At 66.6% G+C, this 56758-nt stretch carries 51 protein-coding genes, 1 tRNA gene and 2 pseudogenes (2 of these 54 running past the window's edge); 21 read left to right on the top strand and 33 right to left on the bottom strand.

Annotated elements, in window-relative coordinates; genetic code table 11:
- The 4 genes in view from AC1D2L_RS05195 to AC1D2L_RS05210 are tightly spaced (each overlapping or abutting the next) and all read right to left on the bottom strand, a layout consistent with a single transcriptional unit that may run on beyond the window.
- Window positions 1-556, bottom strand: the 5' portion of a protein-coding gene (locus tag AC1D2L_RS05195) for an MnhB domain-containing protein (protein WP_476844777.1). The gene continues 377 nt to the left of window position 1, outside the view; the window shows 556 of its 933 coding nt (coding positions 1-556); it begins with the start codon at window positions 554-556; its stop codon lies beyond the left edge, outside the window.
- Window positions 553-846, bottom strand: a complete 294-nt coding sequence (locus AC1D2L_RS05200; protein ID WP_476844778.1) for a cation:proton antiporter — start codon at window positions 844-846, stop codon at window positions 553-555. The genes AC1D2L_RS05195 and AC1D2L_RS05200 overlap by 4 nt, the downstream gene beginning before the upstream one ends.
- Window positions 843-1133, bottom strand: coding sequence for a monovalent cation/H+ antiporter complex subunit F (locus AC1D2L_RS05205; RefSeq protein WP_476844779.1), 291 nt, complete (start codon window positions 1131-1133; stop codon window positions 843-845). The genes AC1D2L_RS05200 and AC1D2L_RS05205 overlap by 4 nt, the downstream gene beginning before the upstream one ends.
- Entirely contained in the window at window positions 1126-1842 is a 717-nt protein-coding gene (locus AC1D2L_RS05210; protein ID WP_476844780.1) for a Na+/H+ antiporter subunit E, read from the bottom strand. The genes AC1D2L_RS05205 and AC1D2L_RS05210 overlap by 8 nt, the downstream gene beginning before the upstream one ends.
- 155 nt (window positions 1843-1997) lie before the next feature.
- Between AC1D2L_RS05210 and AC1D2L_RS05215 the strand changes: the two genes are divergently transcribed.
- Window positions 1998-3749, top strand: a complete 1752-nt coding sequence (locus tag AC1D2L_RS05215) for a metallophosphoesterase family protein (RefSeq protein ID WP_476844781.1) — start codon at window positions 1998-2000, stop codon at window positions 3747-3749.
- Here the strand turns inward: AC1D2L_RS05215 and AC1D2L_RS05220 are convergent.
- The 10 genes from AC1D2L_RS05220 to AC1D2L_RS05265 form a co-directional block, all read right to left on the bottom strand.
- Window positions 3739-4794 (bottom strand): AI-2E family transporter, encoded by a 1056-nt coding sequence (locus AC1D2L_RS05220; protein WP_476844782.1) that lies wholly within the window; start codon window positions 4792-4794, stop codon window positions 3739-3741. The two genes, AC1D2L_RS05215 and AC1D2L_RS05220, sit on opposite strands and share 11 nt — an antisense overlap.
- A gap of 85 nt (window positions 4795-4879) precedes the next feature.
- Window positions 4880-6619 carry a hypothetical protein gene (locus AC1D2L_RS05225; protein ID WP_476844783.1) on the bottom strand — a complete coding sequence of 580 codons (1740 nt, stop codon included), beginning with the start codon at window positions 6617-6619 and terminating at the stop codon, window positions 4880-4882.
- On the bottom strand, window positions 6616-7134 hold the full coding sequence (locus tag AC1D2L_RS05230; protein ID WP_476844784.1) for a DUF1269 domain-containing protein: 519 nt from the start codon (window positions 7132-7134) through the stop codon (window positions 6616-6618). The genes AC1D2L_RS05225 and AC1D2L_RS05230 overlap by 4 nt, the downstream gene beginning before the upstream one ends.
- A gap of 50 nt (window positions 7135-7184) precedes the next feature.
- A complete protein-coding gene (locus tag AC1D2L_RS05235) occupies window positions 7185-8696 on the bottom strand; it encodes a leucyl aminopeptidase (protein ID WP_476844785.1) in 1512 nt (503 codons plus the stop codon).
- Window positions 8697-8781: 85 nt separating this feature from the next.
- A complete protein-coding gene (locus AC1D2L_RS05240) occupies window positions 8782-9888 on the bottom strand; it encodes an efflux RND transporter periplasmic adaptor subunit (RefSeq protein ID WP_476844786.1) in 1107 nt (368 codons plus the stop codon).
- On the bottom strand, window positions 9885-13013 hold the full coding sequence (locus tag AC1D2L_RS05245) for an efflux RND transporter permease subunit (RefSeq protein ID WP_476844787.1): 3129 nt from the start codon (window positions 13011-13013) through the stop codon (window positions 9885-9887). The genes AC1D2L_RS05240 and AC1D2L_RS05245 overlap by 4 nt, the downstream gene beginning before the upstream one ends.
- Window positions 13010-14218: an efflux RND transporter periplasmic adaptor subunit gene (locus AC1D2L_RS05250; RefSeq protein ID WP_476844788.1), complete on the bottom strand. Its 1209-nt coding sequence runs from the start codon at window positions 14216-14218 to the stop codon at window positions 13010-13012. The genes AC1D2L_RS05245 and AC1D2L_RS05250 overlap by 4 nt, the downstream gene beginning before the upstream one ends.
- 165 nt (window positions 14219-14383) lie before the next feature.
- Window positions 14384-15568, bottom strand: a complete 1185-nt coding sequence (locus AC1D2L_RS05255) for an MFS transporter (RefSeq protein WP_476844789.1) — start codon at window positions 15566-15568, stop codon at window positions 14384-14386.
- A 24-nt stretch (window positions 15569-15592) separates the two neighbouring features.
- On the bottom strand, window positions 15593-16687 hold the full coding sequence (locus AC1D2L_RS05260; RefSeq protein ID WP_476844790.1) for an AraC family transcriptional regulator: 1095 nt from the start codon (window positions 16685-16687) through the stop codon (window positions 15593-15595).
- 161 nt (window positions 16688-16848) lie between these two features.
- On the bottom strand, window positions 16849-18003 hold the full coding sequence (locus tag AC1D2L_RS05265) for an alpha/beta hydrolase (protein WP_476844791.1): 1155 nt from the start codon (window positions 18001-18003) through the stop codon (window positions 16849-16851).
- 407 nt (window positions 18004-18410) lie between these two features.
- On the opposite strand from AC1D2L_RS05265, the gene AC1D2L_RS05270 reads away from it, so the two are divergent.
- The 4 genes from AC1D2L_RS05270 to AC1D2L_RS05285 are packed head-to-tail and all read left to right on the top strand — an operon-like array spanning window position 18411 to window position 23409.
- On the top strand, window positions 18411-19961 hold the full coding sequence (locus tag AC1D2L_RS05270) for an AbgT family transporter (protein ID WP_476844792.1): 1551 nt from the start codon (window positions 18411-18413) through the stop codon (window positions 19959-19961).
- A 59-nt stretch (window positions 19962-20020) separates the two neighbouring features.
- The gene (locus tag AC1D2L_RS05275) at window positions 20021-21232 is read left to right on the top strand and encodes a M20/M25/M40 family metallo-hydrolase (RefSeq protein WP_476844793.1); all 1212 of its coding nucleotides are present in this window, start codon (window positions 20021-20023) and stop codon (window positions 21230-21232) included.
- Between the two features lie 54 nt (window positions 21233-21286).
- Window positions 21287-23125 (top strand): SLC13 family permease, encoded by a 1839-nt coding sequence (locus AC1D2L_RS05280; RefSeq protein ID WP_476844794.1) that lies wholly within the window; start codon window positions 21287-21289, stop codon window positions 23123-23125.
- A gap of 29 nt (window positions 23126-23154) precedes the next feature.
- Window positions 23155-23409, top strand: a complete 255-nt coding sequence (locus tag AC1D2L_RS05285) for a hypothetical protein (protein WP_476845233.1) — start codon at window positions 23155-23157, stop codon at window positions 23407-23409.
- A gap of 3 nt (window positions 23410-23412) precedes the next feature.
- Here the strand turns inward: AC1D2L_RS05285 and AC1D2L_RS05290 are convergent.
- Window positions 23413-23573 (bottom strand): annotated as a pseudogene (locus tag AC1D2L_RS05290) (IS481 family transposase); the annotation flags it as partial.
- Between AC1D2L_RS05290 and AC1D2L_RS05295 the strand changes: the two are divergent.
- Window positions 23553-23859: pseudogene (locus tag AC1D2L_RS05295) on the top strand (helix-turn-helix domain-containing protein); the annotation flags it as partial. The pseudogenes AC1D2L_RS05290 and AC1D2L_RS05295 overlap by 21 nt on opposite strands.
- A 701-nt stretch (window positions 23860-24560) precedes the next feature.
- On the opposite strand, the gene AC1D2L_RS05300 reads toward AC1D2L_RS05295, so the two are convergent.
- From AC1D2L_RS05300 to mnmA, 3 genes are all read right to left on the bottom strand, one after another.
- Window positions 24561-24637 (bottom strand) — tRNA-Met (locus AC1D2L_RS05300).
- A 692-nt stretch (window positions 24638-25329) separates the two neighbouring features.
- Window positions 25330-25962 (bottom strand): class I SAM-dependent methyltransferase, encoded by a 633-nt coding sequence (locus AC1D2L_RS05305; protein ID WP_476844795.1) that lies wholly within the window; start codon window positions 25960-25962, stop codon window positions 25330-25332.
- 66 nt (window positions 25963-26028) lie between these two features.
- Complete coding sequence (gene mnmA / locus AC1D2L_RS05310; protein ID WP_476845213.1) at window positions 26029-27201, bottom strand: tRNA 2-thiouridine(34) synthase MnmA; 1173 nt, start codon at window positions 27199-27201, stop codon at window positions 26029-26031.
- Between the two features lie 256 nt (window positions 27202-27457).
- Between mnmA and AC1D2L_RS05315 the strand changes: the two genes are divergently transcribed.
- From AC1D2L_RS05315 to flbD, 8 genes are all read left to right on the top strand, one after another.
- Entirely contained in the window at window positions 27458-28948 is a 1491-nt protein-coding gene (locus AC1D2L_RS05315) for a flagellar hook-length control protein FliK (RefSeq protein WP_476844796.1), read from the top strand.
- 12 nt (window positions 28949-28960) lie between these two features.
- On the top strand, window positions 28961-29623 hold the full coding sequence (locus tag AC1D2L_RS05320; RefSeq protein WP_476844797.1) for a flagellar hook assembly protein FlgD: 663 nt from the start codon (window positions 28961-28963) through the stop codon (window positions 29621-29623).
- Between the two features lie 107 nt (window positions 29624-29730).
- Window positions 29731-30006, top strand: a complete 276-nt coding sequence (sciP, locus tag AC1D2L_RS05325; protein ID WP_038359348.1) for a CtrA inhibitor SciP — start codon at window positions 29731-29733, stop codon at window positions 30004-30006.
- A gap of 185 nt (window positions 30007-30191) precedes the next feature.
- A complete protein-coding gene (gene fliF / locus AC1D2L_RS05330; RefSeq protein ID WP_476844798.1) occupies window positions 30192-31874 on the top strand; it encodes a flagellar basal-body MS-ring/collar protein FliF in 1683 nt (560 codons plus the stop codon).
- A gap of 14 nt (window positions 31875-31888) precedes the next feature.
- On the top strand, window positions 31889-32965 hold the full coding sequence (gene fliG / locus AC1D2L_RS05335) for a flagellar motor switch protein FliG (protein ID WP_476844799.1): 1077 nt from the start codon (window positions 31889-31891) through the stop codon (window positions 32963-32965).
- Between the two features lie 2 nt (window positions 32966-32967).
- Window positions 32968-33567 carry a FliH/SctL family protein gene (locus AC1D2L_RS05340; protein ID WP_476844800.1) on the top strand — a complete coding sequence of 200 codons (600 nt, stop codon included), beginning with the start codon at window positions 32968-32970 and terminating at the stop codon, window positions 33565-33567.
- A complete protein-coding gene (gene fliN, locus AC1D2L_RS05345; RefSeq protein ID WP_476844801.1) occupies window positions 33564-33911 on the top strand; it encodes a flagellar motor switch protein FliN in 348 nt (115 codons plus the stop codon). Before AC1D2L_RS05340 ends, fliN begins: the two co-directional genes overlap by 4 nt.
- A gap of 44 nt (window positions 33912-33955) precedes the next feature.
- Entirely contained in the window at window positions 33956-35320 is a 1365-nt protein-coding gene (gene flbD, locus AC1D2L_RS05350) for a sigma-54-dependent transcriptional regulator FlbD (protein ID WP_476844802.1), read from the top strand.
- Window positions 35321-35349: 29 nt separating this feature from the next.
- Here flbD and AC1D2L_RS05355 read toward each other — a convergent pair whose 3' ends face one another.
- The 3 genes from AC1D2L_RS05355 to AC1D2L_RS05365 all read right to left on the bottom strand — a co-directional run bounded on the left by AC1D2L_RS05355 (window position 35350) and on the right by AC1D2L_RS05365 (window position 37672).
- Window positions 35350-35664, bottom strand: coding sequence for a hypothetical protein (locus tag AC1D2L_RS05355; RefSeq protein WP_476844803.1), 315 nt, complete (start codon window positions 35662-35664; stop codon window positions 35350-35352).
- Window positions 35665-35808: 144 nt separating this feature from the next.
- On the bottom strand, window positions 35809-37248 hold the full coding sequence (locus AC1D2L_RS05360) for an MFS transporter (protein ID WP_476844804.1): 1440 nt from the start codon (window positions 37246-37248) through the stop codon (window positions 35809-35811).
- Window positions 37249-37357: 109 nt separating this feature from the next.
- A complete protein-coding gene (locus AC1D2L_RS05365) occupies window positions 37358-37672 on the bottom strand; it encodes a hypothetical protein (RefSeq protein WP_476844805.1) in 315 nt (104 codons plus the stop codon).
- Between the two features lie 247 nt (window positions 37673-37919).
- Between AC1D2L_RS05365 and flhA the strand changes: the two genes are divergently transcribed.
- A complete protein-coding gene (gene flhA, locus AC1D2L_RS05370) occupies window positions 37920-40043 on the top strand; it encodes a flagellar biosynthesis protein FlhA (RefSeq protein WP_476844806.1) in 2124 nt (707 codons plus the stop codon).
- A 110-nt stretch (window positions 40044-40153) separates the two neighbouring features.
- Window positions 40154-41041, top strand: coding sequence for a DMT family transporter (locus AC1D2L_RS05375; protein WP_476844807.1), 888 nt, complete (start codon window positions 40154-40156; stop codon window positions 41039-41041).
- Here the strand turns inward: AC1D2L_RS05375 and AC1D2L_RS05380 are convergent.
- From AC1D2L_RS05380 to AC1D2L_RS05390, 3 genes are all read right to left on the bottom strand, one after another.
- Entirely contained in the window at window positions 41031-42116 is a 1086-nt protein-coding gene (locus AC1D2L_RS05380; protein WP_476844808.1) for a lysylphosphatidylglycerol synthase transmembrane domain-containing protein, read from the bottom strand. The two genes, AC1D2L_RS05375 and AC1D2L_RS05380, sit on opposite strands and share 11 nt — an antisense overlap.
- 168 nt (window positions 42117-42284) lie before the next feature.
- Window positions 42285-42662, bottom strand: a complete 378-nt coding sequence (gene copM / locus AC1D2L_RS05385) for a CopM family metallochaperone (RefSeq protein WP_476845214.1) — start codon at window positions 42660-42662, stop codon at window positions 42285-42287.
- An 80-nt stretch (window positions 42663-42742) separates the two neighbouring features.
- A complete protein-coding gene (locus AC1D2L_RS05390) occupies window positions 42743-43003 on the bottom strand; it encodes a hypothetical protein (protein ID WP_476844809.1) in 261 nt (86 codons plus the stop codon).
- Between the two features lie 237 nt (window positions 43004-43240).
- On the opposite strand from AC1D2L_RS05390, the gene AC1D2L_RS05395 reads away from it, so the two are divergent.
- Complete coding sequence (locus AC1D2L_RS05395; RefSeq protein WP_476844810.1) at window positions 43241-43855, top strand: GNAT family N-acetyltransferase; 615 nt, start codon at window positions 43241-43243, stop codon at window positions 43853-43855.
- Window positions 43856-43934: 79 nt separating this feature from the next.
- Here the strand turns inward: AC1D2L_RS05395 and fliJ are convergent, their stop codons facing one another.
- A complete protein-coding gene (gene fliJ / locus AC1D2L_RS05400; protein ID WP_476844811.1) occupies window positions 43935-44345 on the bottom strand; it encodes a flagellar export protein FliJ in 411 nt (136 codons plus the stop codon).
- Window positions 44346-44584: 239 nt separating this feature from the next.
- Between fliJ and AC1D2L_RS05405 the strand changes: the two genes are divergently transcribed.
- A complete protein-coding gene (locus tag AC1D2L_RS05405; RefSeq protein ID WP_476844812.1) occupies window positions 44585-45820 on the top strand; it encodes an MFS transporter in 1236 nt (411 codons plus the stop codon).
- A gap of 80 nt (window positions 45821-45900) precedes the next feature.
- Here AC1D2L_RS05405 and fliI read toward each other — a convergent pair whose 3' ends face one another.
- A complete protein-coding gene (gene fliI, locus AC1D2L_RS05410; RefSeq protein ID WP_476844813.1) occupies window positions 45901-47241 on the bottom strand; it encodes a flagellar protein export ATPase FliI in 1341 nt (446 codons plus the stop codon).
- 342 nt (window positions 47242-47583) lie between these two features.
- On the opposite strand from fliI, the gene ctrA reads away from it, so the two are divergent.
- Window positions 47584-48285 carry a response regulator transcription factor CtrA gene (ctrA, locus tag AC1D2L_RS05415; RefSeq protein ID WP_056805941.1) on the top strand — a complete coding sequence of 234 codons (702 nt, stop codon included), beginning with the start codon at window positions 47584-47586 and terminating at the stop codon, window positions 48283-48285.
- Between the two features lie 213 nt (window positions 48286-48498).
- Here the strand turns inward: ctrA and AC1D2L_RS05420 are convergent, their stop codons facing one another.
- From AC1D2L_RS05420 to chpT, 6 genes are all read right to left on the bottom strand, one after another.
- Entirely contained in the window at window positions 48499-49416 is a 918-nt protein-coding gene (locus tag AC1D2L_RS05420) for a CheR family methyltransferase (protein WP_476844814.1), read from the bottom strand.
- Complete coding sequence (locus AC1D2L_RS05425; RefSeq protein WP_476844815.1) at window positions 49413-50525, bottom strand: chemotaxis protein CheB; 1113 nt, start codon at window positions 50523-50525, stop codon at window positions 49413-49415. Before AC1D2L_RS05425 ends, AC1D2L_RS05420 begins: the two co-directional genes overlap by 4 nt.
- A 79-nt stretch (window positions 50526-50604) precedes the next feature.
- Window positions 50605-50970 (bottom strand): response regulator, encoded by a 366-nt coding sequence (locus AC1D2L_RS05430; protein WP_043237911.1) that lies wholly within the window; start codon window positions 50968-50970, stop codon window positions 50605-50607.
- Between the two features lie 31 nt (window positions 50971-51001).
- Window positions 51002-51517 (bottom strand): chemotaxis protein CheW, encoded by a 516-nt coding sequence (locus AC1D2L_RS05435; RefSeq protein WP_476844816.1) that lies wholly within the window; start codon window positions 51515-51517, stop codon window positions 51002-51004.
- Complete coding sequence (locus AC1D2L_RS05440) at window positions 51514-54138, bottom strand: hybrid sensor histidine kinase/response regulator (RefSeq protein WP_476844817.1); 2625 nt, start codon at window positions 54136-54138, stop codon at window positions 51514-51516. The genes AC1D2L_RS05435 and AC1D2L_RS05440 overlap by 4 nt, the downstream gene beginning before the upstream one ends.
- A 122-nt stretch (window positions 54139-54260) precedes the next feature.
- Window positions 54261-54902 carry a histidine phosphotransferase ChpT gene (gene chpT / locus AC1D2L_RS05445; protein ID WP_476844818.1) on the bottom strand — a complete coding sequence of 214 codons (642 nt, stop codon included), beginning with the start codon at window positions 54900-54902 and terminating at the stop codon, window positions 54261-54263.
- Window positions 54903-55016: 114 nt separating this feature from the next.
- Here chpT and AC1D2L_RS05450 point away from each other — a divergent pair, with 114 nt between their 5' ends.
- Window positions 55017-55877 (top strand): 3'(2'),5'-bisphosphate nucleotidase CysQ family protein, encoded by an 861-nt coding sequence (locus AC1D2L_RS05450; RefSeq protein WP_476844819.1) that lies wholly within the window; start codon window positions 55017-55019, stop codon window positions 55875-55877.
- 52 nt (window positions 55878-55929) lie between these two features.
- Here the strand turns inward: AC1D2L_RS05450 and AC1D2L_RS05455 are convergent, their stop codons facing one another.
- The gene (locus AC1D2L_RS05455; RefSeq protein WP_476844820.1) at window positions 55930-56466 is read right to left on the bottom strand and encodes a YHS domain-containing (seleno)protein; all 537 of its coding nucleotides are present in this window, start codon (window positions 56464-56466) and stop codon (window positions 55930-55932) included.
- 273 nt (window positions 56467-56739) lie between these two features.
- Between AC1D2L_RS05455 and AC1D2L_RS05460 the strand changes: the two genes are divergently transcribed.
- Window positions 56740-56758, top strand: partial view of a DUF1134 domain-containing protein gene (locus tag AC1D2L_RS05460; protein ID WP_476844821.1) — the start only. It continues 572 nt past the right edge of the window; the window shows 19 of its 591 coding nt (coding positions 1-19); its start codon is at window positions 56740-56742; the stop codon falls past the right edge of the window.

The following is a 56758-nucleotide window of genomic DNA, read 5'->3' on the forward strand; positions in this document are numbered from 1 at the left end:
GCAGCGGCTCAGGCACGCTGGCCGGACGCAGGTCCGGCGCTCCACCCCAGAGCCCGTCGGGCGCCAGCGACCAGACGCCGATCAGCGCCAGCAGCAGCACCACCTTTTCGAGCAGCGTATCCAGGGCGCGATAGGCCAGCAGCACCGCGGTCACCGGGTTACCGAGGCCGGTGTTGTCGAGCGCGGCCATCGCCGCCGGAGCCAGCGTCGGGGCCGGAACCGGCAGGAGCAGGACGACGAGCCCAAGCCCTGCCGCAACCGCGGCTCCCGCGAGCGCCGCCAGCGTCGTCGCGGCAAAGCGCGGTGCCGGTCCGGCCTGCCTGCTCAGGCGGATATGCGCCTCCATGCGCAGCAGGAGCATGCCGGTGACGCCGCCGCCGATCGCGGCTTCCGTCAGCGCGACGTCGATGGCGCCGAGCCGAACCCAGCCCAACCCGAGAAGCAGGCCGAATGCGAGAAAGGCGACGACGGCGTTACGGCCGTCGCGTGCGACTGCGACATGCAGGGCAAGCGCCAGCACGCCGGCGACGAGGCCGAGATCGAGCAGCAGGGTCATGGGGGAGACCGGCGCCGCTGCACGGCCCCCGCGATCAGCTGGCTCGCGACGGCGGCCGATAATTGCGCCAGCAGCCAGACGCAGACCAGCTTGAGCGCGCCGGCGACGCTGCCGGCCTGCGGCATCAGCCCGATCACGATCAGCCCCAGCCCGAGATTGTCGGCCTTGCTCAGGGCATGGAGCCTGCTCAGCGTATCCGGGAAACGCAGCAGACCGAGCGTGCCCGCAAGAAAAAGCACCGCTCCCGCCACGACGAACACGAGGGTGAAGAGATCGAGCGCCGCGCTCATCCCGACTTCTCCCCTTTGTCACGTGCTTCCGGCGGGGACTGCGCCCAATCGAGGCTGAAGGCGGCGCATGAGAAGGCGGCGAGCAGCATCAGCAGGAGCGCGACATCCGTCAGCGCCGGCTTGCGATTGGCCGCCCCGAGCAGCAGCAGCGCCGCGGCGCCACCCGTGCCGAGCAACTGCACCACCATCATCAATTCGACGGCGAGCGTGCTCCGCAGCACCCGCAGCAGACCGATGCCGGTTACGGCCAGGATGAAGACGGCCACGCCGGTCAGCAGCTCAGCCATGACGGTGCCCCAGGCGCATCATGGCGAGAAAGGCGCGCTCATCGGCCGCGATTTCTTCGGCAACGGGCTCGTCGCGGTCGAGGCAATGGATCAGAAGCGTGTCGTCCTGCCCCTCCGCGACAGGCAACTTGCCGGGCTGAAGGCTCATCACGGCGCAAAAACCGCGCCTGGCCATGCCGACAGGAACGCGCGTCCGGTATGAGGCAAACCCCGGCCGCAGCCCGCCCCCGGGGAAGAAGGCGAGGCGCGCCACGCTCACCCCCGCAGCCACGGATTGCGGCAGGAAACGAAGTACGAAGCGCAGGATGCCGAGCGGCGATACTCCGCTGCCGGACGGCCACAGCCGCAGGCTGGCCCAGCTTGCGGCGAGCGACGCCAGGAGCCCCATGGGCAAATCCTTGAGCCCCGGCCCCATGATCACGAGCCACAGGATCATGAAGCCGGCGCCCCTGCGGATCATCGATGGCTGGCCGTTACCCGTCAGGTCCCGCTTGGCGCTCATCGGCCTGACCGCATTGCGGGAGCCGCGATGGCTGGGCACGACCGCGCGACAGACAAATGTCGCACATTCGCAATTGCATATATTCCGGATGTATTGGTCGAATACATGTCGTGTTCGAGCTTTCATGCCCGACGAAAGAACAATATCTCGATGCGCGGCGGCCCGAAAAACGTACCATCTGCCGCTGTCGCGGGTCTTGGGCCGCATGTCTCAGTTCTAGGCCTCGCGTCCCAATCTGAAGTTCCTTCGCGCTGCGCGCTGTTGGCGCGAAGCGAAGGCTGGCAGGATGCCCGGCGACAAGGGGGAGGCGGCATGGATCAACGTCACGGGGCTGCGGCATGGTGCGACCGGACCGGTGCGCCATGACCCCGCTGATTGAACCCCGCGCGGGAGACGCCGAAGACGACGCCAGCAGCACGAAGAAGCGATCACTGTTTGCGATCGCCGGCACGCTGCTCGGCGAGATCAACCTGCCCAAGCTCGCGCTCGCCTGGACCCTGCTCGCCTTACTGCCGGGCGTGCTGCTCGGCGCCGCGCCGCTGCTGCTGACGGCCTGGCTCGAGAGCGTCTCGGGGCGCCTCGGTGCACTGGCGGGGATCGGGCCGCTGTTGGTGCTCGCCTTTGTCGGGGCGCTCGGATTTTATGGTGTGCGTCCGCTCTTCCGCTCCGCCGAACGCAGCTTCTGGTCGCTGAACTCGCTCGTCGTCCAGCCGGGCTACGCGCTCTGCCGCGAGGGACTGCGCCATCTGGCGGAAAGTTTCCTTACCGGGGCCGCCAGCGAGGACCGGCGCGCCAGGCTGAGGGCGGCGAGCGCGCTCGGCGCGGGGCTCGGCGCCTTCGTACTCGCCGGTTCCGTCGCGGCGCTCGCCTGGCCCGCAACGCGCTGGACCGGCGCAATGGCTGATCTGGCCCAGCCGCTGCGGCTTGTCGTACCCGCGCTGGCCAACACCGTGACCGTGATGAGCGCCTACCTCGCGCTGGCCTCGCTGGCCTGGGGGCTTGCCGATGCCACCATGGACCAGCCGCGCGATCTCGCCGTGTTCGACGAGGCCCCGACTGCGGCGCGGCGCTGGCGGGTCGCGCATCTCTCCGACATCCATGTCGTGGGCGAGCGCTATGGCTTCCGCATCGAGAGCGGCCGGGCCGGCCCGCGCGGCAATGAGCGCCTGTGCAGCGTGCTGGCGCGGCTGGCGGAAATCCATGCAAGCGAGCCGCTCGACATGCTGCTGATCACCGGCGACATGACCGATGCCGGCCGCTCGGCCGAATGGGCCGAATGTCTCGATGCGCTCGGACGCCATCCGGAACTCGCCGCGCTGGCCTTCATTCTGCCCGGCAACCACGACGTCAACATCGTCGACCGCGCCAATCCTGCCCGACTGGAACTGCCGACGAGCCCCGGCAAGCGGCTGCGGCAGATGCGGACGCTTTCGGCCATGGCCGCGATCCAGGGCGAGCGCATCCAGGTCCCGGATCGCGAGCGCAAGCGACCCGGCGAGACACTGGCCGCTGCGCTGGAACCTCATCGCGATGCGATCGGGCGCTTCGCCGATGCGGGCAGCCTGCGTCTCTCACGCGGTCTCGCTGCGATCTGGACCGACGTCTTCCCCATGATCCGGCCTCCGGCAGAGCCCGACGGACTCGGCCTGATCCTGCTCAACTCGAACGCCGAGACGCATTTCTCCTTCACCAACGCGCTCGGCCTTGTCGCCGAGGAGGACCTGCAGGCGACGCTCGCCATGCTGAAGGCCTACCCGCAGGCGCGCTGGGTCATCGCGCTGCATCATCATCCGGTGGAATATCCGATGGCGGCGAGCGCCCTCTCCGAACGCATCGGCACGGCGCTGATCAATGGCAGCCGGTTCGTGCGCAAGCTCGGGCCGATGGCGCATCGGCTCGTCGCGATGCACGGGCACCGCCACATCGACTGGATCGGCCGCTGCGGCCGGCTGACGATCGTATCCGCCCCTTCGCCGGTGATGGAAGCGACGGATGACCAGCCGACAGGCTTCTACATCCACACGCTCGCAGCCGCCGCCGATGGTGGTCTGGCCCTGCTGCAGCCGCAACGGATCGAGATCGAGCCCGCCGTGGCCCAGAAGCTCACGGCATGACCGGTTCGGGCGGCGGCTGCGTCCTGGCGACCGGCGCACCGAAGATTTCGGCGAGCCACAGGCTCGACGGATGCTGGGCGCAGAAGGATAGCAGGGCGATGGTGATCGGCACGCCGATGAAGGCGCCGAATACGCCCCAGAGATAGCTCCAGAAGAACACCGAGAACAGGACGGTGACGGGCGACATCGCCAACGCGCTTCCGGCGACGCGCGGCTCGACATAGCTGCCGACGATGAACTGGATGAGGTTCAGGCAGGCGAACACCGCGATGACCGCCTGCCAGGAGCCGAACTGCGTGATTGCGAACACGGTCGGGAACACCGTCGCGACGAGCGGGCCGAGGAAGGGGATGTAGTTCAGCGAAAACGCGATGAACCCCCATTCTTCCGCCAGAGGCAGGCCGACCAGGCGTGCAAAGGCCCAGACCAGGCAGCCGGTGATAACGCTCATAAGTGTCCGAACCAGCATGTACCGGCGGATCTTGGCTGCCGTGTCAGCGCTTCCCGCCGAGAGCAGGCGCCCGACATCGCGGTTGCGCATCGCGGCGAGCCTGCCGCCGAAATCATCGACCTCGAGCAGGCCGAGGATCACATAGACCAGCACCACCAGCCAGAAGCTCATCGTGGTGTTGAGGCGGCCGGTCACCGTCTGCGCCGTGCGCAGCACCCAACTCATGTTGAAGTTCTCGGACCAGACTCCGGCGACCGCGATGCCGTGGCCTTCGAGCCAGAGCGTAATCTGGTCATAGAACTGCTGGAAGCGGCCCGCATCCGCCACGATCCAGCGGCCGACGCGACCGAAGGCCCAGACGATCAGCGAGCCGAAGGCACAGAAGGCTATGACCATCACCACGACGCTGATCGCAAGCGCCAGCAGTCGCGGCAGCACCGCCTGCAGGGAGCGTTGCAGCGGCGCGACGAGAGCGATGATGAAGAGCGCGAACGCCACCGGCGCGAAGACCGAGCTCGCGACGGAAAGGGCCGCGATCGTCGAGATCACGGCGATCAGCACAAGCGCGCCGCTTTGGGTGTTGCCAGAAGTCATCGAGATTCCTGTGAGATGCCACGGGCCTGGGGGGCGCGGACCCGCCCTGCCAACGCCCAAAATCTTGTTTGCGGGCCGGGAGGCGTCAAGGCGACTTCACCAGCCCGGAGAAACCAGCCACCGCCAGGAGGCTGAGCGCCCATCCGACGACCGACTGGAAATAGAAATAGTTCAGCGCCAGGGCGCCGCCGCGCTCCGCGGACTCCGGGCGCCAGAAGGATTTCTGTCCCATGTCCAGCACGGGCAGCAGCGCATCGAGCGAATACATCCACGGATTGAACGCCGGATAGCTCGACGCTTCCCATTGCTGACGGAAGCAGGCGAGCTGGCTTTGGCCGGGCTTTGCCTGCCCATCGGCGAGCTGGCGCGTCGAGACCAGCAGGCGCTGCTCGTTCTGGCTGAGCCCGCACAGGGTCCATTCCGGCGCGCGCAGCACCACGGGGCTGTTCGGCTTGAAGGCGCCCCGCGCTTCGGCATTCGCAAAGATGCCGACGCCGACGGCCCAGAACAGCACCAGCCAGGCCAGTGCCAGCAACGGATGGCGCCCATATGCGACCGTGATCGCGAGCACGCCGTCGACCACGGTCAGGGTCGCCCGCCACAGCGGGTTCGCCGCGCGCTGGCGCCGCGCCCTGCGCTGCAGGTGCTCCTTGACGATGAGCACCCGGCGCGCATCCTCGCCATGCCCCATCTCGCGGAAGACGGCGGCGAGATGCTCATAGGGCTGCGGCCAGAAATCCTCGCCCCAGCGCTCTGGCGTCTGGCGGGAGAGCCAGTCGAGCCGGCTCTTGGCGTCGACCGGTCCGTCGATGAAGGCGCCGTAGCGGCACCGGTTGAGCAGCAGGTCGCCGTTGCCGGGCCAACTCGACGGCTCGTCATGAATCGTGCCGATCGAGGCGCCGGTCATTCCGAGCGTGCCGTTGATCGCAGCGCCGCCACGCAGAAACAGGGCGCCCTGCACGACGGTCCGGCTGATGTCGATCGCGACCTGCCCGGCGTGGCTGAAGCTGCCGCCCGAGCAGTCCATGTCGCCGCTGATCTGGGAAGCGACGAACCGGACCTCGCCTTCGATGCGGGTGTTGCGCAGCACGACGGCGCCTCGCACCTCGCTGGCGCCGGCTTCGATCGCCGCGGCATCGTCTCGCGCCACGACCGCCCCTGCGCAGTCGAAATCGGCGTCCAGCTGCGCACCGGCGAGATTGATACCGCCGCGCAGATGTACGCCGCGCAGCATGACGTTGCGCGCTTCGAGGCTATTGGCATTCAGGGCGAAACCGCGCGTCGTGCGGATCGTCGCGCCGTCGCATTCGAGGTTTCCGCCAAAACGCGACTGCGCGATGTTGACCGCTTCGGTTACCTCGGCGCCGCGCAGATAGACGCCGCCGCGGGCCTCGAGCCGCTCGGCCTGGAGGCCCGGCAGGAAGGAACCGTCGAGGAAGAGGCGATTGATGATCGCGGCCCGCAGCACGGGCGCCGCCTCGAAGCGGCAATCGCTGAGCCCGATGTCGTAGGGCACGCGGCAGGCTTCGAGATCGAGTATGCCCGTGATCCATGCGCCGCTGACCCGCACGCCCTTCTCGTGCGGCCGGCAGCCATCCTCGCCGCCAAGCATCAGAAACCGCAGGAAAGTCGCGCGGACCTCTCGCGTCGGGTCCGCGCCTTCCGGGCGCGAGCCGTCCCCGAGCCGATCGAAATTGCCGGAGAGGAGGCGCGCGATGACCTCCTCCTCCGCCGGCAGGAGAGGGCGGAAATCGTCCAGGCGCACCGAGGCGACTGGCCGGTAGGCCCAGCCGCCTTCCGCTCCGGTGGCCCAGGCGCCGGTCACGACGTCGCCGGCGCCGTGGCTGCCTGCGTCTGGGCCGCTGCGAGCGCCTCGCGCAGCGCCGCCTCCTTTGTCTCGTCGAAGGACGTCTGCATCAGCACGCCGCCGATGCCCTTGAGGTCTGCCAGGACCTTGTCGGTCGTCATCTTGCGGATGAGCAGGAATAGGCCGGCCGTGTCGGGCTGCAGCGCTCCGGCCGCATCCTTCATGAATTGGTCATTGATGCCGATGTCGGTCATCTTGCCACCGAGCGCCCCCGACGCCGCGCCAAGCGCCGTGCCCAGCAGCGGCACCAGGAAGATGAAGCCGATCAGCGTGCCCCAGAGCGCGCCCGAGGCCGCCCCCGTCGCCGTGAGGTTGACCATCTGGTTGAGCTTGACGTGTCCCTCCTTGTTCTTGACGACGACAACGGCATCGCCGAGTTCGATGAGGTATTCGCGCTGCAGCGAGAGCACCTTCTGGCGCACCTCCTCCGCTTTCTGCTCGGTGGGGAACGCGATGAAAACCAGGTCGCTCATGATGATCTCCTTGGGTTGTGAACGTCGATTTCGTCGGGCTTGCCGCCCGCTCAGGCCGCCACGGCGGCCCGGCCGATGAGGAATTCGGCCAGCAGGGGCACCGGCCGTCCGGTGGAGGCCTTGGCCTCGCCGGAGACCGACGCCGTGCCGGCGATGTCGAGATGGGCCCAGGGATAGGCCTTGGCGAAGCCCGAGAGGAAGCAGGCGGCGGTGATGGCGCCTGCTGCGTGCCCGCCGAAATTGGTGGTGTCGGCGACATTGCTGTCGAGCAGACCGAGATAGTCGTCCCACATCGGCAGCTGCCAGGCGCGATCTCCGGACATGCCGCCGCAGCGCAGCAACTCGGCCGCAAGCGCGTCGTCATTGGCGAAGAGACCGCTGGCGTGCGAGCCTAGCGCGACCACGCAGGCCTCCGTCAGCGTGGCGATGTCGATGACGCAGGCCGGTTTGAAGCGCTCGGCATAGGTCAGCACGTCACAGAGAAGCAGGCGGCCCTCGGTATCGCGCGAGCGGATTTCGATCGTCTGACCCGACATCGAGGTGACGATGTCGCCTGGCCGGCTCGGGGGGCTGCCCGGCATGTTCTCCGCAGCGGCGACGAGCCCGACGACATTCACAGCCAGCCCGAGCCGCGCGACCGTCTGCATAACGCCCAGCACGCTGCCCGCGCCGCTCATGCTGAACTTCATCTCGTCGGGATCGGCGTCGGGCCTCAGCGGCATGCCGCCGATATCGAAGGTGATACCCTTGCCGACGAGTACGATCGGCTTGCTCCGCGAACGGCGGGCATTGCAGCGCATCACGATCAGCTTGCACGGATTGGCAGAGCCACGCCCGACCATCAGGAAGGCGCCCATGCCGAGCTTCTCGATGTCGTCGCGCTCCAGCACCTCGACCTCGAAGCCGAAATCGGCGCCCATCTGTTTGGCCGTGCCGGCGAGGAAAGCCGGCGTGCAGATGTTGCCCGGCAGGTTGCCGAGATCCTTCGCCAGCGCGATGCCCTCGGCGACCGCGATCCCCTGTCGCAACGCCACCACGACCTCGGAGGTCAAGGCCTGCGGGATCAGCAGCATTATGCTGCGCAGATGACGCGCCTTGACCTTGCCCCGGCCGTGCGCGGCCCCGGGAAGAACGAAGCTGTAACCGCCATCCGCCAAAATCCGCCCGGCCTGTTGCACCCGCCAGCCCAGGCTACGCAGCGGCACCTCGAGCTCGGCGAGCGTCACGACCGCTTCCGCCACGACGCTCTCGGTCAGCACGCGCGCGGTCGCTGTCAGCGCCTGCAGATAGACCCTGTCCGAGAAAGCCTCCACCGGGCCGAGGCTGACAAGCAGGACGCGCGAAGCGGCGCCGCCCGGCACATGGTGGATCATCAGCGTCGAGCCGGGCGCGGCGCCGAGTTCGCCGCGCGACACGATGCGCGAGAGCTTGCCGTCGAGCAGCCGGTTGACCGCGCGGGCCGAGCCCGTCAGTGGCCCGTCGCTGAACGCCCCAACCACGAGAAGCTCCGTCTCGAGCTTGTCGGCGCCTCCGGCCGCCGGCACGATCTCCACAGAGTTCATCCACGAGGACATCATCGGGTCACTTGCCTGGAGGAAATGGGGCTCGCCTTCTCGACTGGAATCAGGATGGCTGGCGGGCTGTCCGTCAGCCGGGCGTTGCCGCTGGCAGCTGGACGATCCGCTGGCCGGGATGAAGCACCTGGATGCCCCCGGAGACGACGATCTCGCCCGGCTCCAGCCCCTGAGACAGGATGACCGTGCCGGGGTCGAAGCGCAGGATGTCCACCTTGCGCAGCGAGACGGTGGATTTCGCGGGATCGACGATCCAGACAGCCGGCGCCGTGCCCGATTGCGTCAGCGCGCTGGCCGGAATCGAGATGATCCTCGCCGATGCCGTCTCCATCCGTCCGACGATGGTCGAACCCAGCCGCATCGCCTCGGGCGGATCCTGCAGGCCCACCCTGACCTGGAAGGTCCGCGTCACCGGATCGGCCTGCGGCGCGATCTCGCGCACGCGCCCATAGGCCGTCACGCCTGGCGCATCGGCCAGCGACACGCGGATGAGCCTGTCCGCCGCCTTGGTTTCAAGCAGGCGCGCCGGCACGTTGAAGACCGCGTCCCGCCCATCGTCGCGCGCGACGACGACGACGGCCTGCCCCGCCTGCACCACTTCGCCCGGCTCGACGCTGCGTGCCGTGACGACGCCGGCGGCGTCGGAGCGCAGCTCGGTGAAGCCGAGCCGGTCCTGCGCCAGTTCGGCCTGAGCCTCCGCATCCTCGAGACGCGCCTGCGCGGTTTCCTGCGCCTTCAGTGCCGCGTCGAAGCGCGGACGGGTGGTGAAGCCCTGTCCCATCAGCCGCTCCTGCCGCTCGAAGGTATTGCGAGCCGTGTCGACCTCGCCCCGTGCCGCTTCGAGCGCCGCTTTCGCTGCCGCAAGCGCATTGCGCTCGATCGTCGGATCGAGCCGCGCGATGACCTGCCCGGCAGCGACGCGGTCGCCGACATTGGCTGCGCGTTCCGCGACGCGCCCACTGATGCGGAAGCCGAGGGAAACATTCTTTTCGGCCTGAATCTCGCCGCTGAGCCGGATATCGCTTTCGAGCTTGCCGGCCTCGACCTTGACCACGCTGACGGGACGCCCCGCCGTCTGTGCCGGCTTGTCGCTCTCGCCGCAGCCGGCGAGCAGCAGGAGGCCGCCTGCCGCAAGGATGCGGCCGGCCCTGCGGTTGCGCTTCATCGGAGTGATGTTCATCGCGAAGCCCTCGCAGTCGCGGCCGCAGGGGCGGCGGCAGGCTTGGGAGTGGCAGACTTGGGAGCGGCGGGCTTGGGGTTCGCCGCACCCGGCGCGGGCGGGCTCGCGCCGAAGACGGTGACATAGAGCACAGGCAGCAGCACGAGGGTCAGGACCGTCGCGACCAGCAGGCCTCCCATGATGGCGAAGGCCATCGGTCCCCAGAACACCGTCGGCGCGATCGGGATCATGCCGAGCACTGTCGAGATCGCCGTCAGCACGATCGGCCGGAAGCGCGTGCTCGCCGCATCGAGCGCCGCCTCGACGACGCTCTTGCCGGCGGCCCGCTCGTCCTCGATCTGTCCGACGAGGATGACGGCGTTCTTGGTGATGATGCCGATCAGCGCCAGGATGCCGAGCAGCGCCACGAAGCCGAGCGGCTTGCCCGCGAGCAGGAGTGCGCCGACGACGCCGATCAGGCCGAGCGGCGCAATGCTGAGCACCACGCCCAGCAGGCGGAAGCTGCGCAACTGCATCATCAGCACCGTGAACATGATCAGCAGCATCACGGGCACCACGGCCATGACCGAGTCCTGAGACTTGGCGCTTTCCTCGACCGTGCCTCCGACGGCGATGCCATAGGCCGGCGGCAGCGTCTTGCGCAGTTCGTCGATCTTCGGCGTCAAGGCGGAGACCACGGTCTCCGGCAGAATGCCGGGCTTGACGTCGGCTGCGACGGTGAGGTTCGGAACCCGGTCCCGCCGCCAGATCAGCGGCGCATCCTGCCCGTAGCTGAAGGTGACGAATTGCGAGAGCGGGACAGAGCGCCCGCCCGGCAGCGCCACCTGCATCGTGCGCAGCGTCTCCAGCGAGACGCGATCGGCATCCTGGGCCCGCACGACGACGTCGACGAGATAGATTTCGTCCCGGATCTGGGTCACGACCGTGCCGGAAACGACGGCGTTGATGATCGTGGCAAGGGCCTGCGAACTCAAGCCGAGCCGACGCGCCTCGTCCTGGTCGACGCGCAGCCGCAGTTCGCGCGCGGGCTCGATCCAGTCGAAGTTCACCTGGTCGGCCATCGGGTTCGCCGCGATGACCTGCGCGAGCTTCATCGCGATGGTGCGGACTTCGGCGATATCGGGCCCGGTCACGCGGTACTGCACCGGCCAGCCCACGGGCGGGCCGAGTTCCAGCGGATAGACGCGCGCCACGACGTTCGGGAATTCCTTGGCGAGCAGGGCTTCCAGCTTGGCCTGGAGCCGGTCGCGCGCCTTGACGTCCTTGGCGACGATCACCGCCTGGCTGAAGAAGTTGTTGGGAAGCTGCGCGTTGAGCGGCAGGTAGAACCGGATCGCCCCGCGACCGACATAGGTGCTCCAGCGCTCGACATCCGGGTCGCCCTTGAGAGCCGCATCGAAGCGCGCGCTCATCTGCTCGCTTGCATAGATCGACGCGTTCTGCGGCAGCGTCAGGTCGGCGAGCAACTCGGGCCGGTCGGAGGCCGGGAAGAACTGGCGCGGCACCAGCGGCAGCGCCAGCACCGAGGCAACGAACAGCGCGATTGTGACGCCGATGGTGATCCAGCGCAGGCGGATCGCGCCCGACAGCATGCGCCGGAAACCCGCCTCGACGCGCCCCGGCCCTTTCGAGGCGTCGGGCTTGGGAGCCTTCAGCATAGCCATGCCCAGCACCGGCGCGAACACCACTGCGACGAACCACGAGACCACGAGCGCGATGCTGACGACGGCGAAGAGCGTGAAGGTGTATTCGCCGGCCGAACTCGCCGCGAAGCCGATCGGCACGAAGCCCGCGATCGTCACTGCCGTGCCGGCGAGCATCGCCACCGCGTATTTCTCGAAGGCGAAGGTCGCGGCTTTTCGTTTCTCGTCGCCGGCGGCGAGCCGCGTCACCATCGCGTCGGTCGTAGTCATCGCGTCGTCGACCAGAAGCGCGAGCGCGATGATCAGGGCGCCGAGCGAGATGCGCTGCATGTCGATGCCCGCAACGTCCATGCAGGCGAAGACGACGGCGAGCGTCAGCGGGATAGAGAGCGCCACGACGAGGCCCGGACGCACGCCGAGGCTGATGAAGCTCACCACCATGATGATGGCGATCGACTGCCACAGCGAGGTCATGAAGTCGTCGATGGCGTGGTCGACGGTCACGGCCTGGTCGGCGACGAGGCGCGGCTCGATGCCGAGCGGCAGGTTGGCGGTGATCTCCGCCATCGCCTTCTTGATGTTGCGGCCGAGCGCGAGGATGTCGCCGCCGTCGCGCATAGCTATGCCGAGGCCGATCGCCTCCTGGCCGTTGACGCGGAACATCGGCTGCGGCGGATCGGAATGGCCGCGCCGGACCGTGGCGATGTCGGCAAGGCGCACCATGCGGTCGCCGACCGGAAAATTCACGTTGAGCAGGTCCGCTTCCGACTGGAAGGCGCCCGAGACGCGCAGCGAGAGCGTCTCGTCCTGTGTCTGGATCGCGCCGGCCGGGCGCACCACGTTCTGGCTCTGCAGGGCGCCGAGCAGCATACCGCGGTCGATGCCGAGATTTGCGAGCTCGCGCACCGAGAACTCGACGAAGATGCGCTCGTCCTGCGCGCCGATGATCTCGATCTTGGAGACGTCGGGCACAAGCAGCAGCCGCGAGCGGGCGGCTTCCACATGGTCGCGCAACTCGCGCCCGGTGAAACCGTCGGAGGTGAAGCCGTAGATGATGCCGAACGTGTCGCCGAAGCGGTCGTTGAAGAAAGGCCCGAGCGTGCCTTGCGGCAATGTGTGACGGACATCGGCGACGAGGTTGCGCACCCGATACCAGGTGTCCTGCACGTCGCGGGCGGGAATGGACTGCTTGAGATTGACGAAGATGGTGGTGACGCCGGGCGTGGTGTAGCTGCGCACCGTGTCGAGCCCAGGTGTCTCCTCGAGCTGACGTTCCAGTCGCTCGGTCACCTGCTTCAGCGTGTCCTCCATCGTCGCGCCGGGCCAGGCCGCCGAGACGACCATCGACTTGATGACGAAGGAGGGATCCTCGTTGCGCCCAAGCCGATAGAAGGCGAGCAGCCCGGCCAGCACCGCTATGATCATCAGATAGATGACGATGGAGCGGTTCTTCAGGGCCCAGTCGGAGAGATTGAACCTCATTGCGCTTCCGCTCCGGCCAGCCGCACGAGCTGGCCTTCCTTCAGCAGGCCAGCTCCCGCAGTCACCACGATGTCGCCGAACGCCAGCCCCTTGCCGATCAGTGCTGTCGCGGGATCGCTGCCGAGCACGTCGAGCTTGCGCAGCGAGACCGTCAGGGCGGTGGGATCGACGATCCAGACGCCGGGTTCGCCCCCGCGCTGTGTCAGGGCTGCAGCGGGAATCGCGATCGCGCTCTCCTGAGCGCCGCGGATCGTACCCGTCACCGCCGTCCCGAGCCGGAACGAAGCCGGCGGATCGGCCAAGCCGACGCGGACCCGAAAGGTTCGCGTCACCGGGTCCGCCTGCGGCGCCACTTCGCGGACGCGGCCGGGCACCGTGGCAGCAGTCGCCTCTCCGGTGAGCGAGACATAGACCCGGGCATCAGGCTGCAGCGCCCGCACCCGGTCGGCCGGTACCTCGAACACGGCGTCGCGGCCTTCGCGTCGCGCCAGTTGAGCGATCATTCGGCCTGCCGGCACCACCTCGCCCGGCTCAGCGCCGATGCGGGTGACGACGCCGGGCGCATCTGCCTTGAGGGTCGTGAAGCCGACGATGTCCTCAGCGGTGCGTACGCGAGCCTGCGTCGCGTCGACCTGCGCCTGCGCGGCCCGGCGACCCTGTTCGGCCGCCTCGAAATCGGCTTGAGTCGTGACATTGCGGGCGAGCAGATGGGTCTGGCGCTGAAGCTGGTTCTCCGCCTTGCGCAACTGGCCCTGTGCGGCGGTCAGCGCCGCCTGGGCCGAGCGCAATTCGTTGAGCTCGTTCTCGGGGTCGAGCCTGGCGACGACCTGGCCTTCCTTGACGGTAGCGCCGACGGCGACGTTGCGTTCTGCGAGCCTCCCCGCAATCCGGAAAGACAGCGCGGCCTGATCCTCCGCCTCGATATGCCCGGTGAAACTTGTGTCCGCCACGGGAGGCATCGGCTGGACCGTCACCGTCCGCACCATTCGGATCGGTGGTGGTGGCGCATCCTCGCTCTGGCAACCTGCCGAGGCGAGGGCGATGCCTGCGAGCCCGATGATCGACAGTGTTCTGGGTGCAAAGAGACTTGGTACAATGACCTTTGGCGCAAGAACCGCACGGCCGACAGGAAATCTTCCGGACAAACCTGCGGCCAGCGGCCCGTTTCCGGGATCTGTTCTCTGTCGCAAGTCCCTCGGATCCATCGCAATCGTCCTCTGGCCGCCACCGGAGACAAGTTGGGAACCCGGGCGCGCGACATCAGCCGCACAGTCTCCGAGCGGCAGGGCTGGACGCTAGCAACTGTCCCGAAAGCGCGGATGAGCTCAGAATCCCAACTCTGGGCTGGTCATCCCATTTTTGCTGGAGGCCTAAGCGACGCTCGTGGCGCCCCCCCGAAACGGGCTTGTCCTGGCGAGAGCGACCGCGACCGGCAGCAGCAGACACAGGCCGAGAACGGCGGTCGCAGCCATCAGGAGATAGACGCCTTCGCCCCAGGTCGTGTAGAGCGCACCCGCGAGCGAGGTGAGCAGTGCCATGGCCCCCGCCCAACCAGCGGCGAGCCATGTCTGGGCCTGGGCCTGGAGCGTAGGTGGTGCGAAGCGGGCGAGCAGGAACACGCTGCACAGATGCGTCGCGCCGAAGCTCACGCCGTGCGCGAGCTGCAGCACGATGAGCCCGGCGAAGTTGGGATCGAAGGCCATGCCCGTCCAACGCAGGGCCGCCACCGCAGCACTCGCGACCAATAGGCCCGCCGCGCCCACCGGGCCCCGGATCATGTAGCCGACGAAGCAGAAGAACAGCATTTCGCCTGCGATCCCGGATGCCCACAGTGCGCCCGTGGCAGCCCCGGAGAAACCAATCTGCTGCCAGTGAAGGCTGCTGAAGCCGTAAATGGCGGCATGGCTTGCCTGGACGAGCGCGGCCCCCGCAATCGTGAGGGCGAGCAGGTCGGGTCGGCCAGGCCCGGCGATCCCCTCGGTTGGAGCCTGCGGCCGTTCCGGGGTCGCGGTCCTCGATACGAGCAGTGCGGCGAGCGCCGTTGCGAGCGCGGAGACCAGCAGCATTCCGATGATCGAGGACGCCGGCAGCCAATCCAGGAGCCAGCCAGCCGATATGTTCGCCAGCGCGAAGCCCGCGGAGCCCCACAACCGCAGCCGGCCGTAGCGATGTGCGCCATCCGGAAGATGGTCGAGTCGACCGAGCGTCACCGCATCGGTCAGAGCAATCAGCGGGCCCTGCGCGAAGCCGATGGCGATGACAAGGAGCAGGATCGGCCAAAATCCGCGCGCGAGCGCGAGCATCCCGATTCCGACCGTAACCGCGACCGCGCAGGCGAAGAGCAGCCACGTCATCCGCCCGCCGCGATCGGCCAACGCCCCGATGGCTGGATTCGCGACGATGCGTGTCAGCAGCGGCGCCGCCAGCACGATCCCGATCGCTTCGGGCGTCAACGACTGATCATGCAGCCATAGCGGGAAAAAGGGCAGGTTGACGCCGAGTTCGAAGAACAGGGCGCCATAGAGAAAGGACAAGCGCCGGGCCGGCAGACTCACGCGATCACCTCGCCACTCGCATGGCTAAAGCGCCAGGGGGTTCAGCGAGGGATAGCCTTCGTCGTGAACAGCGTTCGCAGTGTCGCCATACAGCCTGACGGCGAGCGGGGCCGGCTGACCTTGCGGTTCCGGCGGCAAGGCCAGACCGCGCTCGCGCACTTCGCTTGGGCTGTAGCCAAACTCGCGGCGGAAGGCGCGGCTGAACGTCGAGTGATCGGGAAAGCCGACCTCGCTGCCAATGAGATGAATATACATGGCACTGCGCAGTCCCGCCAGTTGCCGATGTGCCTCGCGCAGGCGTTCGCGGTTGATGAAGTGGGCGACGCCACCATTGTGCTCAAACAGCCGGTAAAGTTTCGACCGCGACATCGCCATCAGCCGGGCGAGCGCTTCCGGGCCGAATTCCGGCGAGGCCATGTTCTGGCGGATCACCAGCCGGGCACGGTCGATCAGCAGCGATGACAGCGGCATCTGCGCTGCCTCGGCCCGGTCGGTCCGCGGGGCAATGCAGGCGCTGACCAGGGCACGCGTGGCAACGGCCAGGCCCTCTCCGTGGTCGGCGGAAATATGGGGGAGCTGTCGGGCCAGATGATCCATGAAGCCGGCCAGCACCGAACCGAGTTCGGGGCGAATTTCGAGGTCATGCGCTCGCTCGAAGTCTCCGGCCTCGTCACGACAGAGGTCGCGCGGCAGAAACAGTGTCAACACCTCGGAATCGCTCGCACCTCCTTCGAAGGGCAGCGCCAGGGAGCGAAAGCTGAGCGCATCGCCCGCCATAAGAGTCGGTGCGACCACGGGTTCATCGCGGCCAGGGGCCTGCGAATGGGCGAGCACGACGCACCAGTGATCGAGGAAGGAGCGCGGCCGATGCTTCCAGCGGCGCGGCGGGGTGCCGGAATAGACCGCCCGGGACATTATTATGTCACCGAATGTCCAGGACGAGAATTCTGCTGCAAATCCTTGCGATGCCTCAGGCGTCCGCTGAAGCTCTATGATATCCGACAGCAGAGTTCGCCACGCGTCGAATTGATCTTCGGGTGCGAGATCTTTCGTCGAGAAAGTTCCCGGAAAAATCGGGGGCACCGGCGGATTTACCTGGCCGGAAGATAGCGCCGTCAAGAGACCCTCCATCTGTTATTGGGGGCGGTTTTTAAATAATATTAATTCAGAAAGCGATTGGAGGCTTAGTTCATTCGGCTCAATCAGGGCGCTCAACTTGCGCATTCTAATATATAGGCGGACATAATTTCCGCTCACAAGTGCATACCGATTGACCTAGGTCAATTCGTTCGGGCAGCGGGCACATCGAAGATCAGGATCGGCGCCGTCACAAGCAAGCTCGCCGCCGAGCCGAGTGTGCTTGCCGCGGCCATCGGGACGGAAACATCCGTGTCCGTGATCACCTGCCCCTGCAGCAACCTGTCGCCGATCAGCCGCACGGCATCGGGGCTGGCGGCAAAGAGGTCGTGATTGATGCGGTCGCCGGAGCCCAGCGCGCTCAAATCCAGGACCGTGAGGCCGGAAAGACCGGCCAGTTCGCGCTGATATTCAGCCCGCGTCAGATCGATCGCGCCCAGCCGCGCCGCACCTTGAGAGATGAACTGCGAGAGCTGAAGCGCCCTGTCGTTCTGGGAGACGAAGAGGGTGATATGCGGACGCTGCGCGCCCATGTCCTCGACCTGACGCCTGAAGACCCCGACATCGAGATCCGGCGAGGCGAGGATCAGATTGGTGATCTTGCGCGGAACGCCGCGCTGCTTGAGCGCGACCTGCTTGACGGCCTCGACCGCCAGCCAGCTCCCCATCGAGTGGGCTAGGATTACGATTTCGCCCACCGTCGGGCTGCTGACCGCCGCCTCGAGCAGCCCCGCCAGATCCGAGCGGGCATAGGATGCGTTGTCCAGGTCACGCTTGTAGTCCAGCAGTCGCCCGCGGGATGGCCAGGAGAACAGCACCGGGGCGGCATCCGCATCAGCGTCGTGGGTGAGCTGCGCGAAGCGGAATACCGCTCTGTCGAAGGGGGTGTTGAAGCCGTGCACGAAGACGAAGGCGCGGCGCTTGCGCAAGCCCGGACCGGCAAACCACTTCACGACATCGGGCTTCGCGACCGGCGAGACCGCGTTGACCACGAAATCCGTCGCTGGGTTTCCGGGCGCCGAGCGCGGCAGCTGGATCGTGCCGACCTGTCTGTCCTTGGGCAGAGAAACGACGATGCTGGAGAAGGAGACACCTTCGCCGCGATCGCCTCCGAACAGGACCGCAGGATTGTCCGCCGGTGCGCGCGTTGTCGCCGCGAGCATATGCACGCGAGTTGTCCCGGGCACTGGCGCAACGGGCTGCAGCAGCCCTGCCGGGGCCGAGGCGCAGGCGCCTAGCCCTCCCGCTAGCAGGAGCATCGCCACACGGCTCTGCTTGCCAAAATTCATGCCCGCCATCGTCCGCAATCTCCCGGACACCGAGGCGAACCGAACGCGGCGACGCACCCAACGCCCTGCGGCTGCAGTCATAGCGCGCATCGCATCCCCCCGCCTGTCCTGAATCTGCAGGCGTAGGAACTCGCCTTCAACCGCAAAAAAAACCCACCGTCAGGTGGAGACATCCATCTGAAGCTTGCCGGTGCGGGATGCGACAGGCGGTCTGTTCGGTCAAGAGCTCGGCGCTGGAAACGGGGTTTAGCTGCCAAGTTTGGGACAGCCGGCCCACGTTTTGGGATTCTGTGCCGATGCCCTCTGCGCCCGGCGAACTAAGTTCGCCCGATCGCACTCGGACTCCCGTTCGATGCGGCCGAAGCGCGTTGCGGCTCGGTGACTGGCACATCCTGAGTATTGGGGGAACAGCAGACATGGCCGCCACGAGCGTCGCACCGAAGACGGTAATGCAAAGATTTCTCGATGGCGTCGAACGCGTCGGGAACATGGTCCCCCATCCGGTCGTCATCTTCCTGATCCTGATCGGCATCGTCATCGTGCTGTCCGCCGTGCTGGGTGCGCTCGGCGCCGCCGTAACGTTCGACCGCATCAACGCCGAAACCCACCAGATCGAGAAGGCGACGACCGAGATCCGCAGCCTGCTGAACCGGGACGGTATCCGGTTCCTATATGCCTCGCTGGTTCCCAATTTCATGAGCTTCACGGCGGTCGGCTTGATGATCGCGGCCATGATCGGCGCCGGTGTCGCCGAGGAATCGGGCCTCGTCACCACGCTGATCCGCAAGCTGGTCGCGGTGTCGCCGCGCTGGGCGCTGACCTACATCCTCGCCTTCGTCGGCATCATCGCCAGCATCGCAGCCGATGCCGGCTATCTCGTGCTGATCCCGCTCGCTGGCGTCGCCTATCTTGCCGTCGGCCGCCACCCGCTTGCCGGCCTGGCGCTGGGCTTCGCCGCGGTTGCCGGCGCCTTCACGGTCAACATGCTGATCAAGCCGCTCGACGCCGTGCTGGTCGAGTTCACCAACGACGCTGCTCATCTCGTCGACCCCAACCGCTCTATCGGCCTGGCCTCCAACGTCTGGTTCTCGTTCGCCTCGGTGCTGTTCCTGACGGTGATCATCGCTTTCATCACCGACCGCATCATCTCGCCCCGCCTCGGCGTCTACGATCCCAAGCTTGCCGGCGATGGCGGCGTCGCTCAGCAGAGCACCACGCTCTCCGACGCGGAGGCGCGCGGCCTGCGCTTCTCGCTCTACGGGCTGATTGGGCTCATCGTAGTCTTCGGCCTGCTTACCATCCCGTCGGGGGCCCCGCTGCGCAATCCGACGACCGGCGAGCTGATCGGCAACTCGCCGTTCATGAACGGGCTGATCGCGCTGATCATGCTGATGTTCCTGACCACGGGCTGGATGTACGGCATCGGCGCCGGCACGCTGCGCACGCTGACCGAGGTCATCGCCGCGATCGAGAAGTCGATCAAGAATCTCGGCGGCACGATCTTCCTGTTCTTCGTCCTCAGCCAGTTCGTCGCCTACTTTACCTACACCAACATGGGCACCGTGATGGCGCTCAGCCTGTCGGGCGTGCTGCAATCGGCCAATATCGGCGCGCTGCCGCTGCTGCTCGGCTTCATCGTCGTCGTCGCGATCATCGACCTTCTCCTGACCGGCGCGATTGCCAAATGGGCGATCTTCGCCCCGGTCTTCGTGCCGCTGCTGATGAAGCTCGGCGTCGAGCCCGAGGCGGTGCTTGCCGCCTACCGCGTCGGTGACTCGCCGATGAACGCGATCACCCCGCTCAACGCCTATTTCGCCCTCGTCGTAGGCTTCGCCCAGAAATACGACAAATCCGCCGGCGTCGGCACGATCGTCTCGATGATGCTGCCCTATGTCATGTGGATGTTCGTGCTCTGGACCGCGCTCTTCGCAGTCTGGAAGGCGCTAGGCCTGCCCTGGGGCCTGTGAGCCCCCACCAACCCTGAAGACAAGCCAGGCCCTGCCTTCGGATTTGGGCCCAATTCTGGATGGATGTCATGAGCACTGCCAATGTCCCGCTCGATGTCGAGGCGGCAATCGACCACCTGATGACCTTCCTCTCGGTCGAGGGCGTCACTGGCCAGGAGGCGGCGATCGCCGCAGCCGTCAGCGACGCGCTCAAGAAGGTCGGCGTGCCGGCTTCCGCAATCCGGTTCGACGACGTCAACACGCGCATTCCGGTGCCGACCCAGACTGGTAACCTGATCGTCGATCTGCCGGGTACGAAGCCCGGCCCGCGCCTGATGTTCTCGACGCATCTCGACACGGTGCCCCTCTGCGCCGGCGCAAAGCCGAAGCGGGAGGGCAATCGTATCGTGTCCGACGGCACGACGGCGCTGGGCGGCGATGCCCGAACCGGGGTGGCGCTTCTGGTGGTGCTTGCCGAGACGCTGCTCAAGCACAAGCTGCCCCATCCGCCGATCACCCTGCTCTTCACCGTGCGGGAGGAGAGCGGCCTGCATGGCGCCCGCGAGCTCAATCCGGCCGATCTCAACGGCCCGGTGATGTGCATCAATGTCGATGGCCAGCTCGCCTCCGAACTGATCATCGGCGCTGTCGGGCAGGAGAACTGGGAGGTCGAGATCAAGGGCCGTGCCTCCCATGCCGGCGTCGCGCCGGACAAGGGCATCTCGGCGACGATGGTGGGTGCGATCGGCCTGGCCGAGGCCCGGGCCGCCGCCTGGTTCGGCAAGGTCGTCAAGGGCAAGGAGTTCGGCAGCAGCAATATCGGCATCTTCGGAGGCAAGGACGGCAAGCCGGCCGGTGACGCGACCAATGTCGTGACCGACTACGCCTTCCTCAAAGGCGAGGCGCGCAGCCCCGAGCTGAGCTTCGCAACGCAGATCGTCGATGGCTTCGAGGCTGCCTTCGCCAAGGCCAAGGCGGCGGTGACGGACCACGAGGGCGAAACCGCCGAGGTCGTCTTCCGCCGTGCCGCTGCCTATCCGCCCTTCAGGCTCGGTGAGGATACGCAGGTGGTGAAGCGCGCCACCCGTGCGCTCGGCCTGCTCGGCATCGAGCCGACCTACATCTTCTCCAATGGCGGCCTCGACGCCAACTGGCTCGACAAGGCCGGCGTCCCGACCATCACGATCGGAGCGGGCCAGGCCGAAATCCATACGATCAAGGAATTCGTGAAGCTCGACGAATACGAGAAGGGTTGCCGGCTCGGCATCCTGATGGCGACGCTTGAGGACTGAGACCTCTTTAATCGGACTGCGGGCGGCCGACAGGGCCCAACAAGGAGCTGACGTGTGAGCCCGATTGCCTATACAGCCCTCATCATCGGCGTCGCTGTCGTCCTCTTCGTCACGAACAAGGTGCCCGTTGTCCTGGTGGCAATGGGCACGGCGCTCTCACTCTGGGCGACCGGCGTCCTGACCCTCCCGCAGGCGCTGGGTGGCCTTGGCGATCCCGCCGTCATCTTCATCGCGGCGCTCTTCGTCGTCAGCTCGGGGCTCGAGGTCACCGGTGTCACCGCCTGGGCCGGCCAACTCCTGATCAAGGGCGCGGGCGAGGAGAGCCGCACGCGCCTGCTGCTGCTCACCATGGGCCTCGTCGCGCTGCTTACGGCCCTGATCAGCGTCAATGGCGCGGTCGCGGCGCTGCTGCCGGTGGTCGTTGTCATCGCGGTCAGGTTGCGGCGGAATTCGTCGCAGCTGCTGATGCCGCTGGTCTTCGCGGCCCATGCCGGCTCGATGCTCGCGTTGACGGGCACCCCCGTGAACGTCCTCGTCTCGGAAGCGGCGATGGATGCCGGTGTCGGCGGCTTCGGCTTCTTCGAGTTCGCGCTCGCCGGCATCCCGCTGCTGGCGGGCTCGATGGTGATCATGATCCTGTTCGGCCAGAAGCTGCTGCCCGAGCGGAACGGCGCGACAATGCCGGCCGATTTCAGCCGCCACGCAAAGACGCTGGTCGAGCAGTATGGCCTCGCCAGCGGCGTCTATCAGCTCCGCGTGCGGACAAGCTGCCCCTATGTCGGGAAGCCGGCCGGCGCCGTCGACCTCGCCGCCTATCAAGGGCTTCAACTCGTCGCCATCCAGGAGGGCGAAAGCGCAGGGCCGTTGCGTCGGGCGACCATTGCCGAGGGCGACCATATCATCCTGCGCGGAGACGCCGAAGCGGCCGCGAACTTCGCGGCGACCATGCATCTCGCCTTCCGCGACGATAGCGCTGCGGCTGGCGAAGGCGAGGAGACGCTGTTCAACCGTCGCTCCGGCCTCGCCGAGGTGGTCATCCCGCCGCGCTCGGGCCTGATCGGGCAGAGCGTCTTCCTGGGCATGGTGACCGAGAGCGGCGATCTGATCGTGCTGGCAGTCCAGCGCGGCGGCAACGCGATCGCGGCCGCCAATGCGACGAAGGACGCCGGCGGCATCGTCCTGCAGGCCGGCGACACGATGCTGCTGCAGGGCACATGGAAGGCGCTCGACACGCATCTGGACGATCCAAACGTCTTGGTCGTCAGCTCGCCCGAACTCGTCCGCCGGCAGGCCGTGCCGATGGGCCCGGGCGCCAAACAGGCGGTCATCATCCTGTTCGGCATGGTCCTTCTGCTCGCCACGGGTATCGTTCCGCCCGCTGTGGCGGGCCTGCTGGCCGCCGGCGCCATCATCCTGTCCGGGATCATGACCGTCGAGCAGTCCTATCGCGCGATCAGCTGGACGACCGTGATCCTGGTCGGCGCTATGATGCCGCTCTCGACTGCGATGGTGCAGACCGGAGCTGCCCAGATGCTGGCGGAGCGGCTCGTCTACATGGTCGGCGACGCCGGGCCGATGGCCTTGCTCGCGGGGCTCTTCGTGCTGACCGCCGTCATGGGCCAGCTGATCAGCAACACGGCGACCGCGCTGATCGTGATCCCGATCGGCATCGCGGCAGCAGCCAGCATGGGCATCTCGCCGCGTCCGGTTCTGATGAGCACGGCGGTGGCTGCCGCCGGTGCCTTCCTTACGCCTATCGCAACGCCGACCAATCTCATGGTGATGGGACCCGGCGGCTATAAGTTCAGCGACTACTGGAAGCTCGGCCTGCCGCTGCTAATCTGGTTCTTCGTCGTTGCCGTCTTCATCGTCCCGCTGATCTGGCGCTTCTAACTTTTTTCGACCAGCACAAGGTGCCTCCCATGATCAACCTTCGCGCGACGGCCGTCGCTTTCGCCCTTCTCGCCGGCGCCTGCATTGCTGCGCCGGCTTCGGCTACACCTGTCGCTGCCGGCGGCCTCCTGCTGTCGGGCGGGCAGGCGGAGCTCGCGCAATGGCAGCATTATCGCTCGCGCCGCATCGATCCGCGTCGCGGCCGCTGCTGGTGGGAGAACCGCCGCATCCGCGACCATCGCGGCCGCTGGGTTGTGCGCCGCGTTCAGGTCTGCCAGCGCTAGATTGTTTGGTCCCCGCGTTTGATGGATCGGATCGAGGTTGAATCGCTCCGGTTCGATCGTCCACTGTTTGCGGATGAACTCGTAGGGCGTGAGCCCTTCATCAGGGTCTTGAGGCGCCGGCCAAATTGCTCCGCGCTGACGAAGTCGGCGAGATTCTGCTCGAGAACCCTCTGCTTGAAAAAGCATGATCGCGGATGGGATGACGACGCCTGAGGTATTCCGCATCCGAAAAGCTCGGGATCATCAGGATCGTCGAGCAGTCGCACCTGCCGGCACGGCGGACGCTGGAGCAGCTGGGCATCCCCGGGGAGCACTTTCGATCGCTGGTATGACCGCTACCTCGACGGCGGGCCGGAAGCGCTGGAGGATCGGCCTTCGGCGCCAAGCCGGGTGTGGGACCGTGTGCCGGTGGACATTCGCCGCGCAATGGGCGTGCTTGGACTGGAAGACTCTTCAGAACTGCACTTCAAGCCGTTCGGCATCAAGGCCCGCAAGGACACTTGCGAGCTCGAGAACGCAGTCGAGGCGTATCGCTTCGGGGACGCCGCCTGATGCCCAGGCGGTTGGTCGGCCAAGCCGGCAAGCGACCGGCGCCTACCCTCTACCGCAGAGATCCGTGGCCAGCGACGCGCCGGGAATCCACAGCAGCATGAAAGGCTGACAGTGCCTCTCAATGCTTGGCGCCTTCTCCCGCGCTCAAATTTCGCGAGACCGCGAGTTCGAGTGCACATCGCTCGCGCCCCTCGGGGCTGTTGGCCCTTGCATCTTCGAGGACGCGAATCCTGGACAGCGCTTCGCGATACTGGCGGCTAGTAGATAGCGGGGCACAATGAGGTACAGCCCCGGCTTCGTGCGTACGCATGGCAAGCCTCCTGGCAGGACGACCCTACGCCTGGCATGACGAAGAGCCTAAGCTCGTCCGCTGCGGAGCCTGGCGCAGCGAAGCCCCTAATCCGAAAGGGTGGCCGGTTTCGGCATGATGGAATTGTCAGCGACACCCGGAATCAGCCGCAACTCGTGTTGCACGGACTTATTTTCCACACTGGAGAACACGCGGAATCAACGGAATATGTTGCATGTCTCGGGATTGTTGCAACACGTCTTCGGGGTGCCAACTTTCTCTAAGTCGTTGTTTTTGATTCAGAGATAGTTGGTAGCGGGAGAGGGACTCGAACCCCCGACACGCGGATTATGATTCCGCTGCTCTAACCAGCTGAGCTACCCCGCCCCAGTTCCGCGCCGCTGCTCGCAGCGCCTGGTGTGGGCGCGGTATAGGGGGCGAACCGCGCCGTCGTCAACCCTCCAGACGCTCAGTGGCACAGCTTTGTTGCATGCGTATGGCGCGCGTTCTCGTGCAAGTGATCGGACGTCATGCTCGCCGCGCATCCTGCACTGCTTGAACCCTGAAAATGCCGGTCATAGCTCTGAAGTGCCGTACGGGGGCCTTGCAGCCGGGTGGCCGACGAATGACCGTCACCATCGCCACGCTGCCGGGACGGCTGTGCTGGAGCTTCACAATGACAGCTATGCAATCGACGATTTCCTCCGAGACCCCGGCCGCCGCGCTACACGTGCGGCCGCGACTGCCTGCGGGCTGCGCGGAGCTGCTCGCGCTTGGCGCCTCAGTCTTCGTGGTCCCGGGCTTCGGTGGCGCACAGGCTGCCAGCAGCGTTAGCTAGGAGCAGGGCTGCGCCTATCGCCACCCCTCGGGGACGTTCGGAAACGGCACCTCAATCGATGCCGACTACTGCAACCGGTTGCGCTTCTGCCAGAGCATGAGCGACCAGGGCCGCGATGCCGCGCCGATGGGGTGCATGGGCTTCGAGCCGTCGCTGCGGGCGCTTGTCAGACGGTCCTGACGACCGACTGATAGGGTCGCTGGCACGAGGGCGCCTCGGCGGGCAGCCCGTCGCCGCGGCCTCAGGAGGCGAGCTTGCGCAGGCGGACCACCTTGAAATAGCCGCGCCCGACATGGACGGTCTCGTAGCGCCCGCTGCGGGCCGCCCAGTCCGTCAACCGGCTGACCTTGAAGTCGGAGCTCCAGCCAACCGCGCGCGACAGCGGCGCGAGCGCGGCCCATACCGGAGCGAACGGGCTGCCGTCGTCGACCAGGCGGCTGGAGATGATGATCTCGCCGCCGGGCTTCAGCACACGGTCCATCTCTGTGAGCGCCTGCTCCGGGTCGGGCACCAGCGTGATGACGAACTGCGCGGTCACCGCATCGAAGCGCTCGGCCGCAAAGCCGAGCCGGCAGGCATCCATCACGGTCAGGCCACGGACATGACCGAGTGCGCCGCCCGCGACCTTGCGATTGGCGACCTTCAGCATGTCGAGCGAAAGATCCGCGCCGACGACGCGTGTCTCCGGTGTGAAATAGGCAAGGGTCAGGCCCGTGCCGACGCCGATCTCGAGGATGTCTGGACCGCAGGCGCAAGCCGCCGCGACGGCCTCGCGCTGCGCGCGCGCCAGAAGGCGCTGATAGATCTTGTCATAGAACTTCGCCCAGGTCGCATAGACGCGCTTCTGGGCTTCAAGTTCACTGGGCACCGACATGCAGCGGCTCGCGGCTTTGGGGAGAGAGGAAGCAGGGGCAAGCCCGGCCGGGGAGGGCGCAGCCCATCAGGAATGCGCAAGGACCTGCAGCGGCGCAGCCGCGGGCATGGCCAAGGGCGGACGCAGGATCGTGCCACCGCCAAGGACGCGGGCATCGGGGCCGGCATCGGTGTAGATCACGCAGGCCTGGCCGGGCGAGACGCCCTCTTCGTCGCTCGAGAGTTCGATCCGCAAGCCGTCGTCCTCGCGGAGGAGGCGGGCCTCGCGCGGCGGGCGGGTGGAGCGCACGCGCACGGCCACGTCCATGCCTTCGGCCGGCACCGCATCAAGGGAGAGGTCTCCGAGCCAGTTCAGGTCGCGCAGGCGGATTTCGCGGACGCCCAGGGCCTCGCGCGGGCCGACGATGACGCGTGCGGCGTCTGCATCCAGCCTGAGCACATAGAGCGGCTCAGGCGTGCTGAGACCGAGGCCCTTGCGCTGGCCGACGGTAAAGCGGAGCACGCCATCATGGCGTCCGAGCACGCGGCCATCGAGGTGGACGATATCGCCGGACCGGGACGCGCCGGGTTTCAGCCGCTCGATGACGTCGGTGTAGCGGCCGTTGGGTACAAAGCAGATGTCCTGGCTGTCGGGCTTGTCGGCGATGCCGAGCCCGAGTTCGGCGGCAAGCGCGCGGGTCTGGGCCTTGTCGATCGAGCCGAGCGGGAAGCGAAGCAGATCGAGCTGCGCCTGCGTCGTGGCGTAGAGGAAATAGCTCTGGTCGCGCGCGACGTCGGAGGCGCGGAACAGGCCGCGATGACCGTTGCCGAGGTCGCGGCTGACGACGTAATGGCCGGTCGCCAATGCATCGGCACCGAGTTCCTGGGCGAGCCCGAGCAGGTCGCGGAACTTGACCGTGCGGTTGCACTCAACGCAGGGGATCGGCGTCTCGCCCGCGAGATAGCTTTCGGCGAAGCGCTCGATCACGGCCTCGCGGAAGCGACTCTCGTAGTCGAGAACGTAATGCGGGATGCCGATCTGCTCGGCGACGCGGCGGGCATCGTGGATGTCCTGTCCGGCACAGCAGGCGCCGGCCCGGTGCACCGCGGCACCGTGATCATACAGTTGCAGCGTGACGCCGACGACGTCGTAGCCTTCGCGCTTGAGCAGAGCGGCGACCACGGAGGAATCGACGCCGCCCGACATCGCCGCGACGACGCGCGTGGCCGCGGGCGGCTTGGCGATGTCGAGAGAGTTCAGGGGCGCGGTCATGCGAAGTGGCTGATCCGAAAGCGAAGGTTGAAGCATTCGTCAGGCTCTATATCGACTTTGCACGCGCGCTGCCAGCGAACGCTGGGCAAATCCTGCCGGCCGGGCGGCCGAGCCTGATCGTTCTTGCCCGCACGAGGGCCAATCACTTTCGCTAACATGCTGATATCGTTGAGGCCATCCGTGGCGCGAGACTTGCTGCACGAGGGGTCGGGGCGCCTCGTGCTCCATGATCCGGATTTGCCTGATGTCAGTTCAGTCAGTGTTCTCTGCCTCGGTTCCGCCTGATTCCGGCCTGGCGCGCAAACGCGCCTCCGGGACCGATGGCGGCCAGGCCAGCGAGCCCTTCGCACTGCCGGAGAGGCCCGACAATGCCGCGCCCCCTGCGCAGGCGAAATCGACCGACGTCACCTCGGTGAAGACCAATGAGATCAATCCTGCGCAGGCCAAGCCTGGCGAGGCAACGCCGGTTGAAACCACTGGCGCCACGATGCCTGCTCCGAAGGCGGGAACCGTCTCGCCGATTATCGTCCTGCCGCAATCGAGTGGCGCCCTGCCGGCTTTGGCTGTCCAGGAGGTCCCGTCAGAGGCCATCCCGACGCAAGCCGGGACGGTCAGCATCCTGCTTGCCGCCACAATTGCCGCTCAGGCCGAGGCGCCGGTGAAGCCCGGCGCCGACGAGGCCAGCGAGGCCGAGACGATGCCGGTGGGCGAGGACGTCGCGGCCGTGGTGGTAGACCCCAATGCAATCCAGCTGCTGGCCGCACTCGTCATCAGCGACGCCAAGACCGTGGCGCCGACGCCAGCGTCGGACACGCCGGAAGCGGCTGCCGCAGTCGCTGCGCTCGGCGGGATTACCCCGGCCTTGGCCGGTGGCGCGCCCGCGATCGCCATCCCTGGGACCGATGCGGCAGCCGATAACAAGCCCGCGCTCGACACGGCCGCGGCGATACCGCCCGCGGCAGCCATGGGACAGACACTCACGTTGCCGAGTGGCGACGATGCTCAGGCGAAAGCAGGCGAGGCCGAGGCTGCTCCGCCCGCCGTGGGGCCAGGACAGGCCGGGATCCATCCGGCCAAGGCCAATGCCGCGGACAAGTCGTCGCCCGTGGCGGCACAGGATTCCGCCCAGAAGCCCGAGTTCAAGATTCCCGAGGCGCTGCAGCCGGTCCAGGGCGCCATCGACATCTCGGCGATGGCGCAAGCAGCCCGGCCGTCCGGGGTCGACGCCGCGCAGGCAGCGACAACGCCGGACCAGGGCGCGCAGGTCGCCAATGCACAGCCGCAGAGCGGCACGGGCCAGCCGACCCCCTTGCATGTGGTGCCGATCGAGATCGGCCTGCGCGCGCTTGCTGGCGGGCGCAAATTCGATATCCGGCTCGACCCAGCGGAACTCGGCCGCGTCGATGTCTCGCTCGATATCTCGGACGCTGGCGAAGTCACCGCAAAGCTCGTGGTCGACCGTGTCGAGACTCTGCACCTGTTGCAGCGCGATGCCCGCACGCTCGAGCGCGCCTTCGAGCAGGCGGGACTGAAACCCTCCAATGCCGGCGTCGAGATCACCCTGCGCGATCCCGGCGACCAGTCCTTTCGGCAGAACAGGCAGCAGGACGAGGCGCCGCGGCGCCGGTCCTTCCTGACCGATGCCGGCGAAGACGCCGTGCTTGCAGCCCAACCCGTTCAATCCCCGTCGGTCCGCGGCCTGCTCAGGCTCGGCGGCGTCGATCTCAGCATCTGAGGACACGATATCATGGCTGTTACCGGCACCAGCGGGACCACCGCGACGACCACGGCGACCACCGTTTCGGGCGGCGCTTCGATCGCCAATAATTTCGACCAGTTCCTCTCGCTGTTGACGACGCAGCTCAAGAACCAGAGCCCGCTCGATCCGCTCGACACTAACCAGTTCACGGCGCAGCTCGTGCAGTTCGCCGGCGTCGAGCAGCAGCTCAAGATGAACGACACGCTGGCCTCGCTGCTGACCTTGAACCAGGCCTCAACGGCAACGGACGCCGTCGGCTTCATCGGCAAGACCATCACGGCGGATGGCGCGACCTCGCCGCTGAAGAACGGCTCCGCCTACTGGTCGGTGAACATGCCGGCCGACGGAACTGGGCTGGTGACGATCAAGAATTCCAGCGGCTCGGTGGTGCAGACCCTGTCGAGCACCTTCAAATCGGGCGCTCAGACGGTTCTGTGGGATGGCACGACGTCGACCGGCGGCAAGGCACCCGATGGCGACTACACGATCACGGTCGATGCCAAGGACCTCTCGGGCACGGCCGTGACCGCCAAGACGGAGATCATCGGCGTCGTCGACGGGGTCGACATGACGGGCAGCTCGCCCGTGCTCAAGATCGGTGCGATCAGCGTCGCGATCAACAAGGTCTCCCGCGTGGTGGCGGCGCAGTGAGCGATTTGCCCGATATCGGACAATCCTGTGGCTTCGCTTTAGCCAAATCTTAAAGCCGCTTGCCTATGCTCAGCACTAGTAGGTCTGTTGAGTTGTGTGAGTGTACCATGACCGAGCCTTTGCGACCGCGGGTGAAGTATGTGATCGGACCGGACGGAAGTCCGTTGACGATCGCCGACCTCCCGCCAATGAATACGCGCCGCTGGGTCATCAGGCGTAAAGCTGAGGTTGTCGCTGCCGTGCGTGGCGGCCTTCTCAGCCTTGAGGAAGCCTGCCAGCGTTATACTTTGACTGTTGATGAATTTCTAAGCTGGCAGATGTCTATCGACCAGCATGGCCTTGCCGGCCTGCGTACCACCCGTATCCAGCACTACCGGCAATAGCCGCTTTCACCAGCGCATCATCGAGGCGTCGGCCCCTCCGGGCCGGCGCCTTTTTTTGTGTTTTCCCGCGCAATCGCCGGCGATCCACCATTCGTTAACCAGACGCTAACCATGCACTGGGAAAAACTTGCCTAGTGAGCCGCCTCCTGTGTGCGGTCCTGTCGGCTTGTGGAACGGATTGCGGCGTGAACGGCATCGTCGGTCAGTTTACGAAATTTGGAGCGGCGCGCCTGGCGGCGATGCTGGCGGTCACGCTTGTGCTCGTCGGCTTCTTCGGCTTCGTCATGCTGCGGATGTCCCAGCCCGCGATGAGCGTGCTGTTTGCCGACCTCTCGCAACAGGATGTCAGCGCGATCCTGAAGGATCTCGACACGCGCGGCATCAAATACGAGCTGCGCAGCGACGGGCAGACCGTGCTGGTGGCCAAGGCCGACGTGCCACGCCTGCGGCTGGACCTCGCCGGCAAGGGCATTCCTTCGGGCGGCGGCGTCGGCTACGAGATCTTCGACAAGGGCGACGCCTTCTCGTCGACGAGCTTCGTCCAGAACATCAATCACCTCCGGGCGCTCGAAGGCGAGCTGTCGCGCACCATCCGCTCGATCAGCCGCGTCCAGGCCGCGCGCGTCCATCTCGTCATTCCCGAGCGCCGCCTGTTCGAACGGGATCGCGAGGCGCCCCGCGCCTCGATCGCGCTCAAGCTCGCTGGCGAACTCGACGCCGCGCAGGTACGGGCAGTGCGCCATCTCGTGTCCTCGGCAGTCGATGGCTTGAAGCCCGAGCGCGTCTCGATCGTCGACGAGCGCGGCCGGCTGCTGGCCGACGGTGCGCAGGGCGAGGACGGACTTGCCGGCCTGGGCATGGAAGAGCGCCAGACCGGCATCGAGAAGCGGGTCAGGACGCAGGTCGAGGACATCGTCGCCAGCATCGTCGGGCATGGCCGGGCGCGCGTGCAGGTCAGCGCGTCGCTGGATGCCAACCGCATCGAGAGCCGCTCGGAGACCTTCGATCCCGAAAGCAAGGTCATCCGCTCCAGCCAGAACCGCACCGAGAATTCGCAGACCAGCGAATCCAACGGCGCGGTGACCGTCGGCAACGAATTGCCGGGCGCGGCGCAGCAAGGCGCGGGGCAGGGCGCCCAGCCGACCCCGAAGGACGCCTCGTCCAAGAACGAGGAGGTCGTCAACTACGAGATCTCGCGCACGACGCGCACCGAGGTGCTGGAAGGCGGCCGGGTCAAGAAGCTGTCGGTCGCCGTGCTGGTCGATGGCACCTATACGCGCAGCCCCACGGGCGAGCTGACCTACCAGCCGCGCCCGGCCGAGGACCTGGAGCGGATCGGCCAGCTCGTGCGCACCGCAGTCGGCTTCGACCAGGCGCGCGGCGACAAGGTCGAGGTGGTCAACCTGCGCTTCGCCGAGGCGCCGCCCGCCATCGCAGACCTGGCCGAGCAGACCCTGATGCAGCAGCTCCTCGCCTTCACCAAGGAAGACCTGATCCGTTTCGCCGAACTCGCCGTGATCTCGCTGCTCACCGTAATCGTGCTGATGGTCGTCGTTCGCCCGCTGCTCAAGCAGGTGCTGGCCTCCGAAGTGATGGTTCGGCCGATTCCCTCCTTCATGCGCGACGGCATGGCCATGATCCAGAGCGACGGCACCGGCGACCCCGCCGGCTCCCCCGCCAGTTCGATCCCCGATGCGCTCGTCACGATTCCCGGCGATGCGCCCTCGGAGCGGATGCTCGCGGTTGCCCAGATCAAGGGCCAGCTCAAGGCGCAGTCCGTCGAGAAGATCGGCGCGCTGGTCGCCCAGAACCCCGCCGACTCGGTGGCGGTGCTGCGGGGCTGGATCCATGAGAAGGCAACGGCCTGATGGGACTCTGAGGCATGGCTGCTGAACGTTCCATCGCAACGCGCAATTCCAGCCGCGAGGTCGAGGCCGGCTATGGCGGCGGCGTAAGCTCGATCGCCGACATGAACGGCCCGCAGCGCGCGGCCGTGATCCTGCTCGTCCTGGGCGAGGACCATGGTCGCTCGATCTGGAAGGAGTTCGATGACGAGGAGATCCGCATCATCACCCGCGCCATGGCTGAACTCGGCACGGTCGATGCTGACGAGGTCGAGCGGCTGATGCTGGATTTCGTCGGCAAGTTGTCGAGCGCGGGTGCCGTCACCGGCTCGTTCGACCGGACGATCTCGCTGCTGGAGAAAATCCTGCCGAGCGACCAGGTCGCGCTGATCATGGAAGAGATCCGTGGTCCGGCCGGCCGCAACATGTGGCAGAAGCTCGGCAATATCGACGCCGTCGTGCTCGCGAACTTCCTGAAGAACGAATACCCGCAGACGATCGCGGTGATCCTCTCCAAGATCCGGCCCGACCATTCCGCCAATGTGCTGCGCAATCTCCCGAACGAACTCTCGATCGACGTCGTCAGCCGGATGCTGCGCATGGAGTCCGTGCAGAAGGAGGCGCTCGACCACATCGAGAACACGCTGCGCACCGAGTTCGTCTCAACGCTGACCCAGACGCGCCGGCGCGACCCGCACGAGATGATGGCGGAGATCTTCAACGGCTTCGACCGACAGACCGAAATCCGCTTCCTCGCCTCGCTCGACGCCTCCAACCAGGATGCCGCGGCGCGCATCAGGGCGCTGATGTTCACGTTCGAGGATCTCAGCAAGCTCGACCCGGCCGGCCTGCAGACGCTGATGCGGCAGGTCGACAAGGATACGCTCGCCCGGGCGCTCAAGGGTGCCAGCGAGGACATGCGCAACTTCTTCTTCGGTGCGATGTCGGCGCGTGCGACCAAGAACATGCAGGACGACATGCAGGGCCTCGGCCCGTTGCGCCTCAAGGAGGTCGACGAGGCGCAGACCAAGATGGTCACCTTGACAAAGGAACTCGCCGACAAGGGCGAGATTGTCCTGTCCAAGGGCAATTCCGAAGATGAACTGGTCTATTGACGATGAGCGGCGCCACGAAATTCATGTTCGGCACCGATTTCCGCGAAGGCGGGCGGCGCGCTGCGAGCGAAGCGGACATGGACGCGATCAAGGCCGAGGCCTTTCGCTCCGGCGAGGCCCATGCCCGCCGCGAGGCCGAAGGCCAGATCGCCGGGCTCGCGGGCCAACTCGTGCGCACGGCCGAGCGCCTGCTCTCCCAGGAAGATACGCGTAGCGCGGCAATCGAGGCCCAGGCGGCCCGCGTCGCGGTGCTGACGGCCAAGGCGCTTGCCGGCGCCGCGCTGGCCGCAAAGCCGCTCGGCGAGATCGAGCAGGCGGTGCGCGAGTGCCTCGCCCATGCACGGCTGGCGCCGCACCTGGTCGTGCGGGTCAATGATGCCGCGGTCGAGGACGTCGAGGCACTGGTCAAGCGGGTGGCGCAGGAGAGCGCCTTCCTGGGCCGCCTTATCGTGCTGGGCCAGCCCGACATCATGCCGGGCGACGGCCGCATCGATTGGGCCGATGGCGGATTCGCGATCGATTCCCAACGCCTGTCGCAGCTGGTCGAGCAGGCCGTCGCGGCCGTGTTCGGGCCGGCTGCACTGAATGGAGACGAGACATGACCGACGGCGATCTCAAGCTGCCGCCCCTCAACCCGGCCGATCTCAGCTTCGATCATGATTCCGGTTCGGTGGCGCGGTCGGGACCGGTGGCGGTCAAGACCGCGGAGGATCTGGAGCAGGTCTTCGACGTTCCCGTCACGGTGTCGGCCGTGCTCGGCTCGACGCGCATCGCGGTCGGCGATCTCCTGCAGATCGTGCCCGGCGCAGTGCTGGAACTCGATCGGCGCGTCGGCGAGGCCATCGACATCTTCGTCAACGAGCGGCTGGTTGCGCGTGGCGAGGTCGTCGTCGTCGAGGACCGCCTCGGCGTGACCATGACCGAAATCATCAAGGCAGACCGGTGACGCCCGGCCTGACGACCACGCATCCACGCAGGAAGGCCTGAGCCATGCGCCTCATTATCGTCGGCGGTCTCAAGGGACAGATCATTGCGGCCGCCCGGATCGCGATCTCGCATGGTGCGAGCGTCACGCATACCGAGAGCCTGGAGCAGACGCTCGCCGTGTTGCGCGCCAAGGGCGCCGACCTGCTCATGGTCGATGTCACCCAGCCGATCGCGAAATATGTCGAGGCGCTCGAGCTGGAGCGCATCCGCACGCCGCTCGTCGCCTGCGGGACCTCGACCGACGCGCGCGCCGCAGTTGCCGCGATCCAGGCCGGGGCACGCGAATATGTGCCACTGCCGCCCGATCCCGAGCTGATCGCGGCCGTACTGGAAGCGGTCGCTGCCGACCAGTCGAGCCTGATCTGGCGCGATCCGGCGATGGAACGCGTCGTCCAGCTTGCCAGCCAGATCGCGCGTTCGGACGCTCCGGTGCTCGTCACAGGCGAAAGCGGCACCGGCAAGGAGGTGATCGCGCGCCATCTGCACCAGAAATCGCTTCGCAAGGACAAGCCCTTCGTCGCCGTCAACTGCGCCGCGATCCCGGACAACCTCCTGGAATCGGAACTCTTCGGCCATGAGAAGGGCGCCTTCACCGGTGCCGTCGCACGCCGGATCGGCAAGTTCGAGGAGGCCAGCGGCGGCACGCTGCTGCTCGACGAGATCTCGGAAATGGATGTGCGGCTGCAGGCCAAGCTGCTGCGGGCGCTGCAGGAACGCATGATCGACCGCGTCGGCGGCAGCCAGCCGGTCAAGGTCGACCTGCGCATCATCGCGACCTCCAACCGCAATCTCGGCGACGCCGTGCGCGAGGGCTCGTTCCGCGAGGATCTGTTCTATCGGCTCAATGTCGTGCATCTGCGCCTGCCGGCGCTGCGCGAGCGGCCGGGCGACATCGTCGCGCTGGCAGACCATTTCGCCAAGAAGTACGCGGAGATCAACGGCCTGCCGGTGCGGCCGCTATCGGCCGAGGCGCGCAAACTGCTGCTGGGCAATACCTGGCGCGGCAACGTCCGCGAACTCGAGAATACGATCCATCGCGCCGTGCTCCTGGCACAGGGTACCGATATCGGCGCGGATGCGGTTCTGACCCCCGAAGGGGAGACGCTTGGGCCGGCAGCTGGCCGCGACCCGGCGGCGCGGGCTGCCCAGACGGCCGAGGCGGTCACCCGTTCGCTCGTCGGCCATACGGTGGCCGATGTCGAGCGCGAGCTGATCCTCGATACACTGGACCACTGCCTGGGCAATCGTACCCACGCCGCAAAGATACTGGGGATTTCGATCCGCACGCTGCGCAACAAGCTCAGCGAATACGGCGCGGCGGGGATCGCTGTGGCGGAGCCGGGTCAGGCGCGCACAAGCGCCGCCTGACCCAGTCTGACCCTGTCAGCGCCGCGAGATTACCAGCGGCGATAACCGCGATAGTAGCGGGGCCGGGCGTAGTAGCGGGGGCGATAGTAATAGCGCGGCCGGGCATAATAGCGCGGACGGGCGTAGTAACGGGGCCGGCGATAGTAATAGTACTGGCTGAACTCGGCGTCCGTCTTGTCGAGTTCTTCCTTGGCCTTGGCCAGGATAGCCTCGTCATTGCCTGCCGGCATGGGTGTCGGCATCGGTGCGGGGGTGGACTGTGCCGCCTCCGCGACGGCAACGCCGCCGATGCTGGCAGCAGCAACGCCGCCAATCAGTGTCATGATGAATGAGCGTCTATCCACGGACGTCCTCCAAGGCTGTTGTCGCCGCATCCTATGTCTCGCACGGGTGGCGAGGCAGTTCCACTCTACGATAACGCATATATCCCGATGGAAGTTCCGGCCGGTATTATTTCTGAAATCATGGCTAAGCCCGCGCCGTGAGGCCTAGTCCACCGCGTTGAGCGGACGCGCCACCGATTCCAGGGAGCGGCGTTCGGCCCGCACCGCAAACAAGGCCGCGACCACGGCCGCCGCGAGCATCAGGGCCGCACCAAACAGGTATCCGAGGAAAACGCTGCCGCGCGAACCGGTATCGATCAGGATGCCGAACAGCCAGGGGCCGGCGACGCCACCCATGCCTGTCCCCACCGCATAGAAGGCCGCGATCGCCAGGGCGCGCATCTCGACGGGAAAGGTTTCGCCCACCGTCAGGTAGGCCGAACTCGCGGCTGCCGAAGCGAAGAAGAACACGACGCTCCAGCATGCCGTGAGCTGTGCTGCGGTGAGCAGGTCCTGCCAGAACAGGTAGCCCGTCGCGGTCAGCAGCAGCCCCGACATCGCATAGGTGAAGGCGATCATGACGCGCCGCCCGAGCGTGTCGAAGAAGCGCCCGAGCAGCAGCGGGCCCAGGACATTGCCGGCGGCGAAGGGCAGGATGAACCAGCCGACCGCCTGCGACGGCACCTTGTAGAAGTCGGTCAGGATCAGCGCATAGGTGAAGAAGATCGCGTTGTAGAAGAAGGCCTGCGCGCTCATCAGGGCCAGGCCAACGAGGGCGCGCTGCCGGTGCCGGACGAAGAGTGCATGGAAGACCTCGCCCAGCGGCGTGACGGCGCGGGGGTGCAAGGTCGTGACCGGCAGGTTCTCCGACGCCGAGTAGGTCACGCCCGCGCGGGCCTCGATGTCGGCGACGATGACGGCGGCTTCCTCGGCACGGCCATGGCTGATCAGCCAGCGCGGGCTTTCCGGGATCCATTGCCGCAGCACGAGGATGATCAGGCCCAGGACGGCGCCGATGAAAAAGGCCAGCCGCCAGCCGAGATCGGGCGCGAGCAGGCCGGGCTCCAGCAGGATGATCGCGCCCAGTGCACCCAGCGCTGCGCCGACCCAGAAGGAGCCGTTGATCACCAGATCGACCCAACCCCTGACGCGCGCCGGCACCAGTTCCTGGATCGTCGAATTGATCGCGGTGTATTCGCCGCCGATGCCCATGCCGGTGAAGAAGCGGAAGACGATGAAGCTGGCGAAGCTCCAGGAGAACGCGGTCGCGGCGGTCGCCGCGAGATAGACCAGCAGGGTGATCGTGAAGAGCTTCTTGCGGCCGAGGCGATCGGTCAGCCAGCCGAAGAACAGCGCACCGAAGACCGCGCCGGCGAGATAGGCCGCGCCTGCGATCCCGACTTCCGTGTTGGTGAAGCGAAGGGAGGGGCTTTCCTTCAGCGCGCCCGAGACTGAACCGGCGAGCGTGACTTCGAGGCCGTCGAGAATCCAGGTCACCCCGAGCGCCACGACGACGAGCGTGTGGAAACGCGACCAGGGCAGGCGGTCGAGCCTTGCCGGAATGTCGGTCTTCACGACCGGGGGCAGCAGGTCCTGTGCGGGCATGGGTGTGCGAACGCTTTCCCTCGCGCGAGCAACCGTCCCCCGACCTGCCGACCACTCCTCAATGAAAAAGGCGGCGCACTCGCAGGCGCCGCCTCAAAGACAAACCGTCCTAGCGGACAATCACGCGGCGGCGCACCACGACGGGGCGACCGTAAACCGGGCGGCGCACGACGGTGGTCTGGCGAACCACAGGGGGGCGGCCATAGCCCGGGCGACGCACGACGGTGGTTTCGCGGACAACTGCCTGGCTGAAATCGGCATCGGCCTGATCAAGCGCAGTCTTGGTGGCGGCATCGAGCGCGCCGTCGGGTGTTGCGGGAGCAAGGCCTGGCTTGACAGTCGCCGCCTGGGCGATCGCGGTGCCACCGATGCTCGCCGCAGCGAGACCACCGAAAAGGCTCATCACAAAAGTACGTCTGTCCAAGGCATCCTCCAATATTTATGGGGCTTTGAAAAACCGGTCTTATCGCCCCATCGCAGTTGCGCGGCAGAATGCGGCTACAACGCGGCGATTCGACAATACCCGGTCCAAGCCCCGGTTCCATAAACAATATTCCGACCGTCTTAACCACTCGTTCACCATGTACCCGGCAAGAATTGCCGGGTTGCGCCGTCTCGGCGCGGCGTTGGATCGCGGGCTGCGCATGGCGCAGCGGGGAACGGGCTTGTCGATGAGCGATGTGACGGCTGGCCAGGGCGGCGGGTTCAATATGCCGAGCCGCGACGGTTTGCAGAAGCTGTTCAACCGGCCAGATCTGTTTCTGGCGATCGGCGTCATGGGCATCCTTGTGGTGCTCATTTTCCCGCTGCCGGCGATCCTGCTCGATCTGCTGCTGGCGCTCTCGATCATCCTCTCGGTGCTCGTGCTGATGACGGCACTGTTCATCGAGGAGCCGCTGGAGTTCTCGGCCTTCCCGACGGTGCTGCTGATCGTCACCATGTTCCGGCTGGCGCTCAACCTCGCCTCGACCCGCCTGATCCTGGCCCATGGTCATGAGGGCGGAGCGGCTGCCGGCCATGTCATCGAGGCCTTCGCCAATTTCGTGATGAGCGGCAATTTCGTGATCGGGGTGATCGTCTTCACCATCCTCATCATCGTGAACTTCGTGGTCATCACCAAGGGTTCGGGCCGCATCGCCGAGGTCGCGGCGCGCTTTGCGCTCGACGCGATGCCGGGCAAGCAGATGGCGATCGACGCCGATCTCTCCGCCGGGCTTATCGACCAGGATGTCGCCAAGGTCAGGCGCAAGGCGCTTGAGGACGAGGCCAACTTCTTCGGCTCGATGGACGGCGCCTCGAAATTCGTGCGCGGCGACGCGATCGCAGCATTGCTGATCACCTTCATCAACGTGCTCGGCGGCATCATCATCGGCGTCGCCCAGCAGGGCATGAGCTTTGGTGCGGCTGCGCACAACTACACCATGCTTACCGTCGGCGACGGCCTGGTCAGCCAGATCCCGGCCCTGATCGTCTCGACGGCGGCCGGCCTGCTCGTCTCGAAGTCGGGCGTGCGCGGCGCTGCCGACAAGGCGCTCGGCAAGCAGCTCTCTGGCTATCCGAAGGCGCTCGGTATGTCGGCGGCGGTGATGTTGCTGATCGCGATCCTGCCCGGCATCCCGATGCTGCCCTTCCTCGTGCTGGCCGGCGGTTCGGCCTGGCTCGCCCGGCACTTCGGCAAGATCGCCAAGGCCCGCGATGCCCAGGATGAGGTAGCGGCGCAGGCCGCCTCGACGCTCCAGCCCGACGGCACGCCCAAGGAGGAGACACTCAACGACCTGCTCAAGCTCGACGAGCTCAAGATCGAGATCGGCTACGGTTTGCTGCCGCTGGTCAATGCGGCGGGCGGCCAGGACAGGCTGACCGACCAGGTCCGGGCGCTGCGGCGCCAACTCGCGGCCGAGCTCGGCTTCGTGATGCCGGCCGTGCGCATCGTCGACAACGTGCAGCTCGAGGCCAATCACTACTACATCAAGATCAAGGAGATCGATGCCGGCCATGGCATCGTCTACGCCGGCCAGTTCATGGCGATGGACCCGATGGGCGGCTCTGTGAACCTGCCCGGCCACAACGTCCTGGAGCCGACCTTCGGCCTGCCCGCGACCTGGATCGACGCTGCCCTCCAGGACGAGGCCCAGTTGCGCGGTCTGACCGTGGTCGACGCTGCGACTGTGATCTCGACGCATCTCACCGAAGTTCTGAAGTCGCATATGCCCGAGCTGCTCTCGCATGCCGAGGTGCAGAAGTTGCTGCGCGAGCTGCAGAAGGACCATGCCGACCTCGTCAAGGAGATCGTGCCGAGCCAGATCTCGACCACCGGCATCCAGCGCGTGCTGCAGTTGCTGCTGGCGGAGCGGATCTCGATACGCGATCTCGCGACGATCATCGAGGCGATCGCAGAGGTTGCCGGCGGCATGAAGAACCCGCGCGACATCGCCGAGCACGTCCGCTCTCGGCTGGCTCGCCAGATCTGCGCGCAGTTCTCGGACGCGAACGGAAACCTGCCGATCATCACGCTGTCGCCTGCGTGGGAGAGCGTCTTCGCGGAGTCGATCGTCGGCAACGGCGAGGAGCGCCATCTCGCCATGCAGCCCTCCCGCCTGCAGGAGTTCGTGCGCCACGTCCGAGACAAGTTCGAGGATGCCGCACGCATCGGCGAGATGCCGTCGCTCGTCACCTCCGGTCTGGCGCGGCCCTTCGTGCGCCAGATCATCGAGCGCTTCCGCCGCGAGACGCCTGTCCTGTCGCAGTCCGAGATCCATCCGCGGGTGCGGTTGAAGACGGTCGGAAGCGTCTGACGCGGCCGAGGCCGTTCGTGACGGTCGACGCAAGGCGCGCGGCGATTCCACGGGGGTCCGATGTCCGCGGCGCAATGGTCAGTCCCCGGGCGCGCCGCTAAGCCGGGCTGATGTCGCGCAACGTCGTCCTCTTCGCCATGATGTGCCTCGTCTGGGGGCTCACCTTCCTGCCGGTGAAGATTGCCTCGGCGCATGTGCCGCCGGTCTTCCTGGCGGCCGCGCGGTTCTCGATCGCGGGGCTCCTGATGCTGGCATGGGCCGGGCGGGACGCCTTCAAGGTTCCATCCGCGGCCTGGGCCCGGCTGATCGTGACCGCGCTGCTGGCCAACACCGGGAACTACACGCTGCTGTTCTGGGGCGCCAAGCATGCGCCGAGCGGGCTGTCGGCGATCGTCAACATGGCCACGATCCCTATCTACACGCTGCTCGCCAGCCGCGTGATCGAAGGGCAACCGATCAGCGGCTCGCGCGTCCTCGCCATCGCGCTCGGGACCCTGGGGCTCGGGCTGCTGTTCGCGTCGCGCGCGACGAGCGGCCTCGGCGCCGCCAGCGGCGATGCACTCGAACTCTGGGGGCTCGCGGCCGTCGCTCTCGGCACGCTGCTCTATTGCGTTGGCGCGGTGCTGACGCGCCCCATCGCGGCGACGATGCCGACGCTGACACTGGCGGCTTGGCAGACGCTGATCGGAGCCGTCGGGCTGATCGCGATCTCGGCTGCGCTCGAGCCGGTGAGCCTCGAGGATGTCCGCGCGCTCGCCGCGTGGCCGACGCTGYCGTCGCTTGCAGGGCTGGTGATCGGCGGCTCGCTCGTCGGCTACACGATCTATCTGCGCCTGCTGCGCGACTGGGGAGCCTTTCGGGCCGGGCTCTATGCCTTCATCAGCCCGGTGATCGCGGTGGGCGCCGGCGTCGTCGTGCTGTCCGAGCCGTTCGGGCCGGCGGAGGCCGCCGGAGCGGTGCTGATGTTTGCCGCCGCCGCCATCGCGCTCAGACGATAGGCGGATCGGCGCTGAGGGCCTTCGCCTTGGCCTGGGCTTGTGCCACCGCGACGGCATGGGCGTGCTTCTTGAGCTGTGCGCGCTCGAACGCGACCACGACCGGCAGGGAGATGACCAGCGGCAGGATCAGGTAGAACAGTCGCCAGATGAGCAGCGCCGCGAAGACCGCAGGCGCCGGCACGCCGGGCATGACCGCCAGGAAAACGGCCTCCATCACGCCGACGCCGCCCGGAACCTGGCTGAGCAGTCCGGCCGAGAAGGAGAGCAGGAAGGCCCCGAGCACGATCATGAAGCCTGGATTGCCCTGGGCAGGCAGGGCGAAATAGATGATCCCTGCAGCGCCCGCGAGTTCCAGCGGAGCCGCCAGATATTGCCGCGCCACGATCGGCAAGCGCGGGTAGATCAGCTCGAACTTGCCGATCTTCAGCGGCTTGAACTTCAGCCAGGCGCCGAGCGTGTAGAGCACGACGAAGGCGAGCATTCCGATCCCGATCAGCCGGGCCGTGCCGTCTCCGATGCCGAACCAGGTCGAGAGGCGGGCAAGGGGTCTCAGGATCTCCGGCTCGATGATCAAAACGAGCCCGAGCAGCAGGATCGTGCCGAATGCGAAGGTGAAGGAGCACAGCGCGACAAGCACCGCGACCTCGGCGGCGGTCAGCCCCTTGGCGGTGTAGGCCCGGAACCGCACCATCCCGCCCGAGAACACCGAGGCGCCGATATTGTGCGAGAGCGCGTAGGTTACGAAGGAGCACAGCGAGATATAAGCCCACGAGATGCCCTTCTCTTTGCCCAGATGCAGCAGCGCGATGCGGTCGTACCAGGCCAGCGCGGCATAGGCCACGAGGGTCGCGAGCCCGGCGTGGAAGAAGGCCGCGCCTGGGATCACGGCGATCTTCTGGCCGATGCGGGACGCGACGATCCCGATATTCTCCCAGACGCCGCCCTGGTCGAGCAGGGCCTGGATGGCAGCGTCGGTGCCGGCCTCCGCCTTCAACTTGTCCCAGAGCAGATCGACAGACCAGACGACCGCAACGAGCCCGAGCAGCGGCCAGAGATAATCGAGATATTTTTTCATGAGACCCGCGAACTGCGAGGAGGCGAGGAGCTATGCATCTGCTGCCGTTCGAGCATGCAGGAAATGCGCGGGCCGGCAACCGCACCTCTCTGCCAGCGCGTGCGGAAGAGGGCAAGCGGCGTCATGTCGCTTGCCCCGAGGCGAAGTCAGCGGTGCGGTGACGCTGCGTTACTTGCCGTTGGCCTTGAGCCATTCGCGCATGGTGGCGATCTCCTTTTCCTGATCGGCGATGATGCTGGTCGCCAGCGCCTTGAGGGCAGGGTCCTTGCCATGGGCCAGCATGACCTTGGCCATGTCGATGGCACCCTGGTGATGCGGGATCATGCCGCGCACGAAGTCTGCGTCGACATTGCCGCTGAAGGCGATCTCCATGCCCTTGTGCATCTTCATGTTCGCCGCCTTGAACGCCGTCGTCGCAGCCGATTCCTTCGTGCTTGAGGGTGTCGCACCGTGGCCGGAATGGCTGTTCTGCGCCAGAGCGATGCCGCCGAGCGCAAGCGATGCGGCGAGCAAGGCTGCGAGTCTGGTCTTGATGCGTCGTGTCATGGTCTCGTCCTTGTTGGGAAGCCGACGCGGGATCGCAGTGGCGATGCGCACGCGGCCATCGTGGCAATGGTTTTAAGGGGTCAGGCCGTGGCCGGGCCTCTCGGAGGTCGCTCGGCGGGCTCGGGGCTGCAGTCGCGGCGCCAGTGGGCCTGCCAGGGCGACAGCGCACGCCAGGAGGTCCTGGCAAGGTGCGGGGCCGCAACATCGGTGAAGGCGATCAGGCCGCAGCCCAGCGTGCAGCAGGACAGCGTGCCGGCGGCCTCGGTCGGGGCGTTCGCCTCGTGGCAGGGTGATGTCGCAGGCGCGCCACCGTGCAGTGCAGGGCCAGGAAAAGAGGGCACGGCGTGGCCGGCGGACACTGCAATCGTCGCGTGCGGGACGACCGCCAGCAGTAGGACCGCAAGCGCGATACACAGGCGCAGCCATTCAGGAAGCGCTGATATCACCGGCCACTGTTTGCCTGTTTGCGAACCAATCGATGGAAATGCAGCCTGCAGCATGACGTCGATCTTTCCGCCGCGATCATGTCATGATCACGGCATCGTCGAATCCTGTCACACGCCGCTCAAGAAACCCGCATGTCCCAGACCATCAGCATCAGCCTCACGGGCACCACCGACCTGCCGCCCGGCAAGATCGCCGCCATCGTGACCTCGCTCGAAATGTTCGCAGCACCGCCCGTCCGCGCCGATCCGCCGGGAATGGACAGCTTCACGCTCGAGCCGATCGCCGCAGCCGAGGTCACGCGCTACCTGGCGATGTACCGGATCCTCGGCGAGCGCTGGATGTGGTTCAGCCGACTGGTAAAGCCGGTCGCCGAGATCGAGGCAATCCTCGCCGATCCCGCCGTCATCTGCTTTGCCGTGCGCCATGAAGGACGCGATGTCGGGCTGCTCGAGCTGGATTTCCGGGTGGCCGGCGAAGGTGAACTCGCCTTTTTCGGCCTCGACGAGTCCGTTCTGGGGCGAGGTGCGGGGCGCTGGCTGATGAACCGTGCTCTGGAGCTGGCATGGGCCCGGCCGATCGGGCGCTTCTGGGTGCATACCTGCACGCTGGACCACCAGAGCGCGCCGGAATTCTATCAGCGCTCGGGCTTCTCGGTCTTCAAGCGCGGCATCGAGATCGACGACGACCCCCGGCTAAAGGGCCACATGCCTCGCGAATGCGCGCCGCACCATCCGATGATCGCCTGACCGGCGCCGACTGAAGCCGACACAAAAAAGCGGCAGCGAGGCTTGTGCCTCGCCGCCGCTCTATCGGCTGAACGACGTCTCAGACGTTGGCGCGGGCGCGCAGGCCGATCGAATCCATCATGGCCTGGTCGCGGGCGGCTTCCGCCGCGCGCTCGGTGGCGCGCTCGCGGTCGTCGAGGATCTCGACCTTCTTCATGTCCTCGAAGGCTTCCTGCAACTCGGCCTTGGCCTCGTCGAGCTGGCCCAGCAGATTGTCGGCCGACTGGCGCAGGTTGTCGCGGCGGCCCAGCGCCGCCTTGGCATAGGTCGGGTAGGCAAAGTGGCCGGGATCGGTAATCCCCGCGCGGCTCTCTTCGCTCTGAATCTCTCGATCGAGATCGGACGCCATCCGATGGAAATCGGCGATCATCATCTCAATCTGGCTCACCCGGCGACGCTTTTCGTCGACCTGGAAGCGTTTGAGACGCAAAAGGGTCTCTCGCGACTTCATTTCGTATCTAACTCCTGATTACGCATGGCAGCGTGCCGACCCCTCGACACGAAACCGGAACTTATCCGCGAGACAGGGAGTACAATGGACCAAGGAGGTTGACCGTTCCTTACCGTCAATACTTGCTTCTTGTGCATATTGAGACCGCATCGAGAGTCCTGCCACGCCGTGACGAAGGCGGCTATCAAGGTCGGTACTAGTGCGCGGCGCAATCGCCGCCGCCGATTGGAAATGCCAGCTTGCCCGCCTTCCCACGCCTGCCGAAACACGGACCGCTGCTTTTCGGTCTGGCACTAACCCGCGTGATAGGCTGGGGTTCGACCTATTATGCTCCCTCGGTGCTTGCGGGCTATCTCGATCGGGATATCGGCCTCAGCGCTCCGGTCGTCTTCGCCGGCATCACGATCCTGCTGGTCACCGGTGCCGTGCTGTCGCCGCTCCTGGGGCGCCATCTCGACATCCATGGCACGCGCCGCAGCATGTGCCTGGGCGCGCTGGTCTGCGCGCTGGGTCTGGCGACGCTGGCCGCCGCACAGGGGCCGGTGAGCTATCTCGCGAGCTGGCTGATCATCGGGCTCGGTCATGCCCTGTCTCTGGCCAATACCGGCAATGTCACGATCGCCCAGATCATGGGACCGCGCACGCGCCGGGTGATCGGCCTGATGATGCTCATGACGGGACTGGCCTCGAGCATCTTCTGGCCGTTGGCGGCGGGCTTGAGCGAGGCGTTCGGCTGGCGCGTCACCTGGCTTGTCTTCGCCGCGATGCAGATCGTCATCGTGCTGCCGATCTATGCGGCGATCCCGCGCTATCACCGGCCGGCGCCCCCCGCAGTGGCCGAGCATGCACCCGCCAGCGAGGGTCATGGCCGTGTCCCGCAGGGCTCGCGCCGCGCGATCTTTGCACTGGTGGCTCTGATATTCTCGGCGAGCGGACTGGTATCCTGGGGGCTGCCGCTGAACCTGATCGCCCTGGTGCAGAGCGGCGGGGTCAACCCGGCAAGCGCGGTCTGGATCGCGGCGCTCACAGGGCCAGCCACCTTGCTTGCGCGAGCGGTCGACGCGGTGGCGGGGGAGAGGCTGCCCGTCGAGCGGGTGGCGCTGGCAGGGCTGGCGCTGGGGCCGCTGGCCTGCCTGGTGATGGCGCTGGGGCCCTCAGGACTAGTCACGGCCGTGAGCTTCGTCGTGCTGTTCTCCGCTGCCATGGGCGTGATCTCGGTGGCGCGCGCGACCCTGCCGCTGATGCTGTTCGGGCGGCACGGCTACGGCGCGATGCTCGGCAATCTCGCCGTGCCGCAGAACCTGACCTTCGCCGCCTCGCCGCTGCTGTTTGCGATGATGATGGAGCATGCCGGCCCGATGCCGACGCTGCTGATCTCGGCCGCGATCCAGCTCATGGGCTTCGTTGCCATGCTGGTGCTGCTGCGGATGCTGGCGACAATTCCGGCAGCGCCGACGTCGCAGCCCGATCTATAGCGGCCGGAAGGGCTCGCCTGGCCTTGATACGGAACGGAAGCGACCCGTCATCCCTGCGACATTCCGACCGACTGAGACGCTCAGCTGCTCATGATCTGCGCCAGTTGCGCATAGCAATCGGGAAGCGAGGTGGCGTCGTCCTTTGACTGCTTAAGGAAGGCCTCCAGTGCCGGATTCAGCCTTATGGCCTCGTCGACCTCGGCCGATGCGCCCTGTCGATAGGCGCCGAGCCGAATCAGTTCCTCCATGTCGGCATAGGTCGCCAGCGTCGCGCGTGCCTTCTGCACCACCGGATAGAAAGCGGGGTCGCAGGAGCGCGGCATCGTGCGCGACACCGACTTCAGGATGTTGATCGCTGGATAGCGGCCGCGCTCCGCGATCGAGCGCTCCATCACGATATGGCCGTCGAGGATGCCGCGCACCGCGTCGGCCACCGGCTCGTCATGATCGCCGCCATCCACGAGAACCGTGAACAGGCCGGTGATCGCGCCGTCGCCGACGCCCGGTCCTGCGCGCTCCAGCAGGCGCGGCAGTTCGGCGAAGACGGTGGGCGTGTAGCCCTTGGTCGTCGGAGGCTCTCCGGCGGCCAGGCCGATCTCGCGCATGGCCATGGCGAAGCGCGTCACGGAGTCCATCAGGCACATCACCTGCTTGCCCTGGTCGCGGAAATATTCCGCGAGCGTGAGGGTGGTCATGGCTGCCTGCTTTCGCATCAGCGCCGGCTCGTCGGAGGTCGCGACGACCACGACCGAGCGGGCGAGCCCCTGTGGCCCGAGATCGTCCTGTAGGAACTCCTGGACCTCGCGGCCGCGCTCGCCGACCAGGCCGATGATGTTGACGTCGGCGCGGGCATAGCGCGCCAGCATCGAGAGCAGAACAGACTTGCCGACGCCGGAACCGGCGAAGATGCCCATGCGCTGGCCGAGGCAGCAGGTCAGGAAGGCGTTGAGCGAGCGCACGCCGAGGTCGAGCGGCTTGCCGACGCGTCGCCTGGAATGGGCGGGCGGAGGATCGTTGCGGAAGGTGCAGAGCTTTTCGCCCTCGGGGAGGGGGGGGCCGCCATCGACCGGACGACCGAGCGCGTCGACCACGCGGCCGAGCCAGGCCGAGGTCGGCCTGATGCCGGGCTGGGCCTTGTTGACATAGGCGGGGCAGCCGCGGCGCACGCCATCGAGCCCGCCATAGGGCATCACCAGAGCCTTCTCGCCCGAGAAGCCGATGACTTCGCAGGGCACGCGCGTGCCCGGGGCGATCTCGATCTCGATGCGACCGCCAAGGCTCATGGCCCCGATGGGCCCTGAAATCTCGACGAGCAGCCCCCGAACCGCCGTGACGCGGCCATAAATCGTAACGGCCTCCAGTCCCTCGAGCATCGTGGCGAGGTCAGAAAGCCGGTCGGAGCTGCGCTTGGGGCTGTTCATAACTGCTAACGTCAACCTTTCGTTTACCTGTGTGATTAACACTGTGCATCGAGGCCGTGTCGTGTCGCGGGGCGTTTAGTGCCCCGTTTCGCGAGGCGGGCTCCGCGAAAGGCGATTTCGCGGGAGAGGGCCACCACGATCCGTGTCAAATTCGACTCACCTGGGCAAGGATCGTTCACTTTCTTCCAAGAAGCGCTTGCGTCGATGAATCACGGTTTGTTAACCAGTTCCTCGTAGCGTGTCGCGTGGCGTTTCAAAGGGCAAGCACGTCGTCGTCGAGGGCCGTGAGGGCTCGGACGATATGAACTGTGGATTGCCTCTGGGCGAAATTGGGGACGTGACATGCGGGTTCTGCTGATCGAAGACGATAGCGCAACCGCTCAAAGCATCGAGCTTATGCTCAAATCGGAGAGCTTCAACGTCTACACCACCGATCTTGGTGAGGAGGGCGTCGATCTCGGTAAGCTCTACGATTATGACATCATCCTGCTCGACCTGAACCTCCCCGACATGTCGGGTTACGAGGTGCTCCGGAGCTTGCGCGTCGCCAAGGTCAAGACACCGATCCTGATCCTTTCGGGCCTTGCCGGCATCGAGGACAAGGTGAAGGGTCTCGGCTTCGGCGCTGACGATTATCTGACAAAGCCGTTCCACAAGGACGAGCTCGTTGCGCGCATCCATGCGATCGTGCGCCGCTCGAAGGGCCATGCCCAGTCGGTCATCACCACCGGCGACCTCGTGGTCAACCTGGACACCAAGACGGTCGAAGTCGACGCTGCCCGCGTCCACCTCACCGGCAAGGAATACCAGATGCTGGAGCTGCTCTCGCTCCGCAAGGGCACGACCCTGACCAAGGAGATGTTCCTGAACCATCTCTATGGCGGCATGGACGAGCCCGAACTTAAGATCATCGACGTGTTCATCTGCAAGCTGCGCAAGAAGCTGGCGAATGCGTCGGCCGGCAAGAACTACATCGAGACCGTCTGGGGCCGTGGCTATGTGCTGCGCGAGCCCAATGATGTCGAAGAGCGGATCCCCGCCTGAGCGGGAGCGACGATCGACTGTCATCGGGCAGTCATGATCGGATGAGACAACGACTACAGCCTGATCGTCGGATGTACACGACAGGCTGACGGGGACCCCGCCGAGAGGCGGGGTTTTTGTTTGCGCGGTGCGTGACCCAGCCGGGCCCGGCGCGACATCGCCAGGCGGAGTCGTGAGAAGCGCAGCCGGCGTATCGTGCCGAGGCGGAGCCGGTCAGAGGCCGCCCGCACCGCCGCCGCCGGCACCACCGCCACCGCCGATTGCGACCGTCCTGGAGCGATCGAAGGGCAGCCCGCTGCCGCCGGCTTGCGCCTTGGCGGAGCGGCTCTCGCGATAGAGGCCGCGCTGGGTCTTGTCGGGCACGATCGTCGTGGTGATGCCGATGACCGTCTCGGCGGCGCCGAGCACGAAGACGCCGTCCTCGGTCAGCCTCTTGGCAAGCGCGCTCATCACCTTGGCCTTGGTGGGGACGTCGAAATAGATCAGCACGTTCCGGCAGAAGATCACGTCGAACTGGCCGAAATGCGAATTCGGCTCGAGCAGGTTGTGCTGCTTCAGCTCGACCATGCCGCGGATGCGGTCACAGACATGCCATTTGTCGCCTTCCTGCCGGAAGTGGCGCAGCAGCATCTGGATCGGCAGGCCGCGCTGGACCTCGAACTGGCTGTAGATGCCCGTGCGCGCCTTCTCCAGGACCTCGCAGGAGAGATCGGTGCCGAGGATCTCGACCTTCCAGCCGGCGAGCCGAGGACCCATCTCGTCCAGGATCATGGCGAGGGAATACGCCTCCTGACCCGTCGAGACGGCCGCGCACCAGATCCGCAGCGACCGCGTCGCGGCGTTGGCGGCGAGTTTCTCGGGCAGGATCACGTCGCGGAACAGATCGAAGGGCGAGCGATCGCGGAAGAACAGCGTCTCGTTGGTCGTCATGGCCTCGACGACGGCGATCTCGAGGAGCCGGTCATGGCCCAGCCGCAGCGTCTGGACGAGCGCGCCGAGGCCCTCGATCCGGCGCCTGCGGCAGAGCATGCCGAGGCGGCTTTCGGCGAGGTAGCGCTTGTCAGGGCTGAGCGAGAGCCCCGAGCGCTGGTGCAACAGCGCCCGCAGGAAGTCGAAATCGGCCTCGGTCATGCGGGCTGGCCCCCATGGATGAGGTTCCTGATCGCCTCGCCGATGCCGTCGAGCGGAATCACCGCGCTGGCATGCCGTGCCCGCACCACGGAGCCGGGCATCCCCCAGATCGTGCTCGAGAACTCATCCTGCGCGATCACTGCAGCACCGGCGCGGCGCAGGGCGCCGGCGCCATCGGTGCCGTCGCTGCCCATGCCCGTCAGCACGAGGCCCAATGCCGCGGGGCCGAGGTGACGCGCCGCCTCGCTGAACAGGACATCGACGGCCGGCCGGCAGAAGCGCACGGGAGGGCCGTCGGTTATGGTCGCGACGAGGTGGCCGAGCTTGCGATCGATGCCGAGATGCCGGCCTCCGGGCGCGATATAGATGGTGCCGCGGCTGAGCCTTTCGCCATCATAGGGCTCGCGCGCGGGCAGGCCGATCTGTGCGGAGACCTGCTCGGCGAAGGAGGCGGTGAAGACGGGGGGCATGTGCTGCACCACCAGCGTCGTCAGCTCGCGCAGGCAGTCGCCGATATCGGCGAGCACCTTGGCCACGGCGCGCGGGCCACCCGTGGAGGCGCCGATCGTCAGATAGCGCGGGACCATCGTCACAAGGGGGCGAAGGTTGACAGTGGCTGGCGCGGGCAGCTCGAAATCGAGCTCGGGCGGCAGGGCTCCAGGGTGGCCCTGTGTCAGCGCGATGTTGCCGACCTTGAGGAGGAACTCGTTGCGGATGTCGAGAGAGAGCGGCACGCCGCTGCGATTATCGGGCTTGGAGACGACATCCATCGCGCCCTTGGTCATCCATTCCAGCGCGACGCGGGCGTTGCGCTCGGTCAGGGTCGCGGCGAGCAGCACGCCCGTATTGGGGCTGTGCTTCAGGATGTCCGACAGGCCCGGGGCGCCGTCGCCGCCGGCCATGTCGAGATCGAGCACCATCACATCGGGCTGGAAACGGCCGGCATGGGCGAGCGCCGTCTCGCCATCGCCCGCGACGGCGACGACGTGAAACTTGCCGGCCTCGCCCAGCCAGCGCGCAAACAGGCCGCGCACGACCACAGATTGATCGGCGATTACCACAGTCTTTGGGCGCATCGGGGCAGCCATGGCCTTGTGAGCAGGTCTCATGCGGATGGCATCGGGCTGGAGAACCCGATGCACTGTCTGCACAGCACAGCGGCAACAGCCTCGACTGTCGCCGCGTCAATCACAACAGGCCGACCTGATGGAACTTGGAGGCCACGATTTCCTTGTCGAACGGTTTCATGATGTATTCGTCCGCACCGGCATGCATGGCACGCGCGATATGGGCGATGTCGTTCTCCGTGGTGCAGAACACGACCTTGGGCCGCTTGCCGCCGGGCATCTGCCGCAGGGTGCGCAGGAAGTCGTACCCGTCCATGATCGGCATGTTCCAGTCGAGCAGGACGGCGTCGGGCATTTCGCCCTTGCAGGCGTCGATCGCGCGGGCGCCATCTTCGGCTTCGGCAATGCGGAACTGCAGTCCTTCGAGGATACGGCGCGCGACCTTGCGGATCACGGCGGAGTCGTCGACGACGAGGCAATACTTCATGTTCAATCTCCAAAAGTCCGATAGGCCACGGTCAGGCCGCGGCAGGCAAATCAAGTTTCAAAACCGCATCGACATCGAGGACCACGAGGAGGCGGTCGTCGAGGCGGTGGACGCCGGCGGCCAGCGCGCTCCAGCGGGGGTCCAGATGGACGGGCACGGCCTCGAGCGAGGAGTGTTCAAGCCGCATGACCTCTCCGACCGCGTCGACGATCAGCGCATAGGCTTCGCCGCCAAGATCGATGCCGACCGCGACCAACTCACAGTCGCCCTTGCAGTCGGCGTCGGTGCCGGGCTTGACGGGCTGGCCCAGGCGCTTGCGCAGGCAGATCGCGGTGACGACTCGGCCGCGCAGATTGAGCAGCCCGATGATCTCGGACGGCGCGCGCGGAACGGCCGTGATTCGGTTGGCGATGAAGACGTCGTGGACCCGGCCGATCGGCAAGCCGAGGATCTGTTCGCCCACCATCACGGTGACGTAATCGAGGGAATCGCCGAAGCCCGGTGCAGAGGGGGCGACGGCCTGGCGCGAAGGCGTCTGCGTGGTCATGCCGCGTGCCTCATGGTCGACTTGCGTTCGGCGAGCTCGCGCAGCAGGGCGCGGCGGTCGAACTTGGCGACGACCTCATTGATGCCGACCTGCGCGGCGCGCATGTGGAGTTCCGGCGTCGCCAGCGAGGTCATCCCGAGTATGCGCGGCTGGGCGCTCTCTTCGCCCGCCCGCAGCGTCCCGACGAAGGCGTAGGCCGCCTCGGGATCGCGGTCGAGGTCGATCAGCACGGCGCTGAAGCCACCACCGGCGGCAAGGCGTTTTGCACTGTCGAAGTCGGCTGCCAGCACAACGCGCTGGCCCGAGGCCTTCAGGACGGGGCTCAACATCTCGCGCAGGAAAGTCGAGGGCTCGACCAGCATCACCTGCGCCGTGCTCGTCTCGGGCTGCTCGCTGCGCCGGCTGCTGAGCCAGCCCGGATCGGCCTTGGGAAGGTAGAAGGCGAGGTCGATGACATCGGTCGCCCGGCCGCGGATCAGCGCGGAACCGATCACGCCGCGATCGGTCGTGGACTGGAGTTCGACGTCGAGTTGCTCCTCGACGATGTCGACGATGGCATCGACCGCCAGCGCGATCGTCAGGTCGCCATCGGAGATGATGACGAGCGGCTGCAGGCCATCGCTGCGGATCACGGCATCGGCGACCGCGACGACCGGTATCAGCCGCTCGCGGTAGTGCAGCAGGACACGGCCGCCGCTGTTCTGGAAGGCGCTGGCATCGACCTCCTCGAGCCGTGTGACCAGCGAGAGCGGTACGGCCTGTAGGCCATCGGCGCCGGCGCGGAAGACCAGCATCGTGGTCTTTTCGGCATCCGAGGATGGCGCGGCTGCCGGCGCGTCGATGCGCATCGGATCGGTGGAGACGGCGGCGCCGACGAGCTTGGCGATGCCGTTGGGATCGACGATCAGCACCACGGCGCCGTCGCCGAGGATCGTGTTGCCGGAGAAGAGGGGGATGTGACGGAGCTTCGTCGACATCGGTTTGACGACGATTTCCTCGGTGTGGAAGACGCTGTCGACGAGGATGCCGAACTGGCGATCGCCGATCTGCGTGACCACGATGAAGCCATCGATGGTGGCGGATGCTTCCGAGCCCATCAGGCTCGACAGCGCCACGATCGGCAGCAGGCGCGAGCGCAGGCGCAGGACCGGCGCGCCGTTGATCTGCTCGATGCGGTGGTCGGCACCGGCTTTGACGCGGACGAGTTCGCGCACGACGATCTGCGGGATCGCAAAGCGCTGCTCGCCGGCGACGACGATCAGTGCCGAGACGATCGCCAGCGTCAGCGGGATCTTGATGGTGATGGTGGTGCCCTGGGCCGCCGTGCTGGCGATGTCGATGACGCCGCCGATGGCATCGACGTTCACCTTGACGACATCCATGCCGACGCCGCGCCCGGACACGGCAGTGATCTTCTCAGCCGTGGAAAAACCCGGGTGGAAGATGAAGCGGCTGACCTGGGCGTCGCTCAGGCGCTCGATGGCGCCGTCCTGCGCGAGACCTTGCTGGACCGCCTTGCGCCGGATCCGCTCGAAATCGAGGCCCCGGCCATCGTCGGAAATCGCGATCGTGACCGAGCCGCCCTCGTGGTAGGCGGCCAGGCGGATGGTGCCGTGCTCGGACTTGCCGGCCGCACGGCGCTCGTCGGGCGTTTCGATCGCATGGTCGGCGCAGTTGCGGACCATATGCGTCAGCGGATCCTTGATCAGGTCGAGGACCTGGCGGTCGAGTTCTGTATCGGCGCCCTCCATCACCAGTTCGATGCGCTTGCCGAGTTCGGCGCCGAGATCGCGCACGATGCGCGGCAGCTTCGACCAGGCCGTGCTGATCGGCTGCATGCGCGTCTTCATGACGCCGTCCTGCAATTCGGCCGTGATCAGAGACAGGCGCTGCAACGGCGCCTTGAGGCCGGCATCCTCGCGATTGCGCGAGATCTCGAGCAACTGGTTACGGGTCAGGACAAGCTCGGACACCATCGTCATCAGATGCTCGATGGTGTCGACATTGACGCGCAGCGTGGCGGGCCCGACGTTGCGGTTCTCGCGCAGGCTGCGCTCTTCGGGGTCGGCCGCCAGCTCGACGGGAGGCTCGATGCGGCCATTGGCGGCGCGCTCCGGGCCCGGCGCACTGCGGAAGATCAGGTCGAGCCCCTCGTCGGTCTCGGCATTGCCGTGACGGTTGAGATAGGCCGCGACCGGGTCATGCTCGTCTATCTCGGAGGAGGGCCTGGCCGCGAGCTCGGCCTTCGCGGATTCCGCGAGCGCCTGCAGTTCGGTAATCAGCGTCTGATCGCTGCCCGGGGGCTCCTGGCCCTTGTCGGCGAGTTCCGAGAGGATGTCCTTGACCCGGTCGATCGTCTCCAGGATCGCCGTGACGGCGATGACGTTGACGGTGGCGCCGTCGCGGAACTGGCCGATGACCGATTCCGCGGCGTGCGTCAGGGCTTCGAGCCTGGGCAGGCCGATGAAGCCGCAGGTCCCCTTGATCGTATGCACGAGCCGAAAGATCGAGCGCAGGATCTCGCGGTTATTCGGCTCCTGTTCGAAACGGACGAGTTCCCGATCGACCGTCTCGACGTTCTCGCCGGTCTCGCTCAGGAACTCTTGGAGCAGTTCGTCCATGCTGGAGACCGATCACTGACGCAAAAAAAACGCTTTGACCGATCTAAGCAGGAGAAGCGTTTATGATCAGTTGAGATCGACCGGAAAGCGCAGCTATTCAGCGGCTTAGTCCGACCTACCGATCAGGCGGCCTTATCGGCGACGATGGTGACCTGATCGCCTTCGATCGCGAAGGTGATCGTCATGCCGGCGGCACGCGCGACCATGCCGGTATAGAGCGGCTGGACCGCATGGGCGTCGATCGTCCCGGTCTCGGAGCGGCCGGCGATCAACTCCTCGACATGCGTCGGGATGCGGGCATGGGAGCCGGTCGCGGTGATGACGAAGCGGCCCTGTTCGCCTTCGATGGTGGCGCGCGAGACCAGTTTGCCGCCGCGCGGCACGGCGCTGCTGGCAAGCACCAGCAGGTTCAGCAGAAGCTTGACCTGGTTCTTGGGCAGGAGGGCGCGGGGCGCCTCCCAGTCGAGCGACAACTTCTCGTCGTTGAGGAAGCCGTTGGCGACATTGCCGGCGTCGCCGAGGTCGATCATCGCGCCGGCGGAGCCTGCGGCGCCGAAGGCGAGGCGGGCGAACTGGAGCCGTGCGGACGCGCTGCGGGCGCTTTTCTTGATCAGGTCCAGCGCGAAATCGCGCATCGAGGGATCGTCTTCCTCCAGCACTTCCAGCGCGTTGACAATCGCGCCCACCGGGCTGATCACGTCATGGCAGACGCGGCTGCAGAGCAGCGCGGCCAGGTCTAGCGGCTCGAGCGAGATGGCGGTCATGGGGCTATTGTCCTGGGATCAGCGGTCCGGGAGCGCCCGCGACAGGCAGGGCGCCGTTATCGGGGATAGTGAGGGCATCTTCGTTTGCATGTGGTTAACCCTGATTCCGGCACGATGAAATCCAAAGGAACCCATGCCGCCATGATCAGCCGCGACGATCCGCGCCTAGACGACCGGAACGGCCTTGCTCTGCTGCTGGCGGAGGCGGCGCGCCTGAGTTCGGCCGTTCTGCTGCGCCTGCGCAACGCCCGCGACGTCAAGGTCAAGCCTGACGGGACGCCGGTCTGCTCGGCGGACATCGCCGCCGACCACGCGGCCAAGACGGCGCTGGCTCGACTGTTGCCCGATTTTCCCGTGGTCAGCGAGGAGAGCGTCGACGCTGTCGCGCCCGCACCGGTCTTCATCCTGCTCGACCCCCTCGACGGCACCCGCGAGTTCCTGGCCGATGGCGACAGCTATTGCGTCGCGATCGCGATCATCCGGGACGGGCGGCCGATAGCGGGCGCGATCGCCGCCCCGCAGCTTGGTCGCCTCTGGTTCGCGGGAAGCGACGCCTTCACGCAGACCCTGACGCCGGACGGTGCGCCGGGCAGCGCCGCCGAGCGCGTCGCGGTGCGTCCGCTGCCGGCGGAGGGGCCGGTGACGCTGGTCAGCCGCTTCCATGGCGATGCGCTGAGCGACCGCGTCGCGGTGGCGATGGCGTCGAGCGCCACGATGCCGGTGTCATCGGCGGTCAAGTTCGGGCTGATCGCGACGGGCGAGGCGGACCTGCACATCCGGGCCGGGCAGACCATGGAGTGGGACATCGCGGCCGGCGATGCGATCCTGTCGGCGGCCGGCGGAGCCGTGCTGGTGCTGGACGGGTCCGTGCCCGTCTATGGCCGCAGCGACAGGGAGTTCCGCAATCCGCCCTTCGTGGCGGCGAGCAGCGAGGCCCTGGCACGCAGGGCGATCGCGGCGGCAGCCTCCAAGTAGTCATTGAGCCCGGGAACGCGTGCCCAGTGTTTCCGGATGACGCGCCTGGGCCTCAGCGGGCGACGGTCTCGTACACGCTTGTCCATTGCGCCAGCGCGACACGCAGCAGCGAGGCGTCGCCGACGAAACTGTCGCGCGCCTGCTGCGTCCTGAACAGGAAGAGCCGGGATCCGATGACGGCGAAGAGGCGCGGATCGGTCTCGACGGCACGACCGTCGATGACGCCCATGGCGTCGAAGCCGGAAAAGGCCGGCTCGTAGACCGCGGGGGCATCGCGAAAAGCCTCGCGGTTGGCTGCCGATGCGAAGCGCCAGACCGTCCCGCGATGGATCAGTTCATAGTCGGCGCGGCCGGGCGTGGCTTCGCCGCGCAGCTGATAGGCGACGGGATCGAAGCCGCTGATCGCGACACCGGAGCGCTGGCTGCCCTGCATCAGTTCGCTCGGATGAGGCAGTTCGGGCAGCCCTTGGGGCAGGCCGGGGTTGGGGCCGAGCGAGGATTTGGCGGCGAAGGCCGGCTGCAGCACAAGGGAGAGCGCAAGGACGCCGGCGGCGATCGAGATCCAGCGCTGCCATGTTGCGGCCTTCATCGCGGGCAAATCCTGACGGTAAGGGTGCTTCGGGGAGTTTCCGGGCCACCGGAATCTTCACGGGTTGGATACACTTGCGGCGTATCAAACTCGTTACCGAAATGGTGCGTATTTGCGCGGTGTCCTCTTTTTGGGTTCGGATCGCGACGGATCGTCCCGGTCCTGCAACGCCCTTCCAGGGCATCAGGCCAGTCGATCTGCCTGCCTCCGCGGCCGTCGTTCTCGGGCGTCGGCCACTCCTCGAACAGGCGCCCAGCCCGGAGAAACGTCTCGATGACCTACTCACGCCGCA

The organism is Allobosea sp. P1_B10 (assembly GCF_056406735.1).

Bases quoted from the DNA above. Each gene is read 5' to 3' on its own strand.
- AC1D2L_RS05200 (WP_476844778.1), bottom strand. From the start codon at position 846: ATGAGCGCGGCGCTCGATCTCTTCACCCTCGTGTTCGTCGTGGCGGGA.
- AC1D2L_RS05205 (WP_476844779.1), bottom strand. From the start codon at position 1,133: ATGGCTGAGCTGCTGACCGGCGTGGCCGTCTTCATCCTGGCCGTAACC.
- AC1D2L_RS05210 (WP_476844780.1), bottom strand. From the start codon at position 1,842: ATGCGGCCCAAGACCCGCGACAGCGGCAGATGGTACGTTTTTCGGGCC.
- AC1D2L_RS05215 (WP_476844781.1), top strand. From the start codon at position 1,998: ATGACCCCGCTGATTGAACCCCGCGCGGGAGACGCCGAAGACGACGCC.
- AC1D2L_RS05220 (WP_476844782.1), bottom strand. From the start codon at position 4,794: ATGACTTCTGGCAACACCCAAAGCGGCGCGCTTGTGCTGATCGCCGTG.
- AC1D2L_RS05230 (WP_476844784.1), bottom strand. From the start codon at position 7,134: ATGAGCGACCTGGTTTTCATCGCGTTCCCCACCGAGCAGAAAGCGGAG.
- AC1D2L_RS05235 (WP_476844785.1), bottom strand. From the start codon at position 8,696: ATGAACTCTGTGGAGATCGTGCCGGCGGCCGGAGGCGCCGACAAGCTC.
- AC1D2L_RS05240 (WP_476844786.1), bottom strand. From the start codon at position 9,888: ATGAACATCACTCCGATGAAGCGCAACCGCAGGGCCGGCCGCATCCTT.
- AC1D2L_RS05245 (WP_476844787.1), bottom strand. From the start codon at position 13,013: ATGAGGTTCAATCTCTCCGACTGGGCCCTGAAGAACCGCTCCATCGTC.
- AC1D2L_RS05250 (WP_476844788.1), bottom strand. From the start codon at position 14,218: ATGGATCCGAGGGACTTGCGACAGAGAACAGATCCCGGAAACGGGCCG.
- AC1D2L_RS05265 (WP_476844791.1), bottom strand. From the start codon at position 18,003: ATGGCGGGCATGAATTTTGGCAAGCAGAGCCGTGTGGCGATGCTCCTG.
- AC1D2L_RS05270 (WP_476844792.1), top strand. From the start codon at position 18,411: ATGGCCGCCACGAGCGTCGCACCGAAGACGGTAATGCAAAGATTTCTC.
- AC1D2L_RS05275 (WP_476844793.1), top strand. From the start codon at position 20,021: ATGGATGTCATGAGCACTGCCAATGTCCCGCTCGATGTCGAGGCGGCA.
- AC1D2L_RS05285 (WP_476845233.1), top strand. From the start codon at position 23,155: ATGATCAACCTTCGCGCGACGGCCGTCGCTTTCGCCCTTCTCGCCGGC.
- AC1D2L_RS05305 (WP_476844795.1), bottom strand. From the start codon at position 25,962: ATGTCGGTGCCCAGTGAACTTGAAGCCCAGAAGCGCGTCTATGCGACC.
- AC1D2L_RS05315 (WP_476844796.1), top strand. From the start codon at position 27,458: ATGTCAGTTCAGTCAGTGTTCTCTGCCTCGGTTCCGCCTGATTCCGGC.
- AC1D2L_RS05320 (WP_476844797.1), top strand. From the start codon at position 28,961: ATGGCTGTTACCGGCACCAGCGGGACCACCGCGACGACCACGGCGACC.
- sciP (WP_038359348.1), top strand. From the start codon at position 29,731: ATGACCGAGCCTTTGCGACCGCGGGTGAAGTATGTGATCGGACCGGAC.
- fliG (WP_476844799.1), top strand. From the start codon at position 31,889: ATGGCTGCTGAACGTTCCATCGCAACGCGCAATTCCAGCCGCGAGGTC.
- AC1D2L_RS05340 (WP_476844800.1), top strand. From the start codon at position 32,968: ATGAGCGGCGCCACGAAATTCATGTTCGGCACCGATTTCCGCGAAGGC.
- fliN (WP_476844801.1), top strand. From the start codon at position 33,564: ATGACCGACGGCGATCTCAAGCTGCCGCCCCTCAACCCGGCCGATCTC.
- flbD (WP_476844802.1), top strand. From the start codon at position 33,956: ATGCGCCTCATTATCGTCGGCGGTCTCAAGGGACAGATCATTGCGGCC.
- AC1D2L_RS05360 (WP_476844804.1), bottom strand. From the start codon at position 37,248: ATGCCCGCACAGGACCTGCTGCCCCCGGTCGTGAAGACCGACATTCCG.
- flhA (WP_476844806.1), top strand. From the start codon at position 37,920: ATGAGCGATGTGACGGCTGGCCAGGGCGGCGGGTTCAATATGCCGAGC.
- AC1D2L_RS05380 (WP_476844808.1), bottom strand. From the start codon at position 42,116: ATGAAAAAATATCTCGATTATCTCTGGCCGCTGCTCGGGCTCGTTGCG.
- copM (WP_476845214.1), bottom strand. From the start codon at position 42,662: ATGACACGACGCATCAAGACCAGACTCGCAGCCTTGCTCGCCGCATCG.
- AC1D2L_RS05395 (WP_476844810.1), top strand. From the start codon at position 43,241: ATGTCCCAGACCATCAGCATCAGCCTCACGGGCACCACCGACCTGCCG.
- fliJ (WP_476844811.1), bottom strand. From the start codon at position 44,345: ATGAAGTCGCGAGAGACCCTTTTGCGTCTCAAACGCTTCCAGGTCGAC.
- fliI (WP_476844813.1), bottom strand. From the start codon at position 47,241: ATGAACAGCCCCAAGCGCAGCTCCGACCGGCTTTCTGACCTCGCCACG.
- ctrA (WP_056805941.1), top strand. From the start codon at position 47,584: ATGCGGGTTCTGCTGATCGAAGACGATAGCGCAACCGCTCAAAGCATC.
- AC1D2L_RS05420 (WP_476844814.1), bottom strand. From the start codon at position 49,416: ATGACCGAGGCCGATTTCGACTTCCTGCGGGCGCTGTTGCACCAGCGC.
- AC1D2L_RS05425 (WP_476844815.1), bottom strand. From the start codon at position 50,525: ATGAGACCTGCTCACAAGGCCATGGCTGCCCCGATGCGCCCAAAGACT.
- AC1D2L_RS05430 (WP_043237911.1), bottom strand. From the start codon at position 50,970: ATGAAGTATTGCCTCGTCGTCGACGACTCCGCCGTGATCCGCAAGGTC.
- AC1D2L_RS05435 (WP_476844816.1), bottom strand. From the start codon at position 51,517: ATGACCACGCAGACGCCTTCGCGCCAGGCCGTCGCCCCCTCTGCACCG.
- AC1D2L_RS05440 (WP_476844817.1), bottom strand. From the start codon at position 54,138: ATGGACGAACTGCTCCAAGAGTTCCTGAGCGAGACCGGCGAGAACGTC.
- chpT (WP_476844818.1), bottom strand. From the start codon at position 54,902: ATGACCGCCATCTCGCTCGAGCCGCTAGACCTGGCCGCGCTGCTCTGC.
- AC1D2L_RS05450 (WP_476844819.1), top strand. From the start codon at position 55,017: ATGAAATCCAAAGGAACCCATGCCGCCATGATCAGCCGCGACGATCCG.
- AC1D2L_RS05455 (WP_476844820.1), bottom strand. From the start codon at position 56,466: ATGAAGGCCGCAACATGGCAGCGCTGGATCTCGATCGCCGCCGGCGTC.